Here is a 45527-nt window from a genome sequence, read left to right on the forward strand (position 1 = left end):
CGGTGGGCAACGTGGTCGACCCGATCAACCTGATCGACACGCTCGGCGTCGACCAGGTGCGCTATTTCCTGCTGCGCGAGGTCCCGTTCGGCCAGGACGGCAGCTTCAACGAGGACGCCATCGTCACCCGGATCAACTCCGACCTGGCCAACGAGCTCGGCAACCTGGCGCAGCGGTCGTTGTCGATGATCGCCAAGAACCTCGACGGGGTCGTTCCCGAACCCGGCGAGCTGATCGCCGCCGACACCGAATTGCTCGCGACGGCCGACGGTTTGTTGGAACGCGTCCGGGCCAATTTCGACGCGCAGGCGATGCACCTGGCCCTGGAAGCGATCTGGCTGATGCTCGGCGAGGCCAACAGGTACTTCTCGGCGCAGCAACCCTGGGTGTTGCGCAAGAGCGAGTCCGAGGCCGATCAGGCGCGGTTCCGCACCGTCTTGTACGTCACCTGCGAGGCGGTGCGCATCGCCGCGCTGCTGGTGCAGCCCGTCATGCCCGACTCGGCCGGCAAGCTGCTGGATCTGCTCGGGCAGGCGCAAGACCAACGAGCGTTCGCCGCGATCGGCACGCGCCTGGCGCCCGGCACGGCGCTGCCCGCTCCGACCGGGGTGTTCCCCCGCTACCAGGTCGAGTGAGCGGACCGCTCAACGCCGCGTGACCAGCGGTCGAAGACCCGGACAATTCGGTTGAAGAGCAAGCGAGTTCGGCGCCACGGCCAATTCATCGGGAACGCTTTGGACAAATGTGTCCAACATAACTTCTGGCATAGACCATAATCTTCGGTGTGGAACGACGCCAGAACAGGCAACAGAGCCAATCGCCGATGACGACCTTGAAGGAGCTGCCCGCACTGGTTGTGCTGGAGCGGATCCCGGTTCCGGTGCTGGCGATCGGAGACGACGGCAGTATCTTGTTCGCCAACACCGCATTTGCCGACATGATGGGTTACGAGCCGGAAGAGACCCTGTCGCTGCGATTCGAACAGATCTTCCATCAGGCCCCCGCCTCGGATTCGCTGTTGGCGACGGTGCACGCGCTGGCGAACATGGTCGTCGAACTGGCGCACAAGGACGGCTCGGTGGTGCGCGCGATGATGAGCAAGTCCGCCGTACGACGGGTGGACGATCAGTTCGCCCTCGCGGCGTTCCAGGATCTGACCGAACAGCTCTGGGAAGAGGCGCGCTAGCGCCGCTGACCCTTAGCGGCGGCCGGCCGCGCCGGGCTTGTGCCGCCGCCGCGGCAGGCCGCCGCAGACCGTGAGCCGGAAATGGTCGAACGTGGCGTTGCCGCCGACCGCCAGCCGCGGCAAAGCCAGCGGGTCGCAGCCGCGATCGGCGAATCCCGGTGTGGTGGACAGCGCCCAGCGCACCCCGCGGCGGCGCAAGACATCCTTGGCCCGGTCATCGAAATCCTGCGGCCGGCCATTAGGGTAGGCGAAAACCCTTGGCGTTGAGCCGGTCTCACGTTCGATCGCCACACAGGAATCGGTGATCTCCCGTTCGACCTTGTCGTCGCCACACCGGGCAAGGATGGGGTGGGTCACCGTGTGCGGATACAGCCTCACCAGCGGGTCACCGGCCATGTCCCGCACCTGCTCCCAGGTGAGCATCCGGAACGGGCCGGCGTCCCCGTCGTCGCGGTACCCGAGCGCGGCCAGGACCTCATCCAGCACGGCGACGCGTTCGGTGTCGCCGAGGTTCTTCAGCGCCTCCACCGCGGCCGCGTAGACCCGGCCGCGCCTGGCGTCGCCGTCGAGCGAACGCGTCCCCAATTTCAGTGCGGCCAAGTCGACTTCGGCCACCGCGGTGCGGGCGATCGCCAGCCACAGCCGGTCGGGCCACAATGTTTCGCCGGTGCCGATCGGACCCGTCGCCAGGAACACCGACGCGGGCAGGTTCAACTCGCGCAGCACCGGCAGAGCGTGGGTCGCGAGGTTGCCGGTGCCGTCGTCGAACGTGATCGCCACCGCGAGTGGCGGCAGCGTCCCGTCGGCAAGGGCCGCCAGGGCCTCCTCGAGCGCGAGGACGTTGAAGTGCTTGCGCAGGTACTCCAATTGGCGGCGGTACATCGCCACCCCGCCGACATGCCAGCAGGGCGGCGACAGCGGCGCGTCTTCCACGCCGTGGAACATCACGATGGCGAGCGCGTCGCGATGTCGTCGCCGGGTGAGTGCCGGGACACCGGCGGCGCACAGCGCTGCGGCCGCGATGTTCCTGACGGCGGGGCGGATCTCGATGTCCCTGATTCGCGCCATCAAGGGCCAAACGCTATCGGCGCCGCCATGATTCGCGCCTGACCCGCCACAGGATCACCCCGGCGCCGACGATGGCCACCGCCACCCAGCCCGCACCGAACCAGTACAGCCAGTCGAGGTTGGAATGACTCGCCGATCCCCCGGCCGAGGCGCCGGCGGCCAGCGGCGGGTGATCGACGGTCACCGGGTCTTGCCCGGGCACCGACACCACCGCGACACCCTTGAGCCGCTGCCAGTGCTTGTTGTTGTCGCTCTTGAGCCACCTGATCAGCTCGTCGAGCTGCCCGGGCGCGCCGTTGGACGTCGCGATCAGCAGCGACCGCCCGTGGTTGAAAACCGTTTGCAGAGAAGCGAACCGCAGCACCGGGTCCAGTGTGAGCTTGGCCGGCTTGTCACCGGGGCCGACGGCGCTGACGGTGATCGGGCCGCTGGGCCCCGCGGCCACCGGCAGCGCCACCTCGGACTGGTTCCACCCGTCGGCGGAAATCAGCAGTGCGGGATCGGAGGAGTCGATCGCCTGTTTGATACCGGTGACAGTGGTGTCGATCGGTATCGAGCTGATTCGCTGCAGGCCCACCACGATGTCGAGCGCGCGCACGGTGTCGACGAACGAGTGCTCGGCGATGCCGACCTGGACGCGGGGCATCAGGGTTTGGGGCATCGACTGAAAACCGTCGGGCACCGGCGGCGCGGCGGGGCTGCTCTCAACCGTGCTGTCGCCGTTGATGTTCAGCGTGAGCAGCTGATTTCCCGGTCCGGCGGTGTAGAAGTCGCCGCAGTGTCCGACATTGCTCGCCACGTCGAGTACCAACTCGAGGTTGGTGTAGCGCTGCAGCAGCCGGTCGGGCACGTCGATCCAGCGGTCGATGGTGCCGTGGCCGTCGGTGGGCCAGTGGTCGATGGTTTCCGGGCCGATCGTCACCGCGATCTGGCCGACGCCGTTGTTCGACGTCGGGGTGTAGGACCCCTGCAGATGCACCCGCACCGAGTGGATGGATCGGCCAAACCTGGTCTGGTCCACTCCGATCGACACCCGCGGTTGCAGTGAGGTCGAGTTGGCGAAGGGCTGTCCGAGCTCGCGCAGCGAGGCGGTATTGCCGGGCAGTTGCACCTTGGGCTTCGGCGAATCCACCGTGGCCTTGGCGGACAGGGCCAGCTCCGACACGTCGCTGAACAACGCGGCCGTGTCCGAGTCGTCGGCTCGGTTCAACGGCCCCGACATCAACAGCCACGGCACACCGGAGGAGCCTTGCAGCGAAAGCCCGTTATCCGGACCCTCTTTGACGACGATCTGGCGCTCCAGCGATTGCGGCGGGGCCGGGGGCGCGGCCTGGCCTTCCTGCAGGGGGATCACCACGATGTCGGGAACCTGCTTGCCGTAGTGCGCGGCGGCGGAGGCGGCGAGCTGAATTGCCGTGTCGGACTCCGCCGTCGAGGGCGACTGCGGCAGATAGATGCTCAGCTTCCGCAGCACCGGCGGCAGGAAATGGGCCACGGTGGTCGGCGGCAATTCGGCCCCGGTGTAGGTGACGGTTCCGTTGGTCAGCCGCAGGGGGCTTTCCTGATACAGGCAGTATCCGTCCACCGGAACCAGGTATGCGTGCACGGTGACCGTCAGCCAATTGTCGTTGACTTCCGCGCCCGCCAACGGGATCGCGATCGGTGTCTGGTCGGCGGTGGGCAGGTTCAGCCTGGCAAGGGTGCGCTCCCCCTGCGTCACGGTGATCATCCCCGACCGCAGATTGATCGGCAGCTCGACCGTCGTATTCAAAGCGGCCGGCGTCAGGCCGTGCAGCACCGGCACGGTCAGCTGCTGGCTGCTCGTCAGCCCCCAGAATTCCAGGGTGGAGGCGGACCCGACGTCGAGCAGCGACAGGGTCGTCGTCGAGTCCGTCGACGGGGCCGGGTCGGCCGGCGCAGCCCATGATGCCGGAGCGCTCATCAGCAAGAATCCGACGACACCGGCCAGCGCAATTACTCGACCGAGAGATTTCCGGTATATCACCGGAACAGTATGCATTGTTGAAAGCGCTTCAACCCCAATAACGGAATCGCCGTCGTGGCGACCGCGAAAAGGTATCTCGCAACGCCTCTTCGAGATCCCGCGGCGCCTCGGCACCGGCTATGGGCGAAATCTAATCGGTTTGCGATTCCGCGGTGGCGTCGTCGCGGGACGCCCTGGCCGCGGCATGACGCATTTCTTCGCGCCGGAGGAATTGCCGGAAGTAGGGCAGCGATGCCTCGGAGACGACACCGGGAAGCAGCAGGTTCCAGATCTGATGCAGGCGCTCGGTGGGGTCGCCGACGATGTTGCCGATCCTGCCGTGGCTGGATATCGCGTTGGCTACCAACCGCGCCCCGAAGATGGTGCCGATGACCGACGCGCTGAGCACGTCGGGGTCGATTTCGTTGCGGAGGTCTCCCTCTTTGATCGCCCGCCGAGCCTCTTGCGCCGTCTCCAGCATCAAGTTGGCGTAGAACCGCGAGGCCGCGGCGTTGAATCCGCTTAACGCCGTGGCCAATTGCGCGGCCGCGCGGGCCATTTTGTCCGAGCTCAGCACCTCCACGATCGTGAACGTGCCGTGCAGCAGGTTCTCCAGCCCGGGCGACGACGATCCGCAGACATTGCGGAAAGCGCTGAGAAGGGTGTCGGAGCCTTCCTCGATGATGTTCGACGCCAACGATTCTTTCGAATCGAAATGGTGATAGAGGGCGCCCTTGGTCATTCCGGTCCGCTCGATGATGGTGCTCCAACCGGCGGCGGCATACCCGACGTCACTGAACACTTCGATGGCGGAGTCGAGGATCTTCCGGCGGGTGGCTTCAGAGCGAACTTGGCGCGCCATGGTGCACGCACCTCCGGGATCTCATCGGATGCGCAGAGCGCTCATCTGGTTTCACATTGCCCGCAAGACGGCTCACAGTATCAGTCGTTACAACGATCCGACCGTGCAAACTGCCCGCGCCGTTACTGGTCGTCGGCATCCGCTGAACTGGTGGTGATGGCGAGCGCCGCACGCCGCCTGAGGAATTGGCGGAAGTATTCCGTGCGGTCCGCTTGCAGAATCCCGGTCAGCAGCAAAGACCAGCACTTCTCCAGGTCGCGCAGGAACCGCTCGGGGTCGTCCAGGTCGCTGGTTTTGCGCAGCCCCATGTGCAGCGAAACCATCAGGCGGCCGATGTCCTGCGGGTCGCACTCGTCGTTGATATCGCCCTCGGCCTTGGCCTGCTCGGCGACCCTGCCCAGGGCTTTGATCCACTGATCGAACAACTTCGCCTGCAGCCCGTCCGAGAGGCCGACCGACTCCATCAGATTCAGTCCCGACCTGACGGCATCGGTCTTGATGTCCTTGATGGCGATCAGATACGAGAAGTCGATCAGGGTCTCGAGGCCCGAGAGGCCGCGCGTCATCAGTTCTTGCACGGCGACGGCGCCGGCTTCGGTCTGGCTGTCGATGATCGCGACGGCCAGGGCGTGCTTCGACTTGAAGTGGAAGTACATGGCGCCCTTGGTCAGCTCGGCCTCGGCGAGGATGTCGTCGAGACCGACGTCGTGGTAGGGGCGCCGGGCGAACTGGTGGGATGCGGCCCGCAGGATCTGTTGCCGGGTCGCGTCCGCTCGTCCGTCAGTCGAATGGGTCGTCATAACACTCGCGAGCTCAGGTACCCCGCGGCGCGGGTTGGGCGCCGCCGTTTCGGCCGAGGCCGACGCCGCGGGCCGTTTCGCCCGCCGTTACGTCGTCGAACGCCTTGCTCATGCAGGGCACAACTACCTCGGTTCTTCAGGGGTGGGAGCGAACACGCACCCGTGTCGCTCAAGACATGTAGCCCACTCCAGAGGTTAGCAGTCATACGGCTGTCCCGTTTGACGCGTGCGTAAATACCTGAGGTCTAGATCACACGCTATTGTCAAACCATTGGTATGTTTTGTACGCTATTGTCAGATCGTCAGTTTGGTAACGGCCTAAACATCGTCTCGACCGTCTGCACCGCATAAGGGGAAGCACATGTCGTTCGTCACGGCGAACCGCTGGTCACAGGCCTCAACCGGCCCACGGACCACGGCTGACCAGCGGATTGTCGACGCACCGACGATCGCCTCCACCTCTCCCGCCGCCGGCGCCGCGTCGGCCCGGCAGCCCGTCACGGTCTGAAATGATCGATTTCGGAGCGCTTCCGCCGGAGATCAACTCCATCCGGATGTACACCGGACCCGGCCCGCTTTCGCTGATCGCCGCCGCGGTGGCCTGGGACGGCCTGGCCGCCGAATTGCATGCCGCATCGAGTTGCTACCGCACGGTTATCGCGGGCCTGACCACCCAGCGCTGGATGGGCCCGTCGTCGCTGGCGATGGCCTCCGCGTTCGCACCGTACATGGCGTGGACGGCCGGGGCCGCCGCCCGGGCAGCGGAATCGGCCGGTCAGGCGCGGCTCGCCGTGGAGGTCTACGAAGCCGCCTTCGTGGCGACGGTCCCCCCGCCGGCGGTCGCGGCCAACCGGGCGCAGCTCGCGATGCTGGTCGCGACCAACTTCTTCGGCCAGAACGCGGCGGCGATCGCGGCCACCGAGGCCGAGTACGGCGAAATGTGGGCGCAGGACGCCGCGGCGATGTACGAGTACGCCGCGGGCTCCGCGGCCGCGTGCTCGGTGACCCAGTTCAACCCGGCGCCCAAGATGACCAACGAGAGCGGGATGGCCGAGCAGGCCGCGACGGTCGGGCGGGTCACCGCGCAAACCGAGCAGGCAAACCTCGCCCAGGTGGTGTCGAAGGTGCCCACCACGCTGCACCAGCTTTCCTCGCCGATGAAGTCCAGCGTCTCCATGCTGACCGACACCGGCAGCGACGTCGGCACCACCCTCGGAACCACCGGGAGCACGGCGACCGACTCGTCGATCATGACGGGCCTCGCGTCGGGCATACCCGGCGCCATTCCCAGCGCGTTCTCGGCGGCGGCCACCCCGCTGTATGGGATGTCCTCCATCCTCGGCATGGCCCAAACCGCACAGGGCTTGGCGAATGCCGCCAGCAGCGGGGCCGCGGCCGCGGTGTCGGGGGCAGCCAGCGCGGCGAGCTCCGGCGCGGGCGCGCTCGGATCGCTCGGCTCGGGTGTCTTCGGCAGCCTCGGCAGCGCCGCGTCGCTGGGCCCGCTGGCCGTGCCGGCGAGCTGGACGAGCGTGATCCCGGCCGCCAACAGCGCCGTCTCCGCGCTGCCCGCCATCAACCTCGCCGGCGCGAACGTGCCCCCCAGCGTCATGGGGTCGTTGCCGCGCCTGGCGGCCGCGACGGGCAAATCGCTCGGACCCCGATACGGCGTTATCCCGACCGTGATGACCCGCCCGCCGGCCGCCGGATACGCGTAAACCCACGCATGAGCGCAACGGTTTTCCAGGCCCGGTAGTCAAGAAGGAGCGGTAAGTGAAATACACGCCCACCAAGGTCGCCGGGGTGACAATCATCGATTTAGAAATCCACCGTGACCATCGCGGGTTCTCCTCACGGACGTTCTGCGCCAGGGACTTCACCAATCACGGGCTGAATTTCGATGTCTCGCAGACGAATATCGTCTTCAACTACACCCGGGGCACCGTGCGTGGGCTGTACCGTCAGGTGCCGCCACACGCCGAGGCCAAGCTCGTCCGCTGCACGCGCGGCGCCATCGCCGCCGTCGCGGTCGACGTCCGTCCCGACTCGCTGACCTATGGCGACCACGTGATGGTCGACTTGAGCGCCGACGACCACCGGACGCTGTACCTGCCGCCCTATGTTGCGCACGGCTTCCAGACTCAGGTCGACGACACCGAGGTCAGCTACCAGGTCAGCGGGGACTACGCGATGACCGACGAGCAGGGGATCCGTTGGGATGACCCCGAATTCGGCATCTCGTGGCCCATTCCGGTCACGGTCATCTCGGAGCAGGACGCGAGCTGGCCCGCACGCAAACCCAGATTGGTTCCAGTGGAACAGGTGGCGACATGCATCAGTCGGTAATGATTCGCAACACCGTGGACATCATGCCCAGCCGCCGACCGGTTAAACCCTGGCCCGCGGACACGACCGCGGTGCGCCGCGGCGACACCAACGGCTCCCCGGCAACCGCCGCTCCGGCGTCCTCGGCCGGCGGCAACGCGTTGCGGCGCTGGCAGGATCAGTACTCGCAGTACCTGCGGATCAGCGACTCGGTGATCGTCTGCGCGTCGGTGCTGTTGGCTCAGTATGTCCGGTTCGGGGAGATCGCGAACACCTCGGGTTACTCGGACCCGACGATGACGCTGTTCTCCTTCCTCTTCGCGGCACTGTGGCTGTCGGCCCTCGCGGTGTTCCAGACGCGCTCGAGCCGGATCATCGGGGCGGGCATCGAGGAGTACCGGCGGATCGGCACGGCATCCTTCTGGACATTCGGGATCATCGCGATGGTCACGCTGCTTGCCAAGGTCGATCTGGCCCGCGGCTATCTGGCCATCGCGCTGCCCGTCGGGACGCTGGCGTTGTTGGGAAGCCGCAGCGGGTGGCGCAAGCACGTCAACCGCAAGCGGGCCGACGGCCATTGCCAGACCCGGGTTTTGGCGATCGGCGACCGCCAGGCGGTGACCCACCTCGCGCACGAACTGGCCCGCAATCCGCTGGCCGGCTGCATCGTGGTCGGTGTCTGCATCCCCGGTTATGGTCCGGGCCGCGGCAACACGCTGACCATCGGCGGCCGGGAAATCCCGATCCTGGGCGACCAGACCCATGCGGCCACCGCTATCGCCAGCTGCGGCGCGGACACAGTGGCGCTGACGCAGACGGATCACTTTGGGATGCACGGGATCCGAGAGCTGATGTGGCAGCTCGAGACGATGGACGTCGACCTGGTGGTGTCCCCCGGTGTGATGGACGTGACCGCGGCGCGCCTGACGCTGCGCCTCACCGCGGGCCTGCCCCTGCTGCACGTCGACAAGCCGCAATACGAAGGGGCACACCGCTTTCAGAAGCAGGCCTTCGACTTCCTGTTCTCGCTGGCGGCGCTGGTCGCCACCGCGCCCATTCTCATCGCTGCTGCCATCGCCATCAAGCTGACCAGCAGGGGGCCCGTCTTCTACCCGTCGGAACGCATCGGCGTCGACGGAAAGCCCTTCACGATGCTGAAGTTCCGCACCATGACCGACGGGGCGGACACCCAGCTCGAGCAACTGCTGTCACTCAACGAGGGCGCCGGCGGCATGCTGTTCAAGATGCGCGACGACCCCCGGGTCACTCCCATCGGCAAGATCCTTCGCCGCTACAGCATCGACGAGCTGCCCCAGTTCATCAACGTCCTCAAAGGCGACATGAGCGTCGTCGGGCCGCGGCCTCCGTTGCGGCGCGAGGTCGACAACTACGAAAACGACGTGAAGCGCCGGTTGCTGGTCAAGCCCGGAGTCAGCGGACTGTGGCAAGTGAGCGGCCGTTCGGACCTTTCCTGGGAAGAGTCGGTGCGGCTGGATCAGTCCTACGTCGACAACTGGTCGATGTCAGGCGATCTGGTGATTATCGCCAAGACGGTGAAAGCGGTACTCACAAGCCACGGAGCCTACTAGGCTCGCGAGCCATGACCGAGCCGACGGCAGCCGATGCGTTGGTGCCGTCGGTGCCGCTCACCCGGATGGCGCACGCGTTCTCGATCCAGTTGATCTGCCGCGCTCTGGGCATGCTGGCCTCGGTGGTCTCGGTGGCCATGACCGCTCGCTATCTGGGGCCCGGGCGTTACGGCCAACTCTCCATCGCGGTGCTTTTCATCGCCATGTGGACCAGCCTGGCCGATCTCGGCATCGCAACGGTGATCGTGCGCCGGGTGACCTCCGGCCGCGGCGATCTGGAGCGCCTGGTGCGCATCAACAGCGGCCTGGCCCTGATCTATTGCGTGCCACTGGCGGTGCTGGCCGCCGTCTCCGGATTGCTCATCTATCACGACCCCGAGGTGCGAGTGATGCTCGTCGTGCTCTCGGGAGCGTTGCTGATGCAGACCATGGTGACCCGTTTCGAGCCGGTATTTCTTGCCACCGTCCGATTCTCGGCGGTGGCCATCTCCGACGTCGCCGCCCGAACGGGCACGCTGGCCATGGTCGCCTGCCTGGTTGCGATGCGGTCGGACGTCATCTGGTTCGCCGTCGCGCAGCTGATCCCGCCCGCCGTGCAGCTGCTGATCCAGGGCGCCGCGGCGACGCGGCACATCTCGGTACGCCCGATCTTCGCACCGCGGGAGGCGGCCGACCTGTTACGGGAAAGCCTGCCGCTGATCGGTTTCCTGGTGGTCGGCCTGCTGTACTGCCGCGCCGACGGCGTGATCCTGTCCTTGCTGAGCACGCATTCCGAAGTCGGGGTGTACGGGCTGGCCTTCACGGTCGCGTTCAACACCATCGTGGTCTCGCTGATCTTTCACAAGTCGACGCTGTCGACGGCCACCGAGCTGTTTTCGCGTGACGTCGCCGCCTTCGCGGGATTTCTGCGCCGCAGCGTGGAGCTGATGTGTTTTGTGGCGGTACCCGTGGCCACCGTCGGGGCGCTGCTGTCCGGACCGCTGATCGCGTTCTTCGGCGACAAAGCGTTCGTCGAGCGCGGCACGCCGACGCTGGCGCTGCTGTTCGTCGCGGCGGCCCTGCGTTTCGTCGGCGGCACCCTTGGCCAGGGACTGGTCGCCAGTCATCATCAGCGGATCCTGTTCTGGTTGACGATGGCCACCCTGGTGGTCAACGTCGCACTCAACCTCAGCCTTGCGGGGCGGTACGGTGCGGTCGGGCCGGGCGTCGCGCTGGTGTGCACGGAGTTCTTCAACATGATGGTCAGCACCTGGTGGTTGCGCCGTCACTGCGGCTACCGCACGCCGGTGCTGTTCGTGCTGCGGTTGCTGATCCCGACGGCAGCGAGTGTGGCTGTGGCGCTGCTACTTTCGGGGCATCACGTCGTCGTGGTCCTGCTCGCCGCCGCCGCGGCCTACCTGGCCACCAGCGCCGTCGCCGGCCCGCTCGGCTGGTCGAGCCTGACCTCCCTGCGCCGCAATCAGCTGGCGGCATGAAACGCACAACGGATCGGGCGTATCTGAAGCGCCCGGTCGGCGAGCCGACCGACCTGTCCACCGTCCGCTCGCTGGCGGTGCTCATCGCGCACCGTCGCAGCCACGAGTCGCTACAGCGCTGCCTGGCCAGTGTCGCCGAGCAGCTGACCGCGGTGGCGGTCTACGTCTACCACAGCAGCGACGAGGAACTTCCCGGACGAGCCGAGCTGGCCGCGGAATACCCTGCGGTGCAATGGGTGTCGAAACCGGGCAATGTCGGCTTCGCCGCGGCGTGCAACGCGCTGGTGGACCACGCACCCGCCGACGCCGACCTGTTGGTGCTCGATCCCGACGCCCGGCTGCTGGGCCCGCTCACCCGCACCCGGGAGTTACTTCGCGAGCCTCGGGTGGCGGCGGTTTCACCGATTGTGCGGGCCGCCGAAACCGGTTGGGCACCACGGGGCCTCGCAACGATACGGCCGAGACCCGTTGCGGGCGCGACCGTGCTGGCGATCAACCGCGCTGCCTGGAACGCCATCGGCGGTTTCGACGAGGAATTCTTCGGTTCCGGCGAGGCCGCCGACTGGCAGGCCCGAGCCCGCGCTGCGGGATGGCGCGTTCTGTCGGCCGACGAGCTCGGCACCGAACGCGCCACCGCGCCACCCGCTGACGGCGATGCGGGCCGCGATCAGGACCTGCGCCGAGCCAACACCGCGCTGCTGCTCGAGCACCAAAAGAATGTGCACCTCGCCGACGCGTATCTGGCCGGCGCCGCCCTGCTGGACCGGTTGCGGCGGCCACCGCGGGTCGCGCGTGGGGCCGCCCGAAGCCGCCGCACGCCGCTGCCGACGATCGTGATCACCACCAACCGCCTGGTCTACGGCGGGGCCGAGCGGCAAAAGGCGCTGCTGGCAACGGAATTGGTCCGTCGCGGCTTCCCGGTCACCATCGTCTGCGTTCAGCGGCTCGGCCCCCTGATCTCGGAGATTCCGGACGCCGTGCGCGTCGTGCGCCAACCCTGGTGGGCGCCGATGGTCGACGTCGCCGAGGGTCCGGCGGTGGTCGTCACCGGCGACACCAACACCGAGGTGGGCTTCGGTAGTTTGTGGCGCGCGGCCGGCCGAAAGCGGCGCTGGCTGGTTGCGCCGCACGTCCCCCCCGAGGAGGACCGGCCCATCTATTCGCGGCCGTTGACGGCGGCGATGCGGCGTGCCGACGGATTCATCGTGTTGGCGCAACGGCATTGGGACATGCTGGTCGCCCAGCATCGGCTGCGGGGGCGGCGATTCATCGCACCCAACGGTGTCGCGGACATCGGCGAGCCGAGGCCCCGGCAGCGACCTGGCGGCGAGCCGCTGCATTTGGTGATGCTGTCCCGCATCGTCGAACACAAGAACCCCCACCTGCTGATCGAGGCGCTGAGCGGGCTCGACGGGATGCCCTGGCGGTTATCCATTTTCGGCGACGGACCCGACCGGGAGAGGCTGCAGGCGGCCACCCCCGCCGGCCTGGGCGAGCGGGTGCAGTGGCGCGGCTGGTCGGCGGGGCCCGGCCCGGCCCTGGCCGACGCGGATCTGCTGTGCGTGCCGAGCCGCTCCGAGGCCTTCCCGGTGGTGATCCTCGAGGCGATGTCGCGAGCCATACCGGTTGCGGCGTCGGCGGTTTGCGCTGTCCCGGAGATGCTGGACTTCGGCCGGGCCGGATTCCTCGTCGAGCCCGTGTCGGTCTCGGGCTGGCGAGAACAGCTGTCCCGGATCCTGGCCGACCCGGGCGCGTTGCCGTCGGTGGGGCAACGTGGCTACGAGCGCATGCGCAAGCACTACACGGTCGAGGCGATGGCCGATGCCTACCTCGATGCGATCGGAGCCGTGCTGTGAATTCGCCCCGGGTGCTTTGGCTTTCACCGTGGACACGGCCCGCGGTGCGCGTGCAGGCCGAAGCGCTGCTGCGCCACGGCGCCGACGTGTTATTGGTGACCTCCGACCAGCACCCGGAGTCCGACGCCGCGCGCGATTACGAGTTGGTGCTCGACCCGCGATTCCGCAGGGGCGCAACGTGGCTCCCGACGCTGCGGGCCTGGCGCCGGATCCGCGAGTACCGGCCGGACGTGGTGATCGCCGAACTGGTCAGAGATCCCCGCTGGATCGCGCTGGCCGGACGGGTCCCACGCATCCAGGTGGTGCACGACGATCGGCCACACGATCCCGACGAACTGACGCCGGCCTACGAACGTGCGGTCTTCGACCGCTGGGGCGCCCGTTCGGCGGCCACCGTCACCTACAGCGATTACGTCGCGACCGCCGTCGCCGCGCGCCGCGACATCGCCGGCACGCCCGTGCATGTCGTGCCGCTGGCCAGCGACCTCGACCTGGACCGGCTGCCGGCGTTCGTCGGGCCGCAAGGGCGCCGCGATTTCGTGATGTTCGGCCGCCTCAACCCGTACAAGAACATCGACGTCGTGCTGCAGGCCTGGCAGCGACATGTGCTCGGGGGCGCCTGGCGCGGAGACGATCTGGTGCTCATCGGCGGCGGGTCACTCGAGGCGACCGCCCTGCCCAAACACGCGCGCTGGCGCAACGGCAGCTTCCGTTACGCCGACGTCATCCCGGCGCTGGCCGCCGCGAAGGGTTCGATCGCCCATTACCGGCGTGCTTCGCAAAGCGGCGTGCAAGTGCTCTCGATGCAATTGGGCGTGATGCCGATCGTGTCCACCGCCGGTGCCCTGCCCGAGTACCAGCCACCGGGTTGTCCCCCGGTCGGCATCGACGACGTGGCCGGGCTCGCCGCCGCATTCGACGCCCTGGCCGACCCCGACGTCGCCGCGGCGCAAGGGGCCGAGGCCGCACGCCATTACGCACTGCGGTGCTCGGTCGAGCTGGTCGCGGACCGCTTGCTGGAGGTTATCGCCGCGGTGACGACGGCCCGGCGGCGCTGACCTGAAACGCTCAGGCCAGTCCACGCCAGAACGTCTCGAGCCATCCGGTCAGCTCGCGGGCGCGGCCCAGCGCATCGGCGGGTGCCACCCGAGACCGCGTCGCCGCGATCGCCGCTGGAAGCTCCTCCATCTGCCGGACCACGGTGGCCAGGCCGCCCGCCTCCAGCTTCTCGGCGAACGGCAGCTGGTGCTCGTCGACGTGTTCACCGAGCCGCGAGCGACGGGGCACCACCACCGGATGCTTGCCCTGCTCGATGCACAGCAAGGCCGATCCGGCGCCGGCGTGGCTGATGGCCACCGATGCGGACCGGATCTGGTCACAAACGTCCCCGAAGGACAGGAAGCGTTCGAACTTCGCGTGGCGCGGTTCGTAGCGGCAGGTGCCGAGCTGCACGAAAAAGTCCTCCCCGGCCGTGCCCGCCCGGGCCAGCTCGTCGACCGCGCGGGCCAGCCGGTCGAACGGGTGCACCTCCATCCCCATGATCACGAAGATCACACGATCCTCCCGTGATATTCGGTGCGGGGAATGCGGTCGACCAACTCGGGCCACTGCACCAGAAACCGGGAGGCGAAAGGCTTTACCATCCGGGCGGTCAGGGACAGCTCGGTAATGCGGGTGATCGACTCGACGAAGACGGTGGGGATTCGCAGCAGCCAGGCCAGCCAGAGGAACGGGGCGGCCACGCCCGATCCGGTGGTCAGGATCATCGCGGGCCGGTGGCGGATCAGCAGCCGCAGCGCCAACACCAGATTGCGCAGCAGGTTGGGAACATTGCGGACGGTGGGGTGCGCCGCCCAGTAGATCTCCGTCTCGTCGCGCAGCAGGTACCGGGCGTCGGCGGTGGGAAAACTCACCCAGAACCGATCCTTGTCCTGCCAGAACTCCCGCAGGCAGAACATTTCGTAGATGTGCCCGCCGGAGGACGCGATGAGGAGCAGGCGGCCCATGTCCTCCCTCATCTCAGGCGCTCGCGACCAAACTCGGCCGCACGACAAGAGCTTTCGCTCCCGCCCTCACCGCACGAGGCGCGGTGGCAGCTCAATGGTAATGAACCCGGCCTCGCCTCAATCGCGTTCTGGCATATAGCAACGAAACTCGGCCGGCACCGGGTGGATGTACGCCGCCGACGGGCGGCGGGCGACGAGATCGACGAGATCGCCGAAATCGGCAACCCACCGATGCTAACGTCATCATCGTTGCGTTGAGCGCCCCTAGAGCAGGCGATCTCACTGCGTACGAGGACAGGGATGCCCGTATGTCTTGATAGGCGTCGGCGCAGCGATCGACTGCGCGGCGGCCGTGCTGCATCCGTGCACCGGGCGCCATCATCCGAGCAAAGTGGAACCCCTCCCGCCCCTGCGGCTCGACACCTTCGCCGCACACGTCGCCGCGGGACTCGAACGAAGAGTGAAAGGCGCACACGATGATTCGTACGGCCCTGGTCGGTCTCGGAAAGATGGGGCTGTCGCATCTCGCGGTCCTGCGCACGCATCCAGACCTGGACGTGGTGGGCATCTGTGATTCGGCCGGCTATGTGCGCGACGTCCTGTCCAAATACACCGGCCTGAACTGTTACGACGACTTCGACCGGATGCTGGCGGCGACCGACGCCGAAGCGGTCGTGGTCGCCGTCCCCTCCAGGCTGCACGCACCGATCGTCGAAAAGGCGCTAACGGCTGGGGCACACGTCTTCTGCGAGAAGCCGTTCGTGCTCGATGTCACGGATGGCGAGCGGCTGGTGACCCTGGCGGAGACGCGGGGGCTCGTCACCCAGGTGGGCTATCACTGCCGCTTCATCGGCTCCTTCCGGGAGGCGGCGCGGATCGTCGCCTCCGGCGCGCTGGGGCGCATCCACCATGTCCGCGCCGAAGCGTACGGTCCGGTGGTGCTCCGGGAAAAGGGCAGCACCTGGCGGGGCGTGAAGGCCGAGGGTGGCGGCGCCCTCTACGACTACGCCTGTCACGCCATCGATCTGATCAACTTCGTGGCCGGCGTGCCGCATTCGGTCGACGGGGTGGTCCGCCAGAGCGTGTTCTCGCGCGACGTCGACGACGAGGTCTACTGCACCATGCGCTATCCCGACGGCGCGACCGGGCAGCTGTGCGTGAACTGGAGTGACGAGAGCTTCCGCAAGATGTCGACGAAGGTCTCGGTGTGGGGAACCAACGGCCGCATCACCGCCGACCGCCAGGAGTGCCAGATCTACCTGCGTGAGGCGCACCCCCGGCTCCCCGAGTTCGGCAAGGGCTGGACCATCCGGTACACGACCGACCTCACCGAACAGGTGTGGTATTACCTTCGCGGCGAGGAGTATTCGGCGCAGATCGACTACTTCGCCAACAGCGTCAAACAGAACCGGGTGGACGGCGAGAACACGTTTCGCTCGGCGCTCGACGTCGATCGGGTGGTCGGCATGATCACCGGCAATCCGGCCTCCGTGGCGCAGCCGCAGGATGCGGTGAACGGATCCCCGCGCGGCGCCTTGCGGCGCGAGATCGTCGCGCGCATCAAGAGACTCGCCACCTCGAAGGCATCGTGACCATGGACCGCGTGCTTTTCGGAGACAACCAGTTCTTCGGTGTCAATCACATGTCCGAGGACAAGGCACGGGCACAGGCGATACGCTTCCAGCATCTGCCCGCCGTGCTCGCGACGCTGGACGACGCCTATCGGGAGGGCATCCGCACCTTCGTCTGCACCACCCACGATCGGGTCGGTGAGATCTGTGATCACTTCCGCGCCAACCGTACCGAATACCCCGACTACGTCTTCTACCCGTGCATGCCGTACGCGCACAAATACGCCAACGCCGTGACCGAATTCGGCATCGTTGAGGCGCTGCGGAAGTTCTTGCCCGACAACGGCGCCGTCAGATCGATGTTCAAGGGCGGCGTCGCGATCGCCAGCAAGGACGTCGAGCCCTTGATGCAACTCCTGGTCGATGCCGAGATGAAGATGTTCGCCGGACTGTCGACGCCCGTCATCTTCATCCAGAACGTGGTGACCGACCTGCTGCTCGGGCTCGGAATGGACGAGGCCTTCCGGCTGTTCTCCGACCACGTCAGGCTCAAGTACGACGCCGAGCCGGGCTTCATCACGATGAACCTGCCCAGGCTCCTCGATGCGCTCGACAGGCAGGGCATCGAAAACCCGATCGTGTGCGCCAATTTCAACAAGATCGGCTTCCGGATGTGCGGCGGTGTGGAGCTTTACGAGAAGACCGTCCGCGACCGCCGGTGCCGGCTGATCGCGATGTCCGTCCTCGCCTCGGGCGCGATCCCGCCGCGCGAGGCGATCGAGTACGTCTGTAGCCAGCCGCAGATCCGGTCGATCGTGTTCGGCGCGTCCAGCCGCGCCAACATCGCGCAGACGAAGTCCCTCATCGACGACATGTGGGCAACGGCGACGTGACCGCGCCGCGAGCGTCCGCAAGGCGCCGGGCAAGGCGGACGCCCAACGCGATCCCGACGAGTGTCGGATTGGCTTGACTGGACGTCGGCAGCACCGACGTGCTGGCCACGTGTAGGCCGCGGACGCCGTGCACCTGCAGTTGCGGGTCCACGACGCCGTCCTGCGGCGAATCCGACATCCTGGTGGTTCCCGCCTGGTGGAAGCCGGTCCGCTTCGCCATGTAGGCACGCACCGACGCCTCGACGTCGTCGGTCAGCCACTCCACGTAGCCCGCGCCGTGGCGACGTAGGTGCTCGTCGATCGCGACGATGGCCTTGCGCACGCTCTGGAAGTCGGCCTCGGAGAAGTGCATATGGGTGCGAATCCGCCTCATGCCCAGGGCATCTCGCTCGTCAGTCAGCTCGACGCGACTTTCCCAGTGCGGAAGATGCTCGCCGTGGTACTGCAGCAGGTAGCGGTTGTCGGCGCTCTTGACGAAGAATCCCGGTGCCTTCCTGCCCTTGCGCAGGAACCGGGCGTAACAGAACTCGAACGCGAAGCGGATCGATCCGATCAGGTCTCGCACGATGTTGCGCAGGTGCGCGACGATGCGCGGCGGTCCGTCCGTCTTCGTGTGTGCCTCACGAATGGCGCCGGCGAGCAGGAACCGGCCGAGCGGCGAGATGAGGGTCAGATAAACCCCCGACAGAATGCCGCTTCCGTGGCCCGGATCGCTGATCGGCGGATTGACCAGCCAGACTGCGGCATTGGGCATTCCGGATTCACGCAGCAGGTGCGGGTCGAAGGTGAAGCGCCGGCGAACGTAGACACCGTCGTTGTCGCGTTCGTACCCATAGAGGATCTGGTCGGTGTTGAACTGCACACGCGCCACCCGGCTCTCGACGTGAGCCATGTACCACCGACCCAGGTGCCCGCCCGCATTTCCCAGCCCGCCGGGATGATGGCGGTCCGACGCCAGCAGCAGACGGGTGGCCTCCAAGCCGCCGGTCGCAACGATGTAGTCCGTCGCGACCACTGTGCCCTGCCGGCCGTCGAGCGTCTTGACCACCAGATGATCGACGCGGTCACCGGACGGCGGCGTCACGATTTCGGTGCAGGTGAGACCGGTCCACAACGTCAAACCGGGAGCGTCCCGCAGCGCGGTGCGGTATTCGCGACCGAAACGCGTTGGCAGGGCCCAGCGTTCGAGGTCCGTCGTGCGCACCCGGCCGTCGGGCAGTCCACCGATCATGTCGCGGTGCGCGATTTCGGGGATATCGCGCGCGTTGAAAGCCGCCCGGCCGCAGGCCGCCCAATCGCAGGCGCGTTGCAGATACTGCTCGACGTCGTCGTGCCCGATCGGCCAGGGCGCCTGCGCGGTAAGGGGCCGATCCGCGAAATCAATGGGGTCGAACTTGACACAGCGCCCGCCCCACAGCGCCGAGGTCCCTCCGACCTGCCGGCGGACCGTGAGTTCGCTGCGCGAATGGAAGTAGTCGTCCTGGCGCGAATCGAAGCTCGACAATTCCTGCGCCGCCCGGTCCATGCGCTCGAGGCCACTTTCGATGAGCGTCACCTGCACGCCCGCCGCCGCCAGCTCGAGCGCGGTCGCGATGCCGATCGGGCCGGCCCCGACGATCGCCACGTCGGTCTCGATGGCGATGCCGGGCGCGAAGTGGGCCACGCCGCGGATCACGCGGCCGCCCCCGCACGAAACTCCTTGACCAGAGCCAGGAATCGCGACACGGTCTGCGCGTCCGGCGGCGACGAGACGGCCGTCGCCGCCTCGGCGACGCGGCGGGGCCTGGTGCTGCTGTAGAGAATCGCCGGGCACCCGGTTGCGGCCGCGGCCGATCCGAGGATCAGCGTCGAAAGCGTGCCGGGAGCCAGCGGATCGGTCTGCAGGGCTTCGCGCCAGCGTCCCGCCAAATCCGGGTCGGCCCGCAACGCTGCCGTGAGTTGTCGGTACGGCGCGCTCAGGACGCCGAAGGCGAGGTCGGCGGATCGCGGCGCCGGGTTGAGCAGGTCGCTGCGCAGCTGGCTCACCCCGTCGGGGGCGAAGGTCCGGGCAAAGTCCGTGTCGAGCCCCTCGTCCTGCGAGACGCCCCAGGCGCGGATCTTGCCCTGCCGGCGGGCGCGTTCGAAGAATTCGCGGAGTTCGTCGCCGGCCACCGTGTCGCCGGGCCGCGGGGCGTGCACGAACAGGATGTCGACGTAGTCGACGCCGAGCGCCGCGAGGCTCTGGTCCAGGCTGCGCGCCGCGATGGCCGCGTCGTACACGCGGGCGGTCTGCGATGGCGCCTGGCGCCGCTTGACGGAGCGGCGCAGCGCGGGCGCCTTCCGGAGCAAAGCCCGTGCGGGACTTTGGAATCGGGCGAGGCGGCGCGCCGTGCCGCCCACGTCGATGCCGAACTTGGTCGCGATGGTCACGGTGTCGCGGTCGACCGTGCGCAGGAACGCTCCCAGCTCGGCCTCCGCCCTGCCCAGGCCGTACATCCGCGCGGTGTCGAAATGGGTGATGCCGGCGGCCAGCGCGCTGGCCAGCACGGCCATCCGCTGCTTCCGCGAGGGCGACTGCATCAACGAGCCGCATCCGAAACCGATTGCGCTGACCGCCAATTGCGGTCCCTGAAGTTCAACCCGCCGCAACGCCACAGCCCTCGTAGATCTGGCGCAGCCGCGCGTCGATGACCGCGGGGCTCCGGGTGGCCGCGATGTGCTGCTGTCCGCGCAGCCCGTCGCGCTCGGCCAAATCCGGGTCGCGCAAATAGCGTCCGATCGCCGCGGCCAGTGCGGGCACGTCGTTGAGCGGGACGATCATGCTCGGATCCGGGGCGATCTGCGCCGTCCCGCCGACGGGAGTTGCCACAAACGGTCGCGCCCCGGCGAGGGCCTCGGTCAGGATCATCGGCATGCCCTCGGCGGACGACGGCAACGCGACCACGCGAACCGAGCGGAGCAGCTCACGGACGGCGTCGGGATGCACCGGTCCTTCGACGGTCAGCCGCTCCGTCGGCGGCGGCGTGTAGTCGTCGATGGGACCGACTATGCGACAACGCCCTTCGATCCCCTCGGCGAGCAGCAGCCGCCACGCCGCGACGAGTTTGTCCACTCCTTTACGCCGCCCGACGGCGCCGGCGAAAAGCACCACGGGCGGCGTGGAGCCGGCCCCGGGGGCGTCCCGATCAACGACGATCGGGTTCGCCACGATGGTGGTTGCCGTACTGGGCGCCACCCCGGCAACCGCGGCGGCCGCGTCCTGCGACAGGGTGATGACATGGTCCGCCTGGCGCAACGTGGCGCCCACGAACCGCGGATTCGCTTGGGCGAACTCGGGAAAGTCCGAGCCGTGGACCGTGACGATCACCCGGAGGCCGCGCGCTCTGGCCAGGCGGATCAGGGATCCCTCCCGCAACCACGCGCCGCCGTTGGAGATGTGAAAGTGCACGATGGTAGCGCGGGGTGCTCGCGACAGCACCAACCCCGCACGGGCGGTGAGCAATAGGCTCCTGACGTGGTGGTGCGGGCCCGCCCACGTGGACAGGACCCGGATCTCGTCGGCGCCGATCCTGTTGTCGCGGATCACCCGGATCACCGACTGCGTCCCGCCGATGCTGTACATGTCGGGCCCCACGTGCGTCACCGCGATCATGTTCGGCCCGCGCGGGCGCGGTCAGCGGGCCGTGGCGATGCCGGCATTGGCATGATCGGTCGGACCGGACGTCGGCGCGGGGTCGGCGTCGGTCGGGGCCGCGTCACCGCTCCTGCGCCGCAGGCCGGCGTATCCCATTGCGGCGCCCAAGGCCACACCCAGGCCCAGCGCGTCCATCGGCATCTCCGGCAGCGGCCAGACGGCGGATATCGCAAGGAGTCCGGCGGCGACCGCCGCGCTGATTTTCGCCGCGGCCGGCGCGCAGCGCAGCGCCAGGATCACGGGTGTGAGCGCGAATATCGCGAACACCGCCATGCCCACCGCTCCTGCCTTGGCAAGCCACCACAGGTAGAAGTTGTGGGAGTAGGCGGGATAGAGGTACAGGTGGAACTCGTCGTCCCCGGTTGGTGGCTGATAGACGTAGCCCAGGCCATGGCCGAACACCGGGGCCTGGGCGATGGTCTCCTTGAGCAGATTGATTTCCCGTAATCGTTCCAACGCCGAATCGTCCACTGCCAGTGCGCTGGACGTCACCCCGCCGAGCACCCGCTGATTGAAGGCGGCGTATTGATCGCTGAGCCACGCCCCGGTTTTCGAGCGTTGCAGCAAGAACAGCGACCCGGGCACCGTCACCGCGATCATGGCCAATCCGACCGTGGCGGTGGTGATCGTGCGCCGCACCGCCGCCCAGCTCAGGCTGCCGACCAACGCCACGCCGGCCGCCACCCCCATGGAGATCAGCGTGTTGCGGGAGAAGGATAACAGCGAGATGCTCAGCGCCGGCGGGCCGAGTGCGAAATACATTGCGGGCCTTACTCGTCCGACGATCGGGGCAGCGACCAGGGCGGACAATATGGCGGTGGCCGGCGTTTGGGTGGACAGGATGATGCGCACGGCCTGGCCGGCACCCGTGGCGCCCTCCAGGCTTTCCGCGCGGCCGGCCAGCCGGATGGCGAACAGCGAACTCACAATCGCCATGCCCGCGGAAAACCACAGGATCACGATCATCACCCGGATCGAGAATTTGACGTGACCGCCGTAGACGACGAACAACGCCAACACGAATCCGATGGCCATTTCGATCATGGTGGTCGATTCGCGCATCACCACCAGGTCGGCATGGCCGGTTTCGAACCCGGTGACGGTGGACCAGACCACGGTGAGCACCAACAGCCCCGGCAACAAGAAATCATGGGCCCGCGGACGCACGGTCGGGATCAGGTAGCAGATCGCGAGCACCGCGGCCACGTGGTAGGCGTAGATGGTCACGGGGCCAATGACTTTGCCGACGTGCAGGCCTTCGGGCAGCGCCGCGAAGGCACCGAAGAGCGTGACCGCCACCATTCCTTCGGGTTTCACCCAGTAGACGACCACGCAGAACAACGCGGCGGTCAGCAGCACTCCCTCGGTGGTTCGGCGGACCGAGAACACGCCGAACGCGAAACACCCGAACACGAACATCGCCAGCAGCGTTCCCTCCACCGCCAGGCGATGACGAGCCCGCAGGTAGAGGTTCACGCCGACCCGCTGGCCTTCGATCGGTAGGCGCGGTCCGCCGCCCTGATGTGCAGGGATTGGCGCGCATCGACCAACACGGTCCCGACGACGTGCGCGCCGGCGGCACGCAGAGCGGTCAGCGCATCGTTGAGCTCGTCGGCCGTGGTGCGCCGCGCCCGCACCACCAACACCGTCGCGTTGACGGCACCGGCCAGCAGCCCGGCGTCGGCCGTCGCCAGGACCGGGGGACCGTCGACCACGATTCGATCAAAGCGCGACGACAATTCCTGCAGGACCCGGTCGAGCACTTCCGGCAAATAGGCACTGGCGGGCAAACTCTCGCGGCGCGCGGACCGCGACGCCAGGATGAACAGCCGCGAAATCGGCGTCGGCTTCACGGCTTCCGCGGCGATGGCGGGGTTGGCCAACGCGTTGCCCAGTCCCTCGCCGGATTCGACCCGCAGCAGGCCCGCCAGCACATGCCGGCGACTGTCGCCCTCGACAAGCAGTGTGTCTTCGCCCATTTCGGCGAGCGCGAGCGCGAGGTTCATCGCCGTCGTCGTCGTGCCTTCGCCGCCGAACGGCCCGGTCACCAGCACCCGGCGGGCCTCCGGTCCTACCGCCCTGAGCAGCCGGGTGCGCAGGCCACGGACGGCATCGTCGGATGCCGCGTCGGTGCCGAAGCGCGGAACGGTGCCGCGCTTTCCGGGCAGCTCCGCCAAAATCGGAAGGCCTGAAACGCCTTCCAGCTTCTCGCGGGTGCGAATGGTGCGGTCGCTGGCCTCGCGGGTCAGCGCGACCGCGATGGCCAGAAGGACACCGGCGATGAACCCGATCACCATGTTGCGCATCGGCACCGGCGAGACCGGAACGGTGGGCACCCGGGGCGGCTCGACCACCGTCGCTCGGGCCGCCGGCCATGGTTTCCCGGTGGGGCCCGTCGTTGCCGGCACGTCCGGCGACGGGGTCGGCGGCGCGGTCGCTTCAGCCGGCTCGGGGCGCTGCACCGGGGTCACCGGACCGCTGACGCCGTTGGGGACCGGGGCCTGACCGAGCGTCGGGACGATCACGCCGAACTGATTGGCCATCGCGCCCGCCAGCGCGGCGGCCCGGGCCGGATCGGTGTCTTTGACGCTGATCGTGAAGAGCACCGATTTCGCAGTGTATTTCACCTGCGTTTGGCTCAGCACCTCGTCGGTGCTCAGGGGAAGCTGAAGCTGGCGGATCGCGCGCTCGGCCACAATGCGGCCGCCGGCGATCTGGGCATACGACGACAACCGTTCTTGTGCCGCCTCTGTGCCGCTGTACAACTCGTTCAGGTCGGTCGCACCCGAAAACGAAATCAGGACCGTGGCCGACGACTGGTAGTGCTTCGTCTGCAACGCCGTAACGAATGCGGCGCCGACGGTACAGGCCAATAAGGCGGTGAGTGCGAGTTTCCAATGCAGGCCGAGAATCCGGACAAAGGTGCGGAAATCCATCGGCTGATAACCTCTCTAAAACCTCAGGCGCGAATTGCGTCGCTCGCGATTTCTAGCACCGGCCGCGCTTACCCACTGCAGATTATGCAGCATCGTCACGTTCGCATTGCCGAAATCGCCAGCCGCGCCTTGCCGGTGCATCAACTCGCGCGAGTCTGCGCATCCCGCGGCAGGTCGAGCGTCGCAAGCGCATAACAACCTGCACCGTCGCGCCCGTCGCGAGCCAGCCGCATGGGCGGATAGTTCACCACATGGGTGGCTCCCGGCTTGTGCTGTTGCCAATCCACCGCCGCGCACAACGTGTAGTGCCCCGGCGCCAAGCCCGAAAGGTCGACGTGCACGGACTCGGTGGCAGACGTCGGGACGGGCTCCCTGCGTGAGCCATCCCCGAGTTGGGATTGGATCAGCGTCTTGAGCGGCACCGTCGCGGGAATCGAACGCACCACCGCCCCAGAGAAATCGACCAGCCGGTAGCCGGGCACCCAGTTCTCGGTGGCCGCGGCGGCGCCGTAATTCGTCCAGGTGACGGTCAGTGTCGCCTTGCCGTCGTTCACCGATTGCGATCCCTGACCCGCCTCCACCGAATATCGGTATCCGGCGACGACGTTGGCTTGCGCCCACAGCAGGTACAACCCGGGGTCCATCGGAGCGGTGGCGTCCACGGCCGGGAAGTTGTAACTGGATGTCATCGACACGTGGTACTTGACGACGTCGTCGAGGCCCTTTTCGTAATAGGTGCGTGGATCGGTCCCGTCAGGCAGTTGACACCATTCGGTGATCACCAGGGCCGAGGCCATCCGGTTTCTCAGTGCGCCAACCAGCGGATCCTTCGACTGCACATAGTGCGAGCCGTCCTTTTCCGCCCAGGCGGGCAGCGGTGGCTGGACCCCGAGGCAATCAGCACGGATACCCACCGGCGCGGACAGTTTCTTCGTGACATCGTCGGCGAGCAGTTGGCGCACGATTTCCGGGTTCAGCGCCGTCGTCACCAATTGTGTGTGCGGAAAGGCGTTTACGGTGGCGGCGACCAACTGCTGAATGGAGCCGGCGGTGATGTTCTGGTCGCGGAACTGGCTGTAATAGCCGAGCTTGGCGACGCTCTCGTCGGGTGCCGGGCCGGGCGCACCCAACGTGTCACGCAGATACGAGATGTGGTTCTCGCTGAAATCGCCGTAGCCGGAGAACTCGAAAACGGACAGCCGCTCGTCCCCGTCGTAGCGGCGGCCCAGCGCGGCCAGCAACTGACCGAATGCGTTGAGGTAGTTCGGGTCGTTCCAATTCGGAACGACATGCGTGACTCCGGGGGTCCACCAATAGCGTTGTGGACCGGTGTAATTGGTGGCCGCCGAGCGCAGCCAGTCCGGCATGGCGATGTTGGTGTTGTTCGCATAGGTGTTGTCGCAACACGAGTTGTAGGCGACCACCCGCAGGGTCAACCGCATGTTGCGGCCGGCCAGCTTGGCCAGCGCGTCATCGATCACGCTGAAATCGAACCTGCGCTCGTCGGGAGCGTCGGGCGGCAACGTGCTCGGGTCGGTGGGCTGCAACTGTCGCCACGGCACCCGCAAGCTGGCGTCGAACGATGCGGGCCACGCCGGATACCGATGCTGCGCGCGATTGCCTTGCGGGAACAGCGGTTGCAAGAGATCCTCATACTGGCCGCGCAGCGGATTCGATACGTCCTGTACCGACAACGGTATGGCGGGACTGCCAATCGCGGTCAGCGGCGAAGGGTCACCGCCGCGTCCGCATCCGCTCAGCACCAACCCCAGGCACACGGCGACGACAAGGATCTTCCGGTGTCGATTTGTCCGGACCATGATGTCTTTCGCTAAACCGCGTCGGGCGACAACGGCTCGCGGTAGGCGAGCAACGACATCGGCATGCACCGGCCGGCATGCACCGTCTGGATCAAACGCATCGACTGCTACCTCTCTGGTGGTTCGCGTTTCGCTACCGTCGTTGACCCGTTGGCTGACGTCGCATGGTGGTGTGGGATGTCAAGGGTTACAACAGGCTATAGCCCACACCCGGAGCGCACCGGCAAATCCGGGTGGTCAGTTCGTTCACCGCACCCGGGGCCGCCGGCGGGTCGACTAAGCTGATGGCTCCGCGAATCGGGCAGGAGATCACCGAAGATGGCTGTCGCACGCTCGGTCAAACGTTGGCTCGCACCTGCGGCACAGAAACTCGCACCGCGCCGGTTCTGGCGGCGCAAATTCCGCATCCTGCAGAGCCTCGGGCAATCCCGCCCGGACATCCAGCTGGTGGCGTCGTTGTGCGATCCGCGCCGGATCTCCGTGGACATCGGGGCCGACCTCGGCGAGTTCACCATCGCGATGCTGGCCTCGTCGCGATCGGTGATCGCGTTCGAACCGCGACCGGCCCAGGCCCGCGATCTGGCATCGATGTTCGACGCGGTCGGCGCCGCGGTGCAAGTCGAAGCGGTGGCGTTGTCGGATGAGCCCGGCGTGATGACCATGCGGGTGGTCGCGTCCGAGCCGGGCCGCAGCACAATCGAGGCCGGCAACGCACTGGGCGACGTCAGCGACGGCACGATTCGCAGCATCGAGGTGCCGGTCCGACGCCTCGATGATCTCGGCCTCACCGACATCGGCCTGATCAAGATCGACGTCGAAGGCCACGAGCTCGCCGTGTTGCACGGCGCCACAAAGACACTCACACAGCAGCGCCCGGTCATCGTGGTGGAGGCCGAGGAACGCCATCATCCCAATTCGGTCGCCGAGATCACCGGACTGCTGCAGGGACTGGGCTACGCGGGTTACTTCGATCTCGATGGCGTTCGACGGCCGATCGCGGAGTTCGACCCGGCCCGGCATCAGGATCCGGCCAACGTTGGCAGCCAGGAAGACGGTTGGGCGGGTCGCGGCGTCTATGTCAACAACTTCGTCTTCGTGCCCGAGGGCGCCTGAGGGGCTGCTACAGCGACCCCATCGACGACGACTCGCGATCGGCGAGAAACGGCATCGGCATCCACCGCGCGGACAGCAGCGCTTCCATCGCGTCACCCGGCAGCGGACGCGAGAGCAAAAAGCCCTGCGCCCGGTGGCACCCGTGTTGCATCAAAGTCAGTGCGGCAGCGGGCGTCTCGACCCCTTCGGCCACCACTTCGAGGCCGAAGGCCTCGGCCAGCCCGATGATCGCGCGCACGATGGCCAGGTCGCCGGCGTTGGTGCCGACGTCGCGCACGAAGCCGGCATCGATCTTGAGCATGTCGACCGGCAGCGACTTCAGGTGTGACAGGACGGCGTAGCCGGTGCCGAAGTCGTCGATGGCGATCTGCACGCCCACGTCCTTGAGCTCCGCCAAGGTCTTTCGCGTGGTGTCGATGTCGTGCACCACCGCGCGCTCGGTGATCTCCAGGCACACCGATTCGGCATCGATCCCGAACTCGCCGATGGTGTCGGCGACGCTTTCCACGAAGCCGCGGCTGATCAGCTGAATGGGTGACACGTTGATGCGCAACATGGCGCCTTGGCCGACGCCGGTGGCGCGCCACCCGCTGAATTCGGCGCAGGCGCTGCGCATCACCCAGCTGCCCAGCTCCGCGGCCAGGTTGGTCGATTCGGCCACCCCGATGAACGCGTCGGGCAACAGCAGCCCCCAGACCGGATGGCGCCAGCGCACCAGCGCCTCGGCGCCCACGACGGCCCCGGTCCACAGGTCCACCTCGGGCAGGTAGTGCAGGATCAGGCCTTCGCTTTCGATATCGCCCTGCAGGTGCAGCTCGATGTCGTTGCGGAAGGCGCGTTTCAGCGACATGTCGTCGGTGGACACCGCGGTCTGGTTACCGCCGGCGCGCTTGGCCGTCAGCACGGCCTCGTCGGCTCGCCGGAGCAGATCGGCGCAGTTGTCGGTCCCCGGCGCGCCCATCGCCAGCCCGATGCTGACGGTGCGGCTGATCACGTGCCCGCCGATGGTCAATCGGTCGCACAGCATCGCCGACAGGCGACGCGCGAACGCCTCGGCATCCTCCGACGACATCGGCCGGTCCGGGATGACCACGAACTCGTCGCCGCCCAGCCGGGCGATCATGCTCTCGCTGCCCGCGCACTCCTCGATGCGTTGGGCGAACATGCGGATGAACCAGTCGCCCGCGGTGTGGCCGAGGTAATCGTTGATCGGCTTGAGCCGGTCCAGGTCGAGGTAGAAGACCGCGACGGGCCCGGGGCTGTCGGCCGCGAGCCGTTCGGTCAGGTGCGCGACCAGCGCCCGACGGTTGTAGACGCCGGTCAGGTCGTCGTGTTCGGCGAGATAGCGGAGCCGTTCTTCGGCGGCGATGCGCGCTTGCAACTGAGCGAACAGGGCGGCGACCGCCTCGAGCGTGTTGATCTCCTCTTGTTTCCACCGGCGGGCGCCGAACTTGACGAAGCCGAGCACACCGGTCGTCGCGTCGGCGGACACCAGCGGCGCGACGGCCAGCGAGGGCGTGACCGGTGCCGTGCGCTGGTTGAGCCAGCGGCGAAGCCCGCCGGCGGACTGGTTCGGGCGGGTCACCACCGGCTTCCTGTCGCGTTCGCATCGAGCGAGCACCGACTCGGCGCCGTCCAACTCGAGATCGGCCATCGGATCCGGATCGGCGGCGCCGGCTCGTCGCGGCCACTCGGCCACCAACACCGAGGCGGCGGCGTCGGGCTGGTGGTGACGCAGGAAGCTGGCGTCCACATCGAATTGCTCGACGAGCTGCGCGAGGACCCTTTCGCTGACCCGGGTCGCCGTGGACGCCGTGGCCTCCATCAGCTGGGTGGCGACGGAGGTGACCACCAGGTTCAGGCTGCGCGGCACGGGTCCTCCGATACGGGGCACACGGCGACCCGTTCGAGTACCCGTCGAAGGGGTCCGATAGTTCGCTCGGTTGTTTGCTGGTTGCATTTCGAACCGCGCCGCGGCGCGGCCGAAATCCGTCTGGAAACGGTAACACGCAGATCCGGCTCCATCAGGTCTTACGACGAGATGTCGGTGGGCGGTGCACGGCGTGCGCCGCGGCGGGTCACTGACCGTTTGCTGAGGCCGCGTCGCTCGGGATGTCAAGTGTGGCAATCGGATACAGCCCGGAGCCGTCTCGCCCGTCGCGGGCCAGGGCCATGGGCGCATAGTTCACCACGTGTGAGGCGCCCGGCGTGTGCTGTTGCCATTCGACGGAGGCGCGCAGCGTGTAATGCCCGGGCGCGAGGCCGGTCACGTCGACATGCACCGACTCGCTGGCCGACTCCGCAACCGGTTCCTCACGCGATTGGCTGGACTCGTCGTGCACCAGCGTCTTGAGATTGACCGTGGCCGACAGTGTGCGAACCACCGCGCCGGAGAAGTCCACCAGCTTGTAGCCGGGCGCCCAGCGTTCGGTGGCCGCCGCCGAGCCATAGTTGGTCCACACCACCGAGATGGTCGCCACCTTGTCCTGGATCGATTGCGATCCCGGCTTCGCCTCGACCGAATACCGGTAACCGGCAGCGGTATTGGCCTGGGCCCACACCTGGAACAGCTTGGGATCCATCGCCGACGTCGCATCGCGGTCCGGGAAATCCGCACTCGACGTCATCGACACGTGATACCGGATGACGTCGTGCAGGCCCTTCTCGTAATACGACCGGGCGTCGGCTCCGCTCGGCAGTCGGCACCACTGGCTGATCACCAGCGCCGTCATCAGCCGCTGCTTGATGGCGTTGACGACCGCGTCGTTGGAGCGGACGTAGTGCGAGTCGTTGGCCTCGGCCCATTCCGGCAGGGGCGCCTGCACGCCGAGGCAATCCGCGCGGATCCCGACCGGCGCGGACAATTTCTTGGTGACGTCGTCGGCGAACAGTTCGCGGACGATCTCCGGATTCTGCGGAGCGACGACCAGCTGGGTGTGCGGGAAGGCGTTGACGTTGGCCGTGACCAACTGCGCGATGGAGGCCTTGGTGATGCTCTGATCGCGGAACTGGCTGTAATAGCCCAGCTTTGCGGCGCTTTCGTCGGGAGTGGGGCCCGGCGCGCTCAGCGAATCGCGCAGGTACCCCAGTTGGTTCTCACCGAAGTCGCCGTACCCGGAGAACTCGAACACCGACAGGCGCTCGTCGCCGTCGTAACGACGACCGAGCGCGGCCAGCAGCTGGCTGACGCCGTTGAGGTAGTCGGGGTCGTTGAAGTTGGGCACCACATGGGTGACGCCCGGGGCCGAACCGGTCGGCGGCGCGGGATAACTGGCGGCCGAGGGGCGCAGCCAGTCCGGAATCGCGATGTTGGTGTTGTCCGAATACGAGTCGTTGCAGCAGGACTTGTAGACGTACACGCCCAGGGTCAGGCGCATGTTGCGGCTACCGAGCTTGGTCAGCGCGTCGTCGATCGAGCTGAAATCGAACTTGCGGTCGTCGGGCGCATCGGGGGGCAACGTGCGCGGATCGACGGGCTGCAACTGCCGCCAGGAGACGCGCAGGCTGGCGTCGTACGACGCGGGCCATGCCGAGTAGCGCTGCTGAGCCGGGTTGCCTTGCGGGAAAAGCGGATTCAGCATCTGCTCGTACTGGCCGCGCAGCGGGTTGGGGATCTCCTGCGCGGTGGGCGGGATGGCCGGACTAACCATCGCCGACAGCGGTCCGGGATCGCTCTTGTCGCCGCAGCCGCCGAGCACCACCACCGCGCACGCGAGAGCGGCCAGCGCGCGTTTCCTCAATGAGCACACGATGGCCACCGGCGTCAGATCGCGACCGACGACAGCGGCCCGCGAGGGCTGCGCGACTGAGCCGGTCCCGGCGCGGCGCCGGGCCCAGTCACAGCGAAGGTCGTCGTCAAGGTTGCTTCCCCCAATACACACCCGTGCGCGGGTAAGTGGCCCCAAATTTCGCGCTTTCCAGTGGTGCGTGCATCCGGTCCGGGGCAGGCCACGAATTGGCGTAGCGCAGCGTATCACGCGCCTGTCGGCGTGGCGTCGTCGCAGCTCAGCGGGGTTCGGGCGGTCGGTTGACCGGTGGCGCCGATGACGGGCAGTGAGACGGGTCACAATTGCGGGCGAGCCTGTCACGCTCGTCGGGTCTGCGGTGTCTCAAGGGCACAGGTCCTCACGAATAGGAGACAGCCATGACCGAGTCGGTCCCCGAACGAACCCATGTCGTCGTTGTCGGCGCCGGATACGCCGGCACCCTCGCCGCCAACCATTTGCGCCAACGCCCGGACATCGACATCACCGTGGTCAACCCCCGACCGGTCTTCGTCGAGCGCATCCGGCTGCACCAGCTGGTTGCCGACACCGGCACGGCGACCGCCGACTACGCGACGCTGCTCGGCGAGGGCATCCGGTTGATCGTCGACAGCGTCGAGGTCATCCAGGCCGCCGACCGCCGGGTGCTGCTGACCTCGGGCGCCGAGCTGGACTACGACTACCTGATTTACGCCGTGGGAAGCACGGGTGCGCCAGGGTCGACGGTGCCCGGCTACACGGAATACGCGCATTCGGTCGCCGACCTGGAAAGCGCGCAGCGGCTGCACTACGCGCTCACCGATCTGCCGCTGCCCGCGCCGATCACGGTGGTCGGTGGCGGGCTGACCGGCATCGAGACCGCCTCCGAGCTGGCCGAGGGCGGACGCCCGGTGACCCTGGTGTGCGGTCCCGTCCTCGGTCCGTCGCTGAGCAAGCGGGGCCGGCGCTCGGTGGCCAAGCGGCTGCGCCGCCTGGGGGTCAATGTGCTGGAATCGGTGGCCGTGGAGGAGGTGCGCTGGGATGCCGTGGTGCTCAGCGACGGCGTGGTGCTGCCCAGCGCTGCGACCATCTGGACGGCCGGGTTCGCGGTGCCGGACCTGGCCACGCGCAGCGGCCTGCACACCGACCCGATCGGCCGGTTGCTCACCGACGAGACGCTCACCAGCATCGACGACGAGCGCATCGTCGCCGCCGGGGACGCCGCCGCGCCGTCGGGTCAGCCGTTGCGGATGAGCTGCCAGGCCGCCGGCCCGCTGGGTGCGCAGGCCGCCAACACCGTGCTCAGCCGCATCGCGGGCGAGGTCCCCGCGGCGCTGAGCCAGGCGTTCGTCGGGCAGTGCATCAGCCTGGGCCGCACGCACGCCACGTTCCAGATGGCGCGCACCGATGACACCCCGGTGAACATGTACCTCGGTGGCCGGGCGGCGGCGTCGCTCAAGGAAGCGATCTGCAAGGGCACGCTGTGGTCGATCCGGCGCGAGGCCGCCAAGCCCGGTTCGTATCGCTGGATCAAGGGCGGCAAGCGGCCCGCACAGTCACCCGAGGGGGTCGCCGCGCGATGACACAGGCACCGACCGGCAGCGAGCACGCCGAACGGTTCACCATGCTGCGGCCACTGCTGTTCACCATCGCCTACGAGATGCTGGGTTCGGCGACCGAGGCCGACGACGTCTTGCAGGACAGCTATCTGCGGTGGGCGGCGGTCGACTTGGCGACGGTCCGCGACACCAAGTCGTACCTGGCCCAGCTGGTAACCCGCCAGGCGCTGAACTCGCTGCGGGCCGGTGCGCGCCGGCGTGAGGACTACGTGGGGCCGTGGTTGCCCGAGCCGCTGCTGCTCGAGGAGCAGGATCCCGCCGCCGATGTCGTTCTGGCGGAGTCGATTTCGATGGCGATGCTGGTGGTGCTGGAAACGCTGAGTCCCGACGAGCGGGCCGTGTTCGTGCTGCGCGAGGTGTTCGGTTTCGACTACGGCGAGATCGCCGCGGCGGTGGGCAGGCCGGCGCCCACCGTCCGGCAGGTCGCCCACCGGGCACGCGAACATGTCCGCGCCCGGCGCAAGCGGTTCGACACGGTGGACCCCGAACGCAACGCCGAGATCACCGCGCAGTTCCTGGCCACCGCGGCCGGCGGCGACGTGGAGGCGCTGATGTCCATGCTCGCCCCCGATGCCACCTGGACCGCCGACAGCGGCGGTGTGGTGAGCGCCGCCCGCCGACCGGTGGTCGGCGCCCAGAAGGTGGCCCGCGCCATCGTCGGCCTAATGCGCCGGGCCGCCACCATGGGCGCGACGCGGGTGGAAATGGTGACCTGCAACGGTGCCCCGGCGGTGCTGCTATACCTCGGCGACCAGCTCGAAGGCGTGATCACGCTCGAGATCACCGGCGACAAGATCACCAACTTCTATGTGATGCGCAACCCGCAGAAGCTGGCGGCGCTGGCCACCGCCCGCGACATCAGCCGCGGGTGAGCCCATCCGCCCGGTGCCGCGGGGGATGCGAAACGCCGCCGCTCTGACAAGCTAGAGCGGTGCGCATCGACCGGCTCGGCGATCTTGGCGCCGCACCTCAGGTGCTGCGCGCAGTGGGTGACGCCACCGGCCGGCTCGGCCTGCCCCCGCCCGCCGCGCTGACCGGTGAGTGGTTCGGCGCCCTGGCGGTGATCGCGCCGAGCCTGTCGGTGCACCCCGTGCACGTCGACGACGTCTTCGCGGTCCCGGTAGCGCGGACGCCGGAGCCGCGCGCGGTGGGCGGCGGCTGGATCGGTTACCTGTCGTATCCGGACGCCGGCGCCGACGCACGGCCCCACCGGATTCCCGAGGCCGCCGGCGGCTGGACCGACTGCGTGCTGCGCCGCGACCGCGACGGCCAATGGTGGTACGAGAGCCTCTCCGGTGCGCCGATGCCGGACTGGCTGACCACCGCGCTGACCAGACCGAGGGCCGCCGCGCGCGAGTGCCACATCGAGTGGGGCATCGCCGACCGGGCGGCGCATCGCGACGGCGTGCTGGCCTGCCTGGAGGCGATCCGCGCCGGCGAGGTGTACCAGGCCTGCGTGTGCACGCAGTTCACCGGTGCCGTCACCGGCGCCCCGCTGGACTTCTTCATCGACGGCGTCGCCCGCACCTCCCCCGCCCGGGCGGCCTACGTCGCCGGCGCCTGGGGTGCGGTGGCGTCGCTGTCCCCGGAGCTGTTCTTGCGGCGGCGCGGGACGGTGGTGGCGTCCAGCCCGATCAAGGGCACGCTGCCGCTGGCTGCGTGGCCGTCGGCGCTGCGCGCGTCGGCCAAAGAGGTCGCCGAGAACATCATGATCGTGGACCTGGTCCGCAACGACCTTGGCCGGGTGGCGATCGTCGGCACGGTGACCGTGCCCGAGTTGTTGGTGGTGCGCCGGGCGCCGGGCGTGTGGCACCTGGTCTCGACGGTGTCCGCGCAGGTCCCCACCGAGCTGCCGACTTCGGCGCTGCTGGACGCCACCTTCCCTCCCGCCTCGGTCACCGGCACCCCCAAACACCGTGCCCGCCAACTGCTCTCGCAGTGGGAACCCAACCGCCGCGGAATATATTGCGGGACAATCGGATTGGCCTCACCCGTGGCGGGCTGCGAGTTGAACGTCGCGATCCGCACCGTCGAATTCGACGCCGCGGGTGGCGCGGTGCTGGGCGTCGGCGGCGGCATCACCGCCGACTCCGACCCGGACGCCGAATGGAAAGAATGCCTGCACAAGGCGTCCCCGGTCGTCGGGCTGCCGCCGATCGCCGCCGCGAGCGCGGCGGGCTAGTCGCGGCGGGACCGCAGCACCGCGTCGTAGAGCTGGCGCGAACGCACCCCCGGATGCATGCCGGCCACCTCGCCGCAGGCGTCCTTGATGCGGGCGCCGCCGGCGACCAGGTCCTCGACCTCGGCGACCAGCGCCGGCAGGTCGGCGCGCGGCGTGGCGCCGGCCAGCACCACGGTGATTTCACCGAGCACCCCGTCGGCCGCCCAGGCCGCCAGCTCGTCGAGCGAGCCGCGCACCACTTCCTCGTGCACCTTGGTCAGCTCCCGGCAGATCGCCGCGCGGCGTGCGCCGCCGAGCCGCTCGACGGCGTCCTGCAGGCACGCCGCCAACCGCCGCGGGGATTCGAAGAACACGCAGGTGCGCCGCTCGTCGGCCAGCGAATCCAGCCAGCTTCGCCGCGCCCCCTTCTTGCGCGGCGCGAATCCCTCGAAGCAGAACCTCTCGGCCGGCAGACCGGACACGGCCAGCGCGGTCGTCACCGCCGACGGGCCCGGCAGGCAGCGCACCGGCAGGTCGGCGTCCACGCAGGCCGTCACCAGCCGATAGCCGGGGTCGCTGATCAGCGGCATACCTGCGTCGCTGACCACCAGCACCGTCGCGCCAGCGCGGATCGCCTCGACCAGCGAATCCACCCGGGAGCTCTCGACCTGGTCGAACATGCTGATCACCCGGCCGGTGATGCGTACGTCGAGGGCCTTGGCCAAAGTGCGCACCCGCCGGGTGTCCTCGGCGGCCACCACCTCGGCTCGGGCCAGGGCGTCCAGCAGGCGGGGTGAGGCATCCGACGGCTGGCCCAGCGGGGTCGCGCCCAGCAACAGGCGGCCGGTGGTCATGACCGACAGCCTACGATCGACACCGATGACCGCCCCGCCCCGCGAATCCCCCCCGACCATCGAGGGTGCCGAGACGCAACGTGTGGTGCCCGTCGTCAGCCCCGGACCGTTGGTGCCGGTGGCCGACTTCGGTCCGACCGATCAGGTCCGCGGCTGGGTGGTGACCGGGATCATCGCGCTGGTGGCGGCGATCACCCGCTTCCTGAACCTGGGCTCACCTACCGACGGCGGCACCCCGGTCTTCGACGAAAAGCATTACGCCCCGCAGGCCTGGCAGGTGCTGCACAACCACGGCGTGGAGGACAACCCCGGGTTCGGCCTGGTCGTGCATCCGCCGGTCGGCAAGCAACTGATCGCCCTCGGCGAGGCGGTCTTCGGCTACAGCGGCATCGGCTGGCGGTTCACCGGCGCGTTGCTCGGCGTGGTGATGGTGGCGCTGGTGATGCGGATCGTCCGGCGGATCAGCCGCTCGACGTTGATCGGCGCGATCGCCGGCGTGCTGGTGATCTGCGACGGCGTCAGCTTCGTCGCCGCGCGGACCGCCTTGCTCGACGGCATACTCACCTTCTTCGTGGTCGCGGCGTTCGGCGCGCTGATCGTCGACCGCGACCAGGTTCGGCAGCGGATGCACGCCGCGCTGGCCGACGGCCGCCACGCCGACACGGTGTGGGGTCCGCGGCTGGGCGTACGGTGGTGGCGGTTCGGCGCCGGGATCCTGCTCGGATTGGCTTGTGGCACAAAGTGGTCCGGCCTGTACTTCGTGCTGTTCTTCGGGGCCATGTCGCTGGCGTTCGACGTGGCCGCGCGGCGCCAGTACCAGGTCACCCGGCCCTGGCTGGGAACCTTGCGCCGCGACCTCATCCCCACCGCCTATGCGCTGGGCGTCATTCCGGTGTTGGTGTATCTGGCCAGCTACGCACCGTGGTTCGCCTCCGAGACCGCCATCGACCGGCACGAGGTGGGCCAGACGATCGGCCCCCGCTCGCTGGTGCCGCTGCCGGATGCCATCCGGTCGCTGTGGCACTACACCGCCAAGGCGTTCCAATTCCATGCGGGCCTGACGAATTCCGCGGGCAACTACCACCCCTGGGAATCGAAACCGTGGAGCTGGCCGATGTCGTTGCGGCCGGTGCTCTACGCCATCGACGAGCAGAACGTCCCCGGGTGCGGCGCCCAGTCCTGCGTCAAGGCCGAGATGCTGGTGGGCACGCCGGCGATGTGGTGGCTGGCGGTGCCGGTGCTCGTTTTCGCGTTGTGGCGCATGCTGGTCCGCCGCGACTGGCGCTACGCCGCGGTGCTGGTCGGCTACTGCGCGGGCTGGCTGCCCTGGTTCGCCGACATCGACCGGCAGATGTACTTCTTCTACGCGGCGACGATGGCTCCCTTTTTGGTGATGGCCATCGCGCTGATTTGCGGCGACGTGCTCTACACCCCCGGCGCGCCACCCCGGCGGCTGCGGCTGCAGCTGCAGGCGAATTCGGAGCGACGCACGCTGGGGTTGATCGCCGTGTGCTGTTACGTGGCGCTGGTGGTGACGAATTTCGCGTGGCTGTTCCCGGTGCTCACCGGCCTGCCGATTTCGCAGCAGACGTGGAACATGGAGATCTGGTTGCCCAGCTGGCGGTAGCGCGCTACTTACAACAGGTCGCGGGCGACCGGGCAGGACATACACCGCGGGCCGCCGCGGCCGGTGCCCAGTTCCGATCCGGCGATGGTCAGCACCTCGATGCCGGCGTCCTGCAAGCGGGTATTGGTCTGGGCGTTACGCTCGTAGGCGACCACCACACCCGGCGCCAGCGCCAGCGTGTTGTTGCCGTCGTCCCACTGTTCGCGTTCGGCGACAACGGGATCCAGCCCCGTGTCGATGACCCGCAGCTTGTCGATCTCCATCGCCTTGGCCGCCGCCTCCAAGAAGGGGGCTTCGTCGCTGATGGCCACCCCGTCGGGCGTGCGCGCAATGGTGAACGCCGACAACGAGTCCACGATGTTGGCGTACATCACCACCGTGTCGGTGTCGACCATCGTGCACACCGTGTCCAGGTGCATCTGGGCACGCCGCTGCGCGATCGGCACCGCCAGCACGGTGTTCGCCAGGTCGTCATCAAACAGGCTGCGCGCCAAGGCTTCCGCGCCGGCGGGGGTGGTCCGCTCCCCCACCCCGACGGCGACCACGCCGGGCGCCAGCAGCAGCACGTCACCACCCTCGACGGGGGCGGTGCGCGACTCGTAGGCCCGGCGCACGCCGGTGAACCGCGGGTGGTGGGCGTAGATGAGATCGGTCAGCGACGCCTCGCGGCCGCGGGCGCGCAGCGCCAGCGTCGGGATCACCACCCGCCGCCCGATCCAGATCGATGAGTCGCGGGTGAACACCAGATTGGGCAGCGGGTCGATGACGAAGTCACCGCCGTGGTGCATGCGCAGCACCAGCGAGACGTCGGTCCGGGTGTCGGCGGGTAACTCGTTGAACGTCATCCCGGCCATCAGTACCTGGGCCAGCCGGGCCGGCTCGAGCCCCCGCAGGTATGCCGAAAGTTCTTGCGCCAACGGCAGTCCGAGCCGTCGCGCGTCAACGGCAGCCGCGACGCCCTGCATCCGCGCGGCTCCGCTGTGTGTCAGCGCCTCGGTGAGCAGATCCGACATCAGCAGCACCTCGATGCCGCGGGACCGCAACAGCGCCGCGAACTGGTCGTGCTCGTCTTGCGCGCGAGCGACCCACGGCAGGCCATCGAACAGCAGCTGGTCGACGTTGCGCGGGTTCAGCCGGAGCAGCTCGGCACCGGGGCGGTGCAGGATGACCACGCGCAGCGCGCCGACCTCGGAATTGGTGCCCAGCTCGACAACACCCACAGCTCAACCGTAGCGGCGCCGGGGCGTACCGTCCCGCCACACGCGCAGCGCGCGCCCCGTGTCATCGAACGGATGTGCGATAAACTCGGTGGCGTGGAGATCGCGGTCCAAGGCTCCCTGTTCCAGCACACCGAGCGCCGAGAACTCGGTGACGGCGCGTTCATCGAGATCCGTGCCGGCTGGCTCACCGACGCCGATGACCTGCTGGAGGCCTTGCTGTCGACGGTGCCGTGGCGCGAGGAGCGCCGGCAGATGTACGACCGGGTGGTCGACGTGCCGCGGCTGGTGAGCTTTCACGACCTCGCGGTCGATGAGCCGCCGCACCCTGAGCTGGCCCGGCTGCGCCGCCGGCTCAACGACATCTACGCCGGTGAACTCGGTGAGCCCTTCACCACGGTGGGGTTGTGCTGCTATCGCGACGGCTCGGACAGCGTCGCCTGGCACGGCGACACCATCGGCCGCAGCAGCTCCGAGGACACCATGGTGGCGATCGTGAGCCTGGGCGCCACCCGCGCCTTCGCGATGCGCCGCCGCGGCGGCGGCCCGTCGCTGCGGTTGCCGCAGGCGCACGGCGACCTGCTGGTGATGGGTGGATCGTGCCAGCGCACCTGGGAGCACTCCGTGCCCAAGACGACGGCGGCCGTGGGTCCGCGGGTCAGCATTCAGTTCCGGCCGCGCGGCGTGCGCTGAGCGGCGGCCGCAAGCGCGGCGGAGCCGGGCGCGGCGGGCCGCCGCCATCAAGCTGAGCGGTTTAGGTGCGCACCGCCGACACCGCTTTGACCAGCAAGTCGCGCGCGCGTTGGGTGTCGACGGGGGCGACGGGCTGATCCGGAATCACCAGCGGGTTGGCGATGACGATCACCTGGTAGTCGCCGAATGCGGCCGAATAGTCGTACAGCTCACCGGTGCGCGGACCGCCCGGCGTCAACGCCTGCATCACGCGATGCACACCCAGCGTGCGGGTGCTGTCGATCTGCGGCGCCTCGACCACCTGAACGCCGCCGCGCAGCTGCGGGCCGGCGAAGGTCACCTTGGCGCAGTCCTTCCCGGGATCGTTGAGGGGCAACGCTTTTGAGGTCTCCAGCGCGATCACCACGAACCGGTTGCCGCGGCCCTCGGCGGTGACCGCGGACATGTTGCCCTGCAGATCGGCCGGCATGTCCGGCCCGGCCGCCACTTTCGCGCAGTTCGCCGGGTCGAACGTCAACCCGTCGGGCAGTTTGCGGCCGGCCAGCAGCTTGGGGTCTATTCCCCGTTCGCTGATGTCGCTGACCTTGTAGTCGGCTCCGAAGCTGGACTTCACGTCGACGACCTTGTTGATGTCGACCTTCGCCGGGTGAGTGGGCGATGAGCAGCCGGCCAAAACGCAGACGGCCGCAACCGCGAGCAACATCTTGGACATCGTGGCCAATCTACCCAAGCGGAGAGCTCAGCTGCGCAACGTGGACACCGTTTTGGCGAGCAGGTCCGCGGCGAATTGCGGCGGCAGCACCGGAAGCGCCGAGCCCGGATCGGTGGTCAGCGTGGTGAACGCGTAGTAGCTGCCCAGGTAGGCGGTGAAAGTATGAATGCGCGAATCTATTTCGGTGCCGGACTCGACCGATGACTTGACGTCGGCCACCATGCCGATGGTTTGGACGCCTTCGACGTGCGGCGCGTCGGTGAGGTGGACATGCGCCACGGTGTTCCCGGCGGTCTCCGACCACTGGGCGCACGCCGTGACCAGCTCGTCGGGGAAATCGACCGGTCCCGGCAAAGCCACCACCACCGCGTTGACGATGCCGCCACTGCCTGAGCCCGACACGCCCTGCGCCGATTGGTCGCGCCCGTTCCCGGGGTCGGCTAGCGCCCCGCACCTGGCCGGCTTGGCCTGCAGATCGTCCCCCAGGCTCCAGATCACCCTCGGGGAGGCCGCGCTGGGGATACCGGTGGTCACCTCGTAACCGGGCGGCAGGTCGCGAACGACCCGTTTGATGTTGGCGGGATTGACGGCCGCGGTGGTGCTCGGCGGCGATTTCGCCGCAACGGGCGGCGGTTTGGGCGCGGGTGGGTGAGCGCACCCGGCGACGGCCAACGCGAGCGCTGTGGTCACCGCCGGGCCAATCCCGAACGGCCGCATGAGGAGTTGATAGCACAGCAGAGCGCCATACCGGCTGCCCCACGCCAGCGCCGGGTCAGGTCGGAATCACCAAACGTGCTAGCACATGCGCCAGCGGATTTGGAAGTCACCTCGTGGTCCGGAGACAGGCGCCCGGTTCAAAGCACTTCGCCGTCTTAGCCGACGGCCTCGATCACCTGGCGGGCGACGCGCTTGATCTGCTCGGCCTCGTCACGCCGGAACGGCAGGTGACGCGGATGGGGAACGTCGATCACGGTGGTGATGACGCCGATGTCCTCGCGGTGCCAGACGGCGCCGTAGCGATCCATGATCGCGCGCATCGGCCCATTGTCGGAAAGCATTCGCGCCGAGAACCTTTCGATGCCGTCCACGTCGGCGGCGATGGCTAGCGCGCTGATCAAATAGGTGCCGATGCCGCGGCCCTGGTAGGCGTCGGCGACGGTGAAGGCGATCTCGGCGACCGTCGGGTCGTTGGCGTCGCGCACGAAGCGCGCATCGGCCACCGGGTCGCTGCCGTCGGTGACCACCCACACGAAGTGATCGACGTAGTCGACCTCCGACAGGTAGTGCATCAAAGCCGGGGTCGGCAGCCGCGGGGTCATGAAGCGCCGATACAGCGTGTCGCTGGAGAAGTAGATGTGGCCGTGCACGGTGCGCTCGCTGTCGCCGGGCAACACCGGGCGCAGCAGGAGCAGCGTGCCGTCCCGAACGCGGATCGGGATCGGCGTGATGAACGCGGCGAGACGCTGGCGCACGGTGCGCAGCAGCCGCGGCGTGATGCCGGGGATGTGCGCCAAGCTGGCGAAGGCTCTGGTGTCACCGATCCAACCGGTCAGCGGTTCGGCGGTGGTCACCGTCGCGGTGCGGGGGATGTCGCGCAGCAGGGCGATCTCGCCGACGATCATGCCCGGGGACGCGTGCTCGACGATCACGACACCGTCGTCGCCGACGTGTTTGATCTCGGCGGTACCCGAGGAGATCAGCAAAAAGGAGACGGCCTGCTCGCCCTGGCGCATCAGCACCTGGCCGGGCGCGGCGCGCAGGGGCTGCAGGCGGCCCGCCAGCGGGGCGAGGTCTTCGGCGGGACATCCCTGGAAGATGTCCATCGTCGCCAGCTCGTCCACCCGGGCGCCGGTCAGTCCGGCCACCGCTACGGACCGCCGCCCGCAGCACCGCGACACCACTGGGTGCGTCGCGGTGATGCCATGACCTGCCCGCCTGCTTGCCGTCGTCTACCGCGCCGGCCCGAGGAACCCGGCTGCGGTCGGATGTTGCCCAGGTTATGAGCCGGTGGCGGCGGCGGCAAGGATGCGCGGCGTGTTCTTGAACCGACCTAAAGCGACGCTCGGGCGCTCAAGACCAGTTGCACCGCGCCGGCCAGGTCGTCGACCACGAAGTCCGCATCGACGGTCCGGTGGCCACCCGTGCGCAGCAGGATGGTCGCCGTTCCCGCCGTCCGGCCCGCCATCATGTCGGTGTCGCCGTCGCCGATCATGACCGACTCGGCCAGCTCGAAGCCGTGCTCTTGCGCCGCGCGCACCAACATCCCGGCGAGGGGCTTGCGGCACTCACAGCTGTTCGCCGCGTGCGGACAGTGGTAGACGGCATCGAGCCGGGCGCCGTCGTTCGCCAGCAGTTGGTGCAGCCGCTGCTGGATGGTCGTGAAACACCCTGGCTCGGCGGGCGTTTCCGAGAGCCACCGCTGGTTGGTCACCAGCACCGTCCGCAGACCGGCGGCGTTCAGGGCGGCCACCGCCTTGGCCGCGCCCGGCAGCAGCACCAACTCGTCCGGCGATCGGATGTACTCGCCGTCGGCGGCCTTGACATTGATGGTGCCGTCCCGGTCCAGAAAGACGGTGCGCACGTTGCTCAGATCGGGTGCGGCCATCGTCGAAGTCAGGAGGGCCTGGGAAACAATGCCGCCTCGACCATTTCGCAGATGGAGTGGCCCAGGTGCAGGCATGCTTCCTGGATTCGCCCGGTGTCGTGACTGGGCACCCGGATGCAGATCTCGGCGACGTCGGCCGCCTTGCCGCCGAGGGCGCCGGTGAGCGTGACGGTCGTCATCCCCGCCTGGCCGGCGACCTCGAGCGCACGAACGACGTTGGGCGAGTTGCCCGATGTCGTCAGGCCGACCACCGCGTCGCCGGGACGCCCGGCGGCCAGGACCTGGCGGGCGAACACCTCGTCATAGGAGTAGTCGTTGCCGATCGCCGTCATGGCCGCGGTGGCGTCGGGAAGGCTGATCGCCGCGAGTCCGGGGCGGTCAAAAGCGAAGCGGCCCATGAGTTCCGCCGCCAGGTGTCCGGCATCTTGCGCAGAGCCGCCGTTGCCGAAGAAGATCACCTTGCCGCCGGCGCGCAGCGAGGCGATGATCACCCGCGCCACTTCGACGGTCCGTGCGGCGAAGTCGCCCTGCTGCATTTGTTGCTTGACCGCGATGGTCTCGGCCAGCCGCCGCTGGACCAGCTCGACGCTCGGTGACACGACGTCCGGCCCGGTCATGCCGACCATGTTGTCAATCCCTTGCTCTCAAAGGCGAATTCGGTGACGGTGGCCCCGGCACCCTCGAGGGCCTCGATGAGACGGTGTTTCTTGGCGAAGTCGCAGAACAGCAAAATGTATCCCCCGCCGCCGGCGCCGGTGAGCTTGCCGCCCAGCGCGCCGTTCTTGAGCGCGAGATCGTAGAGGTCGTCGATGCGCTCGTTGGTGATGTAGGGCGACATCCGTTTCTTGTGGGTCCAGGCTTCGCCGAGCAGAGCACCGAAATCGTTGAGCTTTCCGGTCAGCAGCGCCGCCTTCATCGCCACCGCCAGGTCCTTCTGGGCCCGAAGGCCGGCCAGGGTGTCATCCGAACCCGTTGTGGCGCGCCGGGTTTGGTCCTCGATCACCCGCGCGGAGTCACGGGTGATGCCGGTGTAGCACAGCAGCAGGCTCAGTTCGAGCTCGAAGGCGGTCTCGTCCCGGATCCGCAGGGGATTCACGATCACGCGGTCGGTGAACTCGATGAAGTTGAATCCGCCGAACGTCGCGGCGTACATGTCCTGCATGCCGCCCGCGATGCCCAGGTCTTCACGCTCGATGGCACACGCCAGTTGGGCGGTCTCGTACTCGCCCATCGGGACCCGGTAATGCTCGGCCAGCAGGCCGGTCAGGGCGACCATCATCGTCGACGACGAACCCAGCCCGGAGCCGGGGGGTGCGCTGGAACGCAGCACCAGGTCGTAGCCGTCCGTGCCGTCGCGGCCGAATCTGCGCACCGCGGCCTTGATCAGATCGAGGCTGCCGTCGTAGAGGATTTCGCTGTCGAGCGTCATCTCGTGGGTGGTCTTGAAGTCCACCGATTCGATGCTGACCCGGCGGTCGGTGCGGGGCACCAGCGATCCCTGGGCGTAGCGGTCGATGGTCGCCGAAAGGACGCAGCCGCCTTCGGTCGTCGGGAACGGCGGCACGTCGGTGCCGCCCCCGGCGAACGAGATCCGCAGCGGCGCTCGTGCGCGAATTCGGGGACGCGTCACGGGGATTGGCCTTCGATTCGTTCACTCAACCAACCGGATAGCGATTTCCGAGAGGCCACGCCCGCCACGTGCTAATCCCATCATCCGGGGACAGTGAAGCGTCGCCAGCCTAACAGGCTGACCAGCGCGATCGGCGGGTTTTCAGGACTTCTTCCGACTGGGCTCCAGCACGAAATCGACGACGATCGCGGCGATGTCGTCGATCGCGCGGCGGGCGATGACTTCATAGCCGTGGGTGCTCAGCGTGGGCAGGCACAGCAGGCCGGCGCGCGCGGTCAGCCCGCTGGCCTTCGAGTGCGAGGCGTCGGATTCGAAGGCGCCCAGCGCGGCGGCCTGCGGTGACAGTTCGCGGTCGGTGGCGATTTTCAGAAGCCGGTCGGCGACGCTCTTGTCGTATACGCACAGCGCGTCGCTGTAGCCGATGATCGGGCCGCCCGTCACGCTGGTGGTGTATTCGCGTTCGGTGGGGCCGACCTCCAGCGCGAGGGTGAGGTCGCCGGGCAGGGTGGCGCTGGCGTAGGTGCCGCCCACCCCGCCGATCTCTTCGTTGGTGGTGAACACCAGGTAGACGTCGTCGGCGGGCCGTTGTTGGCGCTCGCGCAGCAGCCGCGCGGCCTTCAGCAGCGCGGTCACCGCGGCGCGGTCGTCGAGGAAATAGGCGCCGACGTAGTCGCCGATCTCGACCATCGATCTCTTGCTGCGGTCCATGCAGACTCGGGTGCCTGGGTGCACCCCGGCGGCAGTCAGCTCGTCGGCGGTGCGGCCGGTGAAAACGTAGACGTGATCCCAGTCCAGCGCGCGGTCGCCCTGGTCGGGCTTGGTCTCCCAGATCCGCGAGCTTTCCTGGGTGGTGTGCTCGGAGCCGAGAGTCAGTACGGCCGTGAGGGTTTCGTTGTCGCCGAGGACGGAGACCGGGCCCAGTCCGAAGTTTCCCGGGTACATGGTGCCCAGCTGCGTCAAATGCAGTGTGCCGTCGGGTTCTACGCGCTTGACGATCATGGACAGTTCGTCCATGTGCGCCATGACGCGTGTCGCGGTGCCGGGGATGGCCTCGGTGCGGTGGCGGTGGTTGGGTGCCCCACTGTCGGCGGCGGACGGATCGGCGGCGACGTATCCGATCAGGTTGCCGGCGTCGTCGGTCCACATGTCGTCGACCACCGGTTGCAGTTCACGGGCGATGACTTCGCGAACGGCGTCCTCCTGCCCGCACGGCCCGTAGGTCAACAACAGCTCTTGCAACAACTCGTCGGTGGAATCGCGGTCGCGATGCGCCATCAGATCCTCTCCATCGTGGGGTCAGAGGATCAGTACCCGCCCCGGCCTGCGACTACGCCGAAAGCCCGAATATGTCAGCTCAGCGCCACGCCCAGTTCCTGGGCGAACACCCTGATCATGTGTTGTACGGCGATTTCGTTGCGCCCGATGATCATGTGGTCGTGCTGGCCGTGCCGGACGCCCTCGCCGCATTGCGGCAGCATCGCGAAGTCCTCGTCGCGCACGGCCGCATGGACG

Annotated in this window: 39 protein-coding genes and 1 pseudogene; 16 read left to right on the forward strand and 24 right to left on the reverse strand. The window is 68.1% G+C overall.

Annotation, left to right across the window (positions count from 1 at the left end):
• Both A5646_RS14910 and A5646_RS14915 read left to right on the forward strand, forming a co-directional pair.
• Positions 1-635, forward strand: a 635-nt coding sequence (locus A5646_RS14910; protein ID WP_156765608.1) for a class I tRNA ligase family protein, incomplete at its 5' end; no start/stop codon positions are given.
• Positions 636-823: 188 nt separating this feature from the next.
• A complete protein-coding gene (locus A5646_RS14915; protein ID WP_051445841.1) occupies positions 824-1186 on the forward strand; it encodes a PAS domain S-box protein in 363 nt (120 codons plus the stop codon).
• 12 nt (positions 1187-1198) lie between these two features.
• On the opposite strand, the gene A5646_RS14920 is transcribed toward A5646_RS14915, so the two are convergent.
• From A5646_RS14920 to A5646_RS14935, 4 genes are all read right to left on the reverse strand, one after another.
• Entirely contained in the window at positions 1199-2245 is a 1047-nt protein-coding gene (locus tag A5646_RS14920) for a polysaccharide deacetylase family protein (protein ID WP_066882401.1), read from the reverse strand.
• 22 nt (positions 2246-2267) lie between these two features.
• Positions 2268-4274: a hypothetical protein gene (locus tag A5646_RS14925; protein ID WP_066882391.1), complete on the reverse strand. Its 2007-nt coding sequence runs from the start codon at positions 4272-4274 to the stop codon at positions 2268-2270.
• A 115-nt stretch (positions 4275-4389) separates the two neighbouring features.
• Positions 4390-5100, reverse strand: coding sequence for a TetR/AcrR family transcriptional regulator (locus A5646_RS14930; protein ID WP_066882389.1), 711 nt, complete (start codon positions 5098-5100; stop codon positions 4390-4392).
• 122 nt (positions 5101-5222) lie between these two features.
• A complete protein-coding gene (locus A5646_RS14935; RefSeq protein ID WP_066871829.1) occupies positions 5223-5900 on the reverse strand; it encodes a TetR/AcrR family transcriptional regulator in 678 nt (225 codons plus the stop codon).
• Positions 5901-6409: 509 nt separating this feature from the next.
• On the opposite strand from A5646_RS14935, the gene A5646_RS14940 reads away from it, so the two are divergent.
• The 6 genes from A5646_RS14940 to A5646_RS14965 are packed head-to-tail and all read left to right on the forward strand — an operon-like array spanning position 6410 to position 14200.
• On the forward strand, positions 6410-7615 hold the full coding sequence (locus A5646_RS14940) for a PPE family protein (protein ID WP_067022335.1): 1206 nt from the start codon (positions 6410-6412) through the stop codon (positions 7613-7615).
• 55 nt (positions 7616-7670) lie between these two features.
• Entirely contained in the window at positions 7671-8243 is a 573-nt protein-coding gene (locus A5646_RS14945) for a dTDP-4-dehydrorhamnose 3,5-epimerase family protein (protein ID WP_067022337.1), read from the forward strand.
• Entirely contained in the window at positions 8228-9811 is a 1584-nt protein-coding gene (locus A5646_RS14950) for a sugar transferase (protein WP_066871838.1), read from the forward strand. Before A5646_RS14945 ends, A5646_RS14950 begins: the two co-directional genes overlap by 16 nt.
• Positions 9812-9822: 11 nt before the next feature.
• On the forward strand, positions 9823-11286 hold the full coding sequence (locus A5646_RS14955) for a flippase (RefSeq protein ID WP_066882382.1): 1464 nt from the start codon (positions 9823-9825) through the stop codon (positions 11284-11286).
• Positions 11283-13142, forward strand: coding sequence for a glycosyltransferase (locus A5646_RS14960; protein ID WP_067022339.1), 1860 nt, complete (start codon positions 11283-11285; stop codon positions 13140-13142). Before A5646_RS14955 ends, A5646_RS14960 begins: the two co-directional genes overlap by 4 nt.
• Positions 13143-13153: 11 nt before the next feature.
• On the forward strand, positions 13154-14200 hold the full coding sequence (locus A5646_RS14965; protein WP_067022361.1) for a glycosyltransferase: 1047 nt from the start codon (positions 13154-13156) through the stop codon (positions 14198-14200).
• Positions 14201-14210: 10 nt separating this feature from the next.
• Here the strand turns inward: A5646_RS14965 and A5646_RS14970 are convergent, their stop codons facing one another.
• A complete protein-coding gene (locus A5646_RS14970) occupies positions 14211-14696 on the reverse strand; it encodes a glycosyltransferase (protein WP_066882378.1) in 486 nt (161 codons plus the stop codon).
• Positions 14693-15148 carry a polysaccharide biosynthesis protein gene (locus tag A5646_RS14975; protein ID WP_066882376.1) on the reverse strand — a complete coding sequence of 152 codons (456 nt, stop codon included), beginning with the start codon at positions 15146-15148 and terminating at the stop codon, positions 14693-14695. The genes A5646_RS14970 and A5646_RS14975 overlap by 4 nt, the downstream gene beginning before the upstream one ends.
• Before the next feature lie 476 nt (positions 15149-15624).
• Between A5646_RS14975 and A5646_RS14980 the strand changes: the two genes are divergently transcribed.
• Entirely contained in the window at positions 15625-16740 is a 1116-nt protein-coding gene (locus A5646_RS14980; protein WP_067022341.1) for a Gfo/Idh/MocA family protein, read from the forward strand.
• Positions 16737-17612, forward strand: a complete 876-nt coding sequence (locus A5646_RS14985) for a hypothetical protein (RefSeq protein ID WP_067022343.1) — start codon at positions 16737-16739, stop codon at positions 17610-17612. Before A5646_RS14980 ends, A5646_RS14985 begins: the two co-directional genes overlap by 4 nt.
• Here A5646_RS14985 and A5646_RS14990 read toward each other — a convergent pair.
• The 6 genes from A5646_RS14990 to A5646_RS15015 form a co-directional block, all read right to left on the reverse strand.
• Positions 17581-19287, reverse strand: coding sequence for an FAD-dependent oxidoreductase (locus A5646_RS14990; protein ID WP_067022345.1), 1707 nt, complete (start codon positions 19285-19287; stop codon positions 17581-17583). The two genes, A5646_RS14985 and A5646_RS14990, sit on opposite strands and share 32 nt — an antisense overlap.
• Positions 19284-20210, reverse strand: coding sequence for an aldo/keto reductase (locus A5646_RS14995; RefSeq protein ID WP_067022363.1), 927 nt, complete (start codon positions 20208-20210; stop codon positions 19284-19286). The genes A5646_RS14990 and A5646_RS14995 overlap by 4 nt, the downstream gene beginning before the upstream one ends.
• 16 nt (positions 20211-20226) lie before the next feature.
• Entirely contained in the window at positions 20227-21243 is a 1017-nt protein-coding gene (locus tag A5646_RS15000; RefSeq protein ID WP_066882369.1) for a glycosyltransferase family 4 protein, read from the reverse strand.
• A 21-nt stretch (positions 21244-21264) separates the two neighbouring features.
• A complete protein-coding gene (locus A5646_RS15005) occupies positions 21265-22704 on the reverse strand; it encodes an O-antigen ligase (protein WP_231998335.1) in 1440 nt (479 codons plus the stop codon).
• 53 nt (positions 22705-22757) lie between these two features.
• Positions 22758-24221, reverse strand: coding sequence for a polysaccharide biosynthesis tyrosine autokinase (locus tag A5646_RS15010; RefSeq protein ID WP_066871867.1), 1464 nt, complete (start codon positions 24219-24221; stop codon positions 22758-22760).
• A 140-nt stretch (positions 24222-24361) separates the two neighbouring features.
• Entirely contained in the window at positions 24362-26041 is a 1680-nt protein-coding gene (locus A5646_RS15015; RefSeq protein ID WP_231998334.1) for a hypothetical protein, read from the reverse strand.
• 318 nt (positions 26042-26359) lie between these two features.
• Between A5646_RS15015 and A5646_RS15020 the strand changes: the two genes are divergently transcribed.
• Complete coding sequence (locus A5646_RS15020) at positions 26360-27154, forward strand: FkbM family methyltransferase (RefSeq protein WP_067022347.1); 795 nt, start codon at positions 26360-26362, stop codon at positions 27152-27154.
• A gap of 7 nt (positions 27155-27161) precedes the next feature.
• Here the strand turns inward: A5646_RS15020 and A5646_RS15025 are convergent, their stop codons facing one another.
• On the reverse strand, positions 27162-29027 hold the full coding sequence (locus A5646_RS15025; protein WP_067022349.1) for a bifunctional diguanylate cyclase/phosphodiesterase: 1866 nt from the start codon (positions 29025-29027) through the stop codon (positions 27162-27164).
• A gap of 205 nt (positions 29028-29232) precedes the next feature.
• Positions 29233-30906: a hypothetical protein gene (locus A5646_RS15030; RefSeq protein ID WP_067022365.1), complete on the reverse strand. Its 1674-nt coding sequence runs from the start codon at positions 30904-30906 to the stop codon at positions 29233-29235.
• 392 nt (positions 30907-31298) lie between these two features.
• Here A5646_RS15030 and A5646_RS15035 point away from each other — a divergent pair, with 392 nt between their 5' ends.
• Genes A5646_RS15035 through A5646_RS15045 form a run of 3 tightly spaced genes read left to right on the forward strand, consistent with a single transcriptional unit; the run spans position 31299 to position 34698 of the window.
• Positions 31299-32480, forward strand: a complete 1182-nt coding sequence (locus A5646_RS15035; RefSeq protein ID WP_066882359.1) for an NAD(P)/FAD-dependent oxidoreductase — start codon at positions 31299-31301, stop codon at positions 32478-32480.
• Positions 32477-33388 carry an RNA polymerase sigma-70 factor gene (locus tag A5646_RS15040; RefSeq protein WP_066882357.1) on the forward strand — a complete coding sequence of 304 codons (912 nt, stop codon included), beginning with the start codon at positions 32477-32479 and terminating at the stop codon, positions 33386-33388. The genes A5646_RS15035 and A5646_RS15040 overlap by 4 nt, the downstream gene beginning before the upstream one ends.
• 59 nt (positions 33389-33447) lie before the next feature.
• Positions 33448-34698 carry an aminodeoxychorismate synthase component I gene (locus A5646_RS15045; protein WP_067022351.1) on the forward strand — a complete coding sequence of 417 codons (1251 nt, stop codon included), beginning with the start codon at positions 33448-33450 and terminating at the stop codon, positions 34696-34698.
• On the opposite strand, the gene rsmI is transcribed toward A5646_RS15045, so the two are convergent.
• The gene (gene rsmI, locus A5646_RS15050; protein WP_067022367.1) at positions 34695-35531 is read right to left on the reverse strand and encodes a 16S rRNA (cytidine(1402)-2'-O)-methyltransferase; all 837 of its coding nucleotides are present in this window, start codon (positions 35529-35531) and stop codon (positions 34695-34697) included. The genes A5646_RS15045 and rsmI overlap by 4 nt on opposite strands.
• A gap of 82 nt (positions 35532-35613) precedes the next feature.
• Here rsmI and A5646_RS15055 point away from each other — a divergent pair, with 82 nt between their 5' ends.
• Positions 35614-37158, forward strand: a complete 1545-nt coding sequence (locus A5646_RS15055; RefSeq protein WP_197499557.1) for a dolichyl-phosphate-mannose--protein mannosyltransferase — start codon at positions 35614-35616, stop codon at positions 37156-37158.
• Positions 37159-37166: 8 nt separating this feature from the next.
• Here the strand turns inward: A5646_RS15055 and arcA are convergent, their stop codons facing one another.
• Positions 37167-38378 (reverse strand): arginine deiminase, encoded by a 1212-nt coding sequence (arcA, locus tag A5646_RS15060; RefSeq protein WP_067022353.1) that lies wholly within the window; start codon positions 38376-38378, stop codon positions 37167-37169.
• Positions 38379-38471: 93 nt separating this feature from the next.
• On the opposite strand from arcA, the gene A5646_RS15065 reads away from it, so the two are divergent.
• Positions 38472-39068, forward strand: coding sequence for an alpha-ketoglutarate-dependent dioxygenase AlkB (locus tag A5646_RS15065; RefSeq protein ID WP_197498220.1), 597 nt, complete (start codon positions 38472-38474; stop codon positions 39066-39068).
• Between the two features lie 61 nt (positions 39069-39129).
• On the opposite strand, the gene A5646_RS15070 is transcribed toward A5646_RS15065, so the two are convergent.
• The 8 genes and pseudogenes from A5646_RS15070 to A5646_RS29010 form a co-directional block, all read right to left on the reverse strand.
• Positions 39130-39780: a DUF5642 family protein gene (locus tag A5646_RS15070; protein ID WP_067022355.1), complete on the reverse strand. Its 651-nt coding sequence runs from the start codon at positions 39778-39780 to the stop codon at positions 39130-39132.
• Between the two features lie 27 nt (positions 39781-39807).
• Positions 39808-40497, reverse strand: a complete 690-nt coding sequence (locus A5646_RS15075) for a DUF5642 family protein (RefSeq protein ID WP_067022357.1) — start codon at positions 40495-40497, stop codon at positions 39808-39810.
• A gap of 155 nt (positions 40498-40652) precedes the next feature.
• A complete protein-coding gene (locus A5646_RS15080; RefSeq protein WP_156765609.1) occupies positions 40653-41603 on the reverse strand; it encodes a GNAT family N-acetyltransferase in 951 nt (316 codons plus the stop codon).
• Positions 41604-41830: 227 nt separating this feature from the next.
• On the reverse strand, positions 41831-42385 hold the full coding sequence (locus tag A5646_RS15085; protein ID WP_066882345.1) for an HAD-IIIA family hydrolase: 555 nt from the start codon (positions 42383-42385) through the stop codon (positions 41831-41833).
• 8 nt (positions 42386-42393) lie between these two features.
• Positions 42394-43011 carry an SIS domain-containing protein gene (locus A5646_RS15090; RefSeq protein WP_197505204.1) on the reverse strand — a complete coding sequence of 206 codons (618 nt, stop codon included), beginning with the start codon at positions 43009-43011 and terminating at the stop codon, positions 42394-42396.
• On the reverse strand, positions 42999-44015 hold the full coding sequence (locus tag A5646_RS15095; RefSeq protein WP_066871909.1) for a GHMP kinase: 1017 nt from the start codon (positions 44013-44015) through the stop codon (positions 42999-43001). The genes A5646_RS15090 and A5646_RS15095 overlap by 13 nt, the downstream gene beginning before the upstream one ends.
• Positions 44016-44156: 141 nt before the next feature.
• Entirely contained in the window at positions 44157-45290 is a 1134-nt protein-coding gene (locus A5646_RS15100; RefSeq protein WP_066877811.1) for a M42 family metallopeptidase, read from the reverse strand.
• A 74-nt stretch (positions 45291-45364) separates the two neighbouring features.
• A pseudogene (locus A5646_RS29010) lies at positions 45365-45527 on the reverse strand ((2Fe-2S)-binding protein); the annotation flags it as partial.

Source organism: Mycobacterium sp. 1245499.0, from assembly GCF_001673615.1.
Classification (GTDB): Bacteria; Actinomycetota; Actinomycetes; order Mycobacteriales; family Mycobacteriaceae; genus Mycobacterium; species Mycobacterium europaeum_A.

What these genes read in the sequence shown, in the direction of transcription:
- A5646_RS14950 (WP_066871838.1), top strand. Translation starts at nt 8,228, where the DNA reads ATGCATCAGTCGGTAATGATTCGCAACACCGTGGACATCATGCCCAGC.
- A5646_RS14960 (WP_067022339.1), top strand. Translation starts at nt 11,283, where the DNA reads ATGAAACGCACAACGGATCGGGCGTATCTGAAGCGCCCGGTCGGCGAG.
- A5646_RS15090 (WP_197505204.1), bottom strand. Translation starts at nt 43,011, where the DNA reads ATGGTCGGCATGACCGGGCCGGACGTCGTGTCACCGAGCGTCGAGCTG.
- A5646_RS15005 (WP_231998335.1), bottom strand. Translation starts at nt 22,704, where the DNA reads ATGTTCGTGTTCGGGTGTTTCGCGTTCGGCGTGTTCTCGGTCCGCCGA.
- A5646_RS15075 (WP_067022357.1), bottom strand. Translation starts at nt 40,497, where the DNA reads ATGCGGCCGTTCGGGATTGGCCCGGCGGTGACCACAGCGCTCGCGTTG.
- A5646_RS15040 (WP_066882357.1), top strand. Translation starts at nt 32,477, where the DNA reads ATGACACAGGCACCGACCGGCAGCGAGCACGCCGAACGGTTCACCATG.
- A5646_RS14915 (WP_051445841.1), top strand. Translation starts at nt 824, where the DNA reads ATGACGACCTTGAAGGAGCTGCCCGCACTGGTTGTGCTGGAGCGGATC.
- A5646_RS15015 (WP_231998334.1), bottom strand. Translation starts at nt 26,041, where the DNA reads ATGGTCCGGACAAATCGACACCGGAAGATCCTTGTCGTCGCCGTGTGC.
- A5646_RS14955 (WP_066882382.1), top strand. Translation starts at nt 9,823, where the DNA reads ATGACCGAGCCGACGGCAGCCGATGCGTTGGTGCCGTCGGTGCCGCTC.
- A5646_RS15035 (WP_066882359.1), top strand. Translation starts at nt 31,299, where the DNA reads ATGACCGAGTCGGTCCCCGAACGAACCCATGTCGTCGTTGTCGGCGCC.
- A5646_RS15080 (WP_156765609.1), bottom strand. Translation starts at nt 41,603, where the DNA reads ATGGACATCTTCCAGGGATGTCCCGCCGAAGACCTCGCCCCGCTGGCG.
- A5646_RS14975 (WP_066882376.1), bottom strand. Translation starts at nt 15,148, where the DNA reads ATGGGCCGCCTGCTCCTCATCGCGTCCTCCGGCGGGCACATCTACGAA.
- rsmI (WP_067022367.1), bottom strand. Translation starts at nt 35,531, where the DNA reads ATGACCACCGGCCGCCTGTTGCTGGGCGCGACCCCGCTGGGCCAGCCG.
- A5646_RS15100 (WP_066877811.1), bottom strand. Translation starts at nt 45,290, where the DNA reads ATGGCGCATCGCGACCGCGATTCCACCGACGAGTTGTTGCAAGAGCTG.
- A5646_RS15085 (WP_066882345.1), bottom strand. Translation starts at nt 42,385, where the DNA reads ATGGCCGCACCCGATCTGAGCAACGTGCGCACCGTCTTTCTGGACCGG.
- A5646_RS15070 (WP_067022355.1), bottom strand. Translation starts at nt 39,780, where the DNA reads ATGTCCAAGATGTTGCTCGCGGTTGCGGCCGTCTGCGTTTTGGCCGGC.
- A5646_RS15020 (WP_067022347.1), top strand. Translation starts at nt 26,360, where the DNA reads ATGGCTGTCGCACGCTCGGTCAAACGTTGGCTCGCACCTGCGGCACAG.
- A5646_RS14980 (WP_067022341.1), top strand. Translation starts at nt 15,625, where the DNA reads ATGATTCGTACGGCCCTGGTCGGTCTCGGAAAGATGGGGCTGTCGCAT.
- A5646_RS14930 (WP_066882389.1), bottom strand. Translation starts at nt 5,100, where the DNA reads ATGGCGCGCCAAGTTCGCTCTGAAGCCACCCGCCGGAAGATCCTCGAC.
- A5646_RS14925 (WP_066882391.1), bottom strand. Translation starts at nt 4,274, where the DNA reads ATGCATACTGTTCCGGTGATATACCGGAAATCTCTCGGTCGAGTAATT.
- A5646_RS14940 (WP_067022335.1), top strand. Translation starts at nt 6,410, where the DNA reads ATGATCGATTTCGGAGCGCTTCCGCCGGAGATCAACTCCATCCGGATG.
- A5646_RS15000 (WP_066882369.1), bottom strand. Translation starts at nt 21,243, where the DNA reads ATGATCGCGGTGACGCACGTGGGGCCCGACATGTACAGCATCGGCGGG.
- A5646_RS15010 (WP_066871867.1), bottom strand. Translation starts at nt 24,221, where the DNA reads ATGGATTTCCGCACCTTTGTCCGGATTCTCGGCCTGCATTGGAAACTC.
- A5646_RS14935 (WP_066871829.1), bottom strand. Translation starts at nt 5,900, where the DNA reads ATGACGACCCATTCGACTGACGGACGAGCGGACGCGACCCGGCAACAG.